Source organism: Pseudomonas sp. EA_65y_Pfl2_P74 (assembly GCF_963970575.1).
Classification (GTDB): Bacteria; Pseudomonadota; Gammaproteobacteria; order Pseudomonadales; family Pseudomonadaceae; genus Aquipseudomonas; species Aquipseudomonas baetica_A.
Window position 1 is genome coordinate 115,343 of record NZ_CAXAOQ010000006.1, and the last position, 55,121, is coordinate 170,463.

At 57.9% G+C, this 55,121-nt stretch carries 57 protein-coding genes and 1 pseudogene (2 of these 58 running past the window's edge); 24 read left to right on the plus strand and 34 right to left on the minus strand.

Annotation, left to right across the window (positions count from 1 at the left end; all coding sequences use genetic code 11):
* The 3 genes from AACY18_RS06235 to AACY18_RS06245 form a co-directional block, all read right to left on the minus strand.
* Positions 1 to 269, minus strand: the beginning of a protein-coding gene (locus AACY18_RS06235; protein ID WP_339433807.1) for a sulfotransferase-like domain-containing protein. It extends 451 nt beyond the left edge of the window; 269 of the gene's 720 nt are visible here — the first part of the coding sequence; its start codon is at positions 267 to 269; its stop codon lies beyond the left edge, outside the window.
* 77 nt (positions 270 to 346) lie between these two features.
* Positions 347 to 1,522, minus strand: a complete 1,176-nt coding sequence (locus AACY18_RS06240; protein WP_339464542.1) for an argininosuccinate synthase domain-containing protein — start codon at positions 1,520 to 1,522, stop codon at positions 347 to 349.
* Positions 1,523 to 1,564: 42 nt separating this feature from the next.
* Positions 1,565 to 2,548: an aldo/keto reductase gene (locus AACY18_RS06245; RefSeq protein WP_339433809.1), complete on the minus strand. Its 984-nt coding sequence runs from the start codon at positions 2,546 to 2,548 to the stop codon at positions 1,565 to 1,567.
* Positions 2,549 to 2,713: 165 nt separating this feature from the next.
* On the opposite strand from AACY18_RS06245, the gene AACY18_RS06250 reads away from it, so the two are divergent.
* Entirely contained in the window at positions 2,714 to 3,661 is a 948-nt protein-coding gene (locus tag AACY18_RS06250; RefSeq protein WP_339464543.1) for a LysR family transcriptional regulator, read from the plus strand.
* A gap of 4 nt (positions 3,662 to 3,665) precedes the next feature.
* Here AACY18_RS06250 and solA read toward each other — a convergent pair whose 3' ends face one another.
* The 8 genes from solA to AACY18_RS06290 form a co-directional block, all read right to left on the minus strand.
* On the minus strand, positions 3,666 to 4,835 hold the full coding sequence (gene solA, locus AACY18_RS06255) for an N-methyl-L-tryptophan oxidase (protein WP_339433852.1): 1,170 nt from the start codon (positions 4,833 to 4,835) through the stop codon (positions 3,666 to 3,668).
* Entirely contained in the window at positions 4,804 to 5,730 is a 927-nt protein-coding gene (locus AACY18_RS06260; protein WP_339433811.1) for an EamA family transporter, read from the minus strand. The genes solA and AACY18_RS06260 overlap by 32 nt, the downstream gene beginning before the upstream one ends.
* Positions 5,714 to 6,589, minus strand: coding sequence for a methyltransferase (locus AACY18_RS06265; protein WP_339464544.1), 876 nt, complete (start codon positions 6,587 to 6,589; stop codon positions 5,714 to 5,716). The genes AACY18_RS06260 and AACY18_RS06265 overlap by 17 nt, the downstream gene beginning before the upstream one ends.
* An 18-nt stretch (positions 6,590 to 6,607) precedes the next feature.
* Positions 6,608 to 7,387, minus strand: coding sequence for a pyrroline-5-carboxylate reductase family protein (locus AACY18_RS06270; protein ID WP_339464546.1), 780 nt, complete (start codon positions 7,385 to 7,387; stop codon positions 6,608 to 6,610).
* Positions 7,388 to 8,074: 687 nt separating this feature from the next.
* On the minus strand, positions 8,075 to 9,685 hold the full coding sequence (locus AACY18_RS06275) for an AAA family ATPase (protein ID WP_339464547.1): 1,611 nt from the start codon (positions 9,683 to 9,685) through the stop codon (positions 8,075 to 8,077).
* A 27-nt stretch (positions 9,686 to 9,712) separates the two neighbouring features.
* Entirely contained in the window at positions 9,713 to 10,234 is a 522-nt protein-coding gene (locus AACY18_RS06280; RefSeq protein WP_339433815.1) for a 4Fe-4S single cluster domain-containing protein, read from the minus strand.
* Positions 10,235 to 10,867: a DUF2997 domain-containing protein gene (locus AACY18_RS06285; protein ID WP_339433816.1), complete on the minus strand. Its 633-nt coding sequence runs from the start codon at positions 10,865 to 10,867 to the stop codon at positions 10,235 to 10,237. It abuts the gene before it with no gap.
* A gap of 2 nt (positions 10,868 to 10,869) precedes the next feature.
* The gene (locus tag AACY18_RS06290; protein WP_339433817.1) at positions 10,870 to 11,835 is read right to left on the minus strand and encodes a hypothetical protein; all 966 of its coding nucleotides are present in this window, start codon (positions 11,833 to 11,835) and stop codon (positions 10,870 to 10,872) included.
* Between the two features lie 636 nt (positions 11,836 to 12,471).
* Here AACY18_RS06290 and AACY18_RS06295 point away from each other — a divergent pair.
* The 3 genes from AACY18_RS06295 (at position 12,472) to AACY18_RS06305 (ending at position 14,646) form a co-directional block, all read left to right on the plus strand.
* Positions 12,472 to 13,575, plus strand: a complete 1,104-nt coding sequence (locus tag AACY18_RS06295; protein ID WP_339464549.1) for a hypothetical protein — start codon at positions 12,472 to 12,474, stop codon at positions 13,573 to 13,575.
* A gap of 3 nt (positions 13,576 to 13,578) precedes the next feature.
* Entirely contained in the window at positions 13,579 to 14,148 is a 570-nt protein-coding gene (locus tag AACY18_RS06300) for a LemA family protein (RefSeq protein WP_339433819.1), read from the plus strand.
* A gap of 141 nt (positions 14,149 to 14,289) precedes the next feature.
* Positions 14,290 to 14,646, plus strand: a complete 357-nt coding sequence (locus tag AACY18_RS06305; RefSeq protein ID WP_339433820.1) for a hypothetical protein — start codon at positions 14,290 to 14,292, stop codon at positions 14,644 to 14,646.
* A gap of 118 nt (positions 14,647 to 14,764) precedes the next feature.
* Here the strand turns inward: AACY18_RS06305 and AACY18_RS06310 are convergent, their stop codons facing one another.
* Positions 14,765 to 15,103: an FKBP-type peptidyl-prolyl cis-trans isomerase gene (locus AACY18_RS06310; protein WP_339464551.1), complete on the minus strand. Its 339-nt coding sequence runs from the start codon at positions 15,101 to 15,103 to the stop codon at positions 14,765 to 14,767.
* A 163-nt stretch (positions 15,104 to 15,266) separates the two neighbouring features.
* Here AACY18_RS06310 and AACY18_RS06315 point away from each other — a divergent pair, with 163 nt between their 5' ends.
* Positions 15,267 to 16,346, plus strand: a complete 1,080-nt coding sequence (locus AACY18_RS06315; protein WP_339464552.1) for a sensor domain-containing diguanylate cyclase — start codon at positions 15,267 to 15,269, stop codon at positions 16,344 to 16,346.
* A gap of 9 nt (positions 16,347 to 16,355) precedes the next feature.
* On the opposite strand, the gene AACY18_RS06320 is transcribed toward AACY18_RS06315, so the two are convergent.
* Positions 16,356 to 16,661, minus strand: a complete 306-nt coding sequence (locus tag AACY18_RS06320) for an RcnB family protein (protein WP_339433822.1) — start codon at positions 16,659 to 16,661, stop codon at positions 16,356 to 16,358.
* Between the two features lie 139 nt (positions 16,662 to 16,800).
* On the opposite strand from AACY18_RS06320, the gene AACY18_RS06325 reads away from it, so the two are divergent.
* The 5 genes from AACY18_RS06325 (at position 16,801) to AACY18_RS06345 (ending at position 20,162) form a co-directional block, all read left to right on the plus strand.
* Positions 16,801 to 17,301 carry a LemA family protein gene (locus tag AACY18_RS06325; RefSeq protein ID WP_339464554.1) on the plus strand — a complete coding sequence of 167 codons (501 nt, stop codon included), beginning with the start codon at positions 16,801 to 16,803 and terminating at the stop codon, positions 17,299 to 17,301.
* 23 nt (positions 17,302 to 17,324) lie between these two features.
* Positions 17,325 to 17,567: a hypothetical protein gene (locus tag AACY18_RS06330; protein ID WP_339464555.1), complete on the plus strand. Its 243-nt coding sequence runs from the start codon at positions 17,325 to 17,327 to the stop codon at positions 17,565 to 17,567.
* 11 nt (positions 17,568 to 17,578) lie between these two features.
* Positions 17,579 to 17,869: a M48 family metalloprotease gene (locus tag AACY18_RS06335; protein ID WP_339433825.1), complete on the plus strand. Its 291-nt coding sequence runs from the start codon at positions 17,579 to 17,581 to the stop codon at positions 17,867 to 17,869.
* Between the two features lie 219 nt (positions 17,870 to 18,088).
* Positions 18,089 to 19,381 (plus strand): MFS transporter, encoded by a 1,293-nt coding sequence (locus AACY18_RS06340; RefSeq protein ID WP_339433826.1) that lies wholly within the window; start codon positions 18,089 to 18,091, stop codon positions 19,379 to 19,381.
* Positions 19,382 to 19,394: 13 nt separating this feature from the next.
* Entirely contained in the window at positions 19,395 to 20,162 is a 768-nt protein-coding gene (locus tag AACY18_RS06345) for a substrate-binding domain-containing protein (RefSeq protein WP_339464556.1), read from the plus strand.
* Here AACY18_RS06345 and AACY18_RS06350 read toward each other — a convergent pair.
* Complete coding sequence (locus AACY18_RS06350; protein ID WP_339464557.1) at positions 20,152 to 21,066, minus strand: LysR family transcriptional regulator; 915 nt, start codon at positions 21,064 to 21,066, stop codon at positions 20,152 to 20,154. The two genes, AACY18_RS06345 and AACY18_RS06350, sit on opposite strands and share 11 nt — an antisense overlap.
* A 250-nt stretch (positions 21,067 to 21,316) precedes the next feature.
* Here AACY18_RS06350 and AACY18_RS06355 point away from each other — a divergent pair, with 250 nt between their 5' ends.
* On the plus strand, positions 21,317 to 23,125 hold the full coding sequence (locus AACY18_RS06355) for a monovalent cation:proton antiporter-2 (CPA2) family protein (protein ID WP_339433829.1): 1,809 nt from the start codon (positions 21,317 to 21,319) through the stop codon (positions 23,123 to 23,125).
* Between the two features lie 112 nt (positions 23,126 to 23,237).
* Here the strand turns inward: AACY18_RS06355 and hcnC are convergent, their stop codons facing one another.
* From hcnC to AACY18_RS06380, 5 genes are all read right to left on the minus strand, one after another.
* Positions 23,238 to 24,497, minus strand: a complete 1,260-nt coding sequence (gene hcnC / locus AACY18_RS06360) for a cyanide-forming glycine dehydrogenase subunit HcnC (protein ID WP_339433830.1) — start codon at positions 24,495 to 24,497, stop codon at positions 23,238 to 23,240.
* Positions 24,490 to 25,899 (minus strand): cyanide-forming glycine dehydrogenase subunit HcnB, encoded by a 1,410-nt coding sequence (gene hcnB, locus AACY18_RS06365; protein WP_339433831.1) that lies wholly within the window; start codon positions 25,897 to 25,899, stop codon positions 24,490 to 24,492. The genes hcnC and hcnB overlap by 8 nt, the downstream gene beginning before the upstream one ends.
* The gene (locus tag AACY18_RS06370) at positions 25,896 to 26,210 is read right to left on the minus strand and encodes a (2Fe-2S)-binding protein (RefSeq protein WP_339433832.1); all 315 of its coding nucleotides are present in this window, start codon (positions 26,208 to 26,210) and stop codon (positions 25,896 to 25,898) included. Before AACY18_RS06370 ends, hcnB begins: the two co-directional genes overlap by 4 nt.
* Before the next feature lie 239 nt (positions 26,211 to 26,449).
* On the minus strand, positions 26,450 to 26,989 hold the full coding sequence (locus AACY18_RS06375) for a hypothetical protein (RefSeq protein ID WP_339464558.1): 540 nt from the start codon (positions 26,987 to 26,989) through the stop codon (positions 26,450 to 26,452).
* A gap of 226 nt (positions 26,990 to 27,215) precedes the next feature.
* The gene (locus tag AACY18_RS06380; protein ID WP_339464559.1) at positions 27,216 to 28,154 is read right to left on the minus strand and encodes a hypothetical protein; all 939 of its coding nucleotides are present in this window, start codon (positions 28,152 to 28,154) and stop codon (positions 27,216 to 27,218) included.
* Positions 28,155 to 28,461: 307 nt separating this feature from the next.
* Between AACY18_RS06380 and AACY18_RS06385 the strand changes: the two genes are divergently transcribed.
* On the plus strand, positions 28,462 to 29,145 hold the full coding sequence (locus AACY18_RS06385; RefSeq protein ID WP_221734329.1) for a response regulator transcription factor: 684 nt from the start codon (positions 28,462 to 28,464) through the stop codon (positions 29,143 to 29,145).
* Positions 29,123 to 30,517 (plus strand): sensor histidine kinase, encoded by a 1,395-nt coding sequence (locus AACY18_RS06390; protein ID WP_221734330.1) that lies wholly within the window; start codon positions 29,123 to 29,125, stop codon positions 30,515 to 30,517. Before AACY18_RS06385 ends, AACY18_RS06390 begins: the two co-directional genes overlap by 23 nt.
* Positions 30,518 to 30,634: 117 nt before the next feature.
* On the opposite strand, the gene AACY18_RS06395 is transcribed toward AACY18_RS06390, so the two are convergent.
* Genes AACY18_RS06395 through AACY18_RS06405 form a run of 3 tightly spaced genes read right to left on the minus strand, consistent with a single transcriptional unit; the run spans position 30,635 to position 32,017 of the window.
* Positions 30,635 to 30,913: an SRPBCC family protein gene (locus AACY18_RS06395; RefSeq protein WP_339464560.1), complete on the minus strand. Its 279-nt coding sequence runs from the start codon at positions 30,911 to 30,913 to the stop codon at positions 30,635 to 30,637.
* Positions 30,879 to 31,547, minus strand: coding sequence for an HAD family hydrolase (locus AACY18_RS06400; protein WP_339464562.1), 669 nt, complete (start codon positions 31,545 to 31,547; stop codon positions 30,879 to 30,881). Before AACY18_RS06400 ends, AACY18_RS06395 begins: the two co-directional genes overlap by 35 nt.
* A 56-nt stretch (positions 31,548 to 31,603) precedes the next feature.
* Positions 31,604 to 32,017 (minus strand): response regulator, encoded by a 414-nt coding sequence (locus AACY18_RS06405; protein WP_339464564.1) that lies wholly within the window; start codon positions 32,015 to 32,017, stop codon positions 31,604 to 31,606.
* A gap of 199 nt (positions 32,018 to 32,216) precedes the next feature.
* On the opposite strand from AACY18_RS06405, the gene AACY18_RS06410 reads away from it, so the two are divergent.
* Positions 32,217 to 33,158 carry a class I SAM-dependent methyltransferase gene (locus AACY18_RS06410; RefSeq protein WP_339433839.1) on the plus strand — a complete coding sequence of 314 codons (942 nt, stop codon included), beginning with the start codon at positions 32,217 to 32,219 and terminating at the stop codon, positions 33,156 to 33,158.
* A gap of 43 nt (positions 33,159 to 33,201) precedes the next feature.
* Here the strand turns inward: AACY18_RS06410 and AACY18_RS06415 are convergent, their stop codons facing one another.
* Entirely contained in the window at positions 33,202 to 33,888 is a 687-nt protein-coding gene (locus tag AACY18_RS06415) for a GNAT family N-acetyltransferase (protein WP_339433840.1), read from the minus strand.
* Between the two features lie 449 nt (positions 33,889 to 34,337).
* On the opposite strand from AACY18_RS06415, the gene AACY18_RS06420 reads away from it, so the two are divergent.
* A complete protein-coding gene (locus tag AACY18_RS06420; RefSeq protein WP_339433841.1) occupies positions 34,338 to 34,550 on the plus strand; it encodes a YXWGXW repeat-containing protein in 213 nt (70 codons plus the stop codon).
* A 43-nt stretch (positions 34,551 to 34,593) separates the two neighbouring features.
* Here the strand turns inward: AACY18_RS06420 and AACY18_RS06425 are convergent, their stop codons facing one another.
* The 5 genes from AACY18_RS06425 to AACY18_RS06445 form a co-directional block, all read right to left on the minus strand.
* Positions 34,594 to 35,385: an energy transducer TonB gene (locus AACY18_RS06425; protein WP_339464566.1), complete on the minus strand. Its 792-nt coding sequence runs from the start codon at positions 35,383 to 35,385 to the stop codon at positions 34,594 to 34,596.
* On the minus strand, positions 35,382 to 35,828 hold the full coding sequence (gene tolR, locus AACY18_RS06430) for a protein TolR (RefSeq protein WP_339433843.1): 447 nt from the start codon (positions 35,826 to 35,828) through the stop codon (positions 35,382 to 35,384). The genes AACY18_RS06425 and tolR overlap by 4 nt, the downstream gene beginning before the upstream one ends.
* 14 nt (positions 35,829 to 35,842) lie before the next feature.
* Entirely contained in the window at positions 35,843 to 36,553 is a 711-nt protein-coding gene (gene tolQ / locus AACY18_RS06435; RefSeq protein WP_339433844.1) for a protein TolQ, read from the minus strand.
* A 90-nt stretch (positions 36,554 to 36,643) separates the two neighbouring features.
* Complete coding sequence (locus tag AACY18_RS06440) at positions 36,644 to 38,548, minus strand: phytase (RefSeq protein WP_339464567.1); 1,905 nt, start codon at positions 38,546 to 38,548, stop codon at positions 36,644 to 36,646.
* Between the two features lie 59 nt (positions 38,549 to 38,607).
* A complete protein-coding gene (locus AACY18_RS06445; RefSeq protein WP_339464569.1) occupies positions 38,608 to 41,151 on the minus strand; it encodes a TonB-dependent receptor in 2,544 nt (847 codons plus the stop codon).
* Between the two features lie 405 nt (positions 41,152 to 41,556).
* Here AACY18_RS06445 and AACY18_RS06450 point away from each other — a divergent pair, with 405 nt between their 5' ends.
* Positions 41,557 to 42,471, plus strand: a complete 915-nt coding sequence (locus tag AACY18_RS06450; protein ID WP_339433847.1) for a GGDEF domain-containing protein — start codon at positions 41,557 to 41,559, stop codon at positions 42,469 to 42,471.
* Between the two features lie 8 nt (positions 42,472 to 42,479).
* Positions 42,480 to 43,517 (plus strand): AraC family transcriptional regulator ligand-binding domain-containing protein, encoded by a 1,038-nt coding sequence (locus AACY18_RS06455; protein ID WP_339464570.1) that lies wholly within the window; start codon positions 42,480 to 42,482, stop codon positions 43,515 to 43,517.
* Between the two features lie 17 nt (positions 43,518 to 43,534).
* Here the strand turns inward: AACY18_RS06455 and AACY18_RS06460 are convergent, their stop codons facing one another.
* Positions 43,535 to 44,092: a YceI family protein gene (locus AACY18_RS06460; protein ID WP_339464571.1), complete on the minus strand. Its 558-nt coding sequence runs from the start codon at positions 44,090 to 44,092 to the stop codon at positions 43,535 to 43,537.
* 74 nt (positions 44,093 to 44,166) lie between these two features.
* Positions 44,167 to 45,525: an MATE family efflux transporter gene (locus AACY18_RS06465; RefSeq protein WP_339464573.1), complete on the minus strand. Its 1,359-nt coding sequence runs from the start codon at positions 45,523 to 45,525 to the stop codon at positions 44,167 to 44,169.
* A 196-nt stretch (positions 45,526 to 45,721) separates the two neighbouring features.
* On the opposite strand from AACY18_RS06465, the gene AACY18_RS06470 reads away from it, so the two are divergent.
* The 3 genes and pseudogenes from AACY18_RS06470 (at position 45,722) to AACY18_RS06480 (ending at position 48,494) form a co-directional block, all read left to right on the plus strand.
* The gene (locus tag AACY18_RS06470; RefSeq protein WP_339433851.1) at positions 45,722 to 46,291 is read left to right on the plus strand and encodes a chorismate mutase; all 570 of its coding nucleotides are present in this window, start codon (positions 45,722 to 45,724) and stop codon (positions 46,289 to 46,291) included.
* Between the two features lie 123 nt (positions 46,292 to 46,414).
* Positions 46,415 to 46,657 (plus strand): annotated as a pseudogene (locus AACY18_RS06475) (hypothetical protein); the annotation flags it as partial.
* Between the two features lie 160 nt (positions 46,658 to 46,817).
* Positions 46,818 to 48,494, plus strand: a complete 1,677-nt coding sequence (locus AACY18_RS06480) for a sensor domain-containing diguanylate cyclase (RefSeq protein ID WP_339434111.1) — start codon at positions 46,818 to 46,820, stop codon at positions 48,492 to 48,494.
* A 13-nt stretch (positions 48,495 to 48,507) separates the two neighbouring features.
* Here the strand turns inward: AACY18_RS06480 and AACY18_RS06485 are convergent, their stop codons facing one another.
* Both AACY18_RS06485 and AACY18_RS06490 read right to left on the minus strand, forming a co-directional pair.
* Positions 48,508 to 48,909, minus strand: a complete 402-nt coding sequence (locus AACY18_RS06485) for a c-type cytochrome (RefSeq protein ID WP_339434110.1) — start codon at positions 48,907 to 48,909, stop codon at positions 48,508 to 48,510.
* A 55-nt stretch (positions 48,910 to 48,964) separates the two neighbouring features.
* Positions 48,965 to 50,296, minus strand: coding sequence for an aminotransferase-like domain-containing protein (locus AACY18_RS06490; protein ID WP_339434109.1), 1,332 nt, complete (start codon positions 50,294 to 50,296; stop codon positions 48,965 to 48,967).
* A 91-nt stretch (positions 50,297 to 50,387) separates the two neighbouring features.
* Between AACY18_RS06490 and AACY18_RS06495 the strand changes: the two genes are divergently transcribed.
* Positions 50,388 to 51,281: a DMT family transporter gene (locus AACY18_RS06495; RefSeq protein ID WP_339434108.1), complete on the plus strand. Its 894-nt coding sequence runs from the start codon at positions 50,388 to 50,390 to the stop codon at positions 51,279 to 51,281.
* Positions 51,282 to 51,284: 3 nt separating this feature from the next.
* Here AACY18_RS06495 and AACY18_RS06500 read toward each other — a convergent pair whose 3' ends face one another.
* Complete coding sequence (locus AACY18_RS06500; protein WP_339434107.1) at positions 51,285 to 52,100, minus strand: AraC family transcriptional regulator; 816 nt, start codon at positions 52,098 to 52,100, stop codon at positions 51,285 to 51,287.
* Positions 52,101 to 52,233: 133 nt separating this feature from the next.
* Between AACY18_RS06500 and AACY18_RS06505 the strand changes: the two genes are divergently transcribed.
* Positions 52,234 to 52,746 (plus strand): carboxymuconolactone decarboxylase family protein, encoded by a 513-nt coding sequence (locus tag AACY18_RS06505; RefSeq protein WP_339434106.1) that lies wholly within the window; start codon positions 52,234 to 52,236, stop codon positions 52,744 to 52,746.
* Between the two features lie 53 nt (positions 52,747 to 52,799).
* Here the strand turns inward: AACY18_RS06505 and AACY18_RS06510 are convergent, their stop codons facing one another.
* Entirely contained in the window at positions 52,800 to 54,245 is a 1,446-nt protein-coding gene (locus AACY18_RS06510) for a SulP family inorganic anion transporter (RefSeq protein WP_339434105.1), read from the minus strand.
* Positions 54,246 to 54,418: 173 nt separating this feature from the next.
* On the opposite strand from AACY18_RS06510, the gene AACY18_RS06515 reads away from it, so the two are divergent.
* Together AACY18_RS06515 and AACY18_RS06520 are read left to right on the plus strand one after the other, a co-directional pair.
* Positions 54,419 to 54,736 (plus strand): DUF7693 family protein, encoded by a 318-nt coding sequence (locus AACY18_RS06515; RefSeq protein WP_339464575.1) that lies wholly within the window; start codon positions 54,419 to 54,421, stop codon positions 54,734 to 54,736.
* Positions 54,737 to 54,788: 52 nt separating this feature from the next.
* Positions 54,789 to 55,121, plus strand: partial view of a hypothetical protein gene (locus tag AACY18_RS06520; protein ID WP_339434103.1) — the 5' portion only. It continues 213 nt past the right edge of the window; the window shows 333 of its 546 coding nt (coding positions 1-333); its start codon is at positions 54,789 to 54,791; the stop codon falls past the right edge of the window.

Consider the following 55,121-nt stretch of genomic DNA (forward strand, 5'->3'; position numbering starts at 1 on the left):
TCAATAAGCCCTGCATAAGAAAATTCGCAGGTGTCTTTAATGAACACATTGCCCTTGTCCAATAACGTTCTGACATGCGCGAACAACCTGTCCGGCGAATCTATCCGGTGCGTTTCACCCTGTACTTCATGGGTAAAAACATGACCGGCAGCCAAATCGCACAACGGCTCATGCAGTACCGTGAAATCGCCCCTGGCTTCAATCATTCGCACGAACGCCGTTGACAGCGAACGCGGCGGCGCCCACAAGATCACTAACTTGTTTGTCATTCCCTTGACCGCTCAGCTCGGGTAACTGAAAGAGCACAGCAAAGGTATCCCTGCGCTCATGTGAATCGCCAGTCGGATCAGGCAGATTCAAGGATGTTTTCGGTGATCCAGCGTTGCCCGCCATGGGCAAAGCGATACTGCTGCGCCGTGAATCGATTCCGGCTGTAGTTGTAAACACGATCAACCAGATAGCTGCCCTTGTATAACTTCACGTCCACATAACCATCGGCCCATTGCACTAACTCACTCACCGCTTTGAAGGCCGCCTGAGTGGCCGGATCGTACAAACGACCGGCATACGTCTGCCGGGCAATGAACGTCGAACTGAAACGCAAGACCTCCCAGGAGTCTTTATCGACAGTCGCCTGATAAAGGCTCTTCAATGCCGTGGCGATCAAATCCAGACCGGGTGACTCATACGTGCCCCGCCCTTTCGTGCCATTCATTCGATTCTCGAGCACTGCCTTGATCACGACACCATTGCGCCCGGCGATTTCGTTGGCCATCGCCACCGCTTCATAATGGGACAGGACTTTGCCGTTGATTTCCACCGGGTAACCTTTCGCGAACCGGATGGTGCAACGTTCTACCTGGTCGGGCGCCTGCTCCGGGCGCACCCCCATGATTGGCTGGACGCTGTCCGGGGAGTTGGCAATGGACTCAAGCTCAACACTCTCATGGGACACGCCGCCGAGATTGGCATCGATCGAATGGGCAGCCTTGTCACGCAACAACTGTTCGTTCTTGTCTATTACCGCCCGGCCCATATCGCTACGGGTCTTGAAGCGTTCAGCCGTCGCACTGTCCTGCCAGGGGGAATAGGGCATGATGTGCGGGGCAAACATATTCAGGTAGTAGGTAAACCGAAATTCGTCATTGCCACCGTGCACGGCTCCGTGGGCCAGGACGTTGCATCCCTTGGCGCCAAGCGCCGCGACCAGCCCCTTGACGGTGACGGCACGGGCAATGCCGGTGGTGTTCCAGTAGCCACCATCGTAATGCGCCTGCGCCCTGACAGCGTTCAGGCATTCAGTCGCCATATCTTCCTTCAAGTCGACAACATGGGCGGCATTGAGCAGATCGATATTACGGGTACAGAATTGATGGGCCTCTTCATTGGGCTGGCCGATATCAACAATGAACTGCTCGAAATCAATTTGCTCATTCTCGAGTAGCTGGCTAATGAACAGACTGACCAGGCCACCCGATGAGCACACGCCTACTTTGCGGTTCTTCAACTCTGAAATTTTCATGACATTCCCTTGATCAAGATAGAAGACACTTCCTAAAAAATGTTATTGCGACCACTCTGTCGGCGTTCGGTCCCAGCGATGACCTGCAAGACGCTGCAGAAGTTCGGCGTCCAAGGAACCTTTCGATGAACACGCCAGGTTCTGCGAAAGGTTCCTTATCGCCCGCATGCCGGGGATAACCGTATGAATGTCCGGATTCGAAAGGATGAAGCGCAACGCACACTCAGCCAGTGACACCCCCTCGGGAATGTCTTTTTTCAACACCTCGACTCTATCGACGGTGGCGTACAGGTTCTCCGGAACAAAGTAACTGTTACGCCAATCGCCTTCCGGCCACACGGTTTCTTTCGTCAATACCCCCGTCAAGGCCCCCTCGTCGAACGGCACCCTGGCGATCACGCCCACATTGTGTTTTTTGCAGGCAGGAATAAGGTGGTCCGTGGGGGCCTGGTCAAAGATGTTGTAAATAACCTGAACGCTGTCAATCAATCCCGTCTCCAGTGTCTTGATGACATTGTCAGGCTCCCACCGATTAACACTGATGCCGATGCCTTGAATAACCTTCTGAGACTTCAGGTCATCAATCACCCGCATCCAGCTTTCATCTTGTGCCCAGTCGTCTTCCCAGACATGAAACTGCATCAAGTCAATAGAGTGCATTCCCAGATTGTTCAGACTCTTATCAACAAACTCTCGAATATGATCGGAGGGGAAAACATCATTGAGCCGATCGCCTCGTTTGGAAGGCCACTCCCTGTTCTTTGGTGGAATCTTTGTGGCAACGATAATCTTTTTATCGGGATTGCTCTTGAGCACTCGGCCCAGCATGTGTTCGCTGTGCCCACGGCCATATATCCATGCGGTATCGAAAAAATTGCAGCCTTTATCGACAGCCAGTTGCAGAGCCTGCATGCCTTGTTCATCGGCAGAGCCGGTCCAGCCTCCTTCGCCGCCGGCAATACCCCACATGCCATAACCCACCTCACTGACTTTCCAGCCAAGCCTGCCAAACGTTCTGTAATTCATCGTGTTATCCATAACCACCAATAATCCAGAGCACTTGCTTAAGTACTGAACTTGCTTGCTGGCTATTATCTGCAACGTACAGTCAGATTAAAAATATCAATTCACTCAATATCGATTCATATCTGATATGGTTAAACCCTACCCATTACTGAGGCAAGGATCGCCATGGCAACGTTGAACTTCAGGCATATCGAGATATTCTGGGCGGTCATGACGACAGGTAGCGCGACAGCCGCCGCAGCCCTGCTGCGCACCTCACAGCCGACAATCAGCCGAGAACTGGGCAGGCTTGAGTCAGTAACCCAGTTGACGTTGTTCAAACGCGCCAATGCCAAACTGATCCCGACCGAACAAGCGCTGATGCTCTTCGACGAAGTCAAAAGGGCTTATTTTGGCCTTGAGCGGATAGCCAAGGCGGCTGACGCCATTCGCCAGTACAAGCACGGGCAAGTCACCATAGTTTGCCTGCCTGCTTTCTCCCAGGCCGTGGCGCCCACTGTCTGCAAACATTTCCTCGATCAATACCCCGAAGTGGGAGTCAGCATCACTCCCCAGGACTCTCCCCTGCTCAACGAGTGGCTTTCTTCACAGCGCTTTGATCTGGGGCTTATCGAGGACACCATTGCCCCCCGTGGCACAGACCTGGAGACCATCTTCACGTCGGACATTGTCTGCATTTTGCCCACCGACCACCGACTGTGTGAAAAAGCCGTCCTGTACCCCGAGGACTTTGAAGGCGAACACTTTATTTCTCTGGCGACCAACGATCCCTATCGCAACAAGATCGACAGTTTTTTCGACAGTCTCGGAATCAACAGACAGTTGGTAGTTGAAACGCACAGCGCAGCGGCAGTCTGCGCGACGGTGGCCCTAGGGGTCGGCATCGCAATCATCAATCCACTCACAGCACTGGCCTACGCCAAACTTGGGCTGAAAATTCGCGGGCTGTCGCTTTCCATTCCGTACACCGTCAGTGTCGTTCGCCCGCAGCATCGCCCCTATTCGCCGCTGGTCGACAATTTCATCAGTTCATTGAGGCATTGCTGCCAGGTGCTGACCAGTCAGCTCCAATCAATCACTGACAGCGAGAACAGACCGCCCCCAGACCAGTGACAGTTCACCCGGCCTTATCGAAGCGAGCTTTGGAGAAAGCCGGGGCAATGTGCTGCAGCGACTCGCCAAGAACCACCCAGGACAGCCACTCCCCCAACCCAGTTGCGAATTTGAAACCGTGACCCGAACATGCAGACACATAGAACACACCCGGCAGTAGCGCCGACTCCCCCAAGATAAACGACTCGTCCGGGCTCATGGTGTAGATGCATTTTTTAGCGGCATAGGGCGTTGGGTCCAGGGATGGAAAAAGCGCTGCCACACACTCGGCGATTTCCTCCCTTGCCGAGCGGCTGACGGGCTCCAGTTGGGTCCCCATATCCAGATCCGTTTGCTGACTGTTATGAAAACCTATCTTGATCCCGGGTTCGGTCTCAGTGATCTGCGGGGTACCGTACAGCAAGCGGCCATCGGAGAGTTCATACAGGAAAGCCGGAAAATTCTTGAAGCTGTCGGCGCTGCCCGGCCTGGGGCTGAACCAATAAATCGGGACGCTTTTAGGGCGCAACAATCCGGCCAAGTCGGGGATCAAACTATCGGTCAAGGTGCAGCCGGTCGCTAGCACGACCCGCTCAGTCTCGATGACTTCGCCATCAGACAATCGAATCAAAAGCCTGCCTTCGCTGCGATGTATTTCAAGAACATGGCTACCGAAACGAATCTGGGCACCACTACGCACGGCAAGATTGAGCATGTGCAACCTGCTGGCGTCGGCTGCAATCGTGTAAGCGCCTTCCTCGACAATACCTTCCATGTCTGGCTGCACCCGAAAGGCCGGAAACATCTGCGTAATCTGTTGTGCATTCAGTTGCTGATGGTCAATCCCGCCTGCCCGCGCCGTGGCGGCGCTTTTGGGTACCACGCCTGAACTCTGCGGCCCGATGAAAAGGCCACCGCTACGCCACAGCAAGGGGTGATCACTGGACGCTTCCAGTTCGTGCCAAAGATCATTGGCTTGGGAAAGCAAAGGAAGGTATTGCGTGCCCTCCCAATACGCTTGCCGGAAAATTCGGGAGCCACCGTAGGATGAACCCAGTCGATTGATCGGCGCTCCAGCATCGATACCCAGAATGTTGGACTGGCGAGTCGACAGGCGCCACAACGTGGCGCTCCCGACAATGCCCAGCCCGATGACGACAGCGCTATATTTTCGACCCACTTTCTTCAACTCCATTTGATCCAAGGAAGCCTTTCAATACAGGTTCAAAGATGACCAGTATCATGCCGAACGCAATAGCCGCAAAAGCCAGCAACGTGTAAGTCGAGGCTGGTTGCCCGTAGATCTCGACAGCCACAATGAACTGGGTCAATGGCAGGATGAACTGCAACAGCCCCATGGCCGAAATGGGCAAGCGCCCGGCAGCAAACGAAAATAACGCCAGCGGAATGATCGACACCAGCCCGCAGCCAATCAGCAGCGCCTGTTCATAGCCGCCGAAGCTGGCGGGCAAGGGTATGAACCCATCGAACAGAAACAGCAGCGGGCACAGCGCGCAGGCAAGCACCAAGGACTCCACAAACAACCCGTTGAGCGGGCTCAATGACGTGAGTTTTTTCAGCCAGGTGTACAGCCCCCATGTCACACCGATGACGACATAGACTCGGGCATCCAGATCGCCGCTGCCTGTGACCAGGAAAAGGACACTTAAGCAAACAATGCCCAACGCAACCGCTTTCAGGGGGCTGAGCCGTTCCCGATAGACCAGCAACCCCACTGCAATACTCACCAGGGGAGCGATCAGGTATCCCAGCCCGCTTTCCAGCACCCGACCGTGAATCGAAGCCCAGATAAAGGCCCCCCAATTGGTCGCCACCAGAACCGCAGCACAGCCATGAAGCACTACTTGACGCAGCTTCAGTCGGTGAAACAGCGCGAGCAGATCTCGCTTCACCCACAAGATCAATGTGACGGTCGCTAGCGAAAGCACCACTCTGTAACCCACCAGAGCAATAGCATTCATGTCATGGAACACCCTCCAAAAAAGCGACGACAGTCCCAGAAACAAGTTGGACAGTCCGGCAGCGAGCATCCCGGTCAGAAAAGGTAAACGTTTATTGCCCGTTGCCATCGATTGACCTTCTGCTGAATGTCAGCTCCAGGATTTCATAGGACCAAATGATGTCGCCCTGCTCGTTAAAGCGACAATACGCGGCGCCTTGGCGTGTCCAATCGACGATTTCCTCGTGGATCAATCCCTGAAGTTGCCGCCACTGCTGCGTGTACAGCATCAGCGGAAACTCATGTCGCTCCAAAAGGCACCAGTCAATGTGGTAATTGGCTTCGTGCTTTTGACACAAGGCATGCATCACGGCAGGAATACCCACCAGCGAGTTCAGGCCAATAATGAGTTTTGCGCCTGGCTTGAGAAATAATGGCACTTCATCAAAAAAGCGTTTGAGCGTGCGATCGCCATAAAACATCGCCTCAATGGACAGCCCCTGAGCCGACTCGGTACGTTGCAAGGCCTGTAGAAACGCCGCCGAAGGGGTTTGCCAGCCAGGAGGGTTGAACAGAATCACATCAAAGGCGTCGTTGGTGGGATCCAGGCCATCGAACAGGTCACTGTGGATAAATCGGACATCGCCCGTGCCAAGATTGGCAACCTCATTGATCCTCGCCACATCAATCGCCTGGGGTGAAATGTCCGTGGCCGTGACTGACTTCATACCCAGGCGGCGCAAGAGCAGTGAATGCACGCCACTGCCCGTTCCTATATCGAGAAAACGAGCATCGGCGTATTGCCTTCCGAAACGCCTTGTCAGTAATGAACCAAATGCTTTGCCGGCCCCGCTGACTTTGAACACTTCAGGGTGATCCACCAGTGTGAGGCACTGACCCAAACCAAAATAGAGCGAGTAACTGACGTCCTCCGCCGGTGGAGAATCGATGTTTGGAGAGGCTGATTGCAAATTTACCTGGGCACTCATCAAGCTATCCTTTTCTCATTACTTTCCGAGTTCTACCGAGCGACGCGCCGCAGCCCGTAACGCCGCTTTGACGATGCCCTTGATATCCGCATCAACAAACGTGTCGATAGCACGCTCCGTCGTACCGCCTTTGGTTTGTACATCCTTGCAGACTTGCCAGGCGGGCTTGCCCGTTTCGCGTATCAACCGGGCAGTGCCGTGCAGTAGCTGAGTTGCGATCAGTTCAGCCTGACCGGCATCGAAACCTTCCTCATGAGCATATTCCTGCAAGGCGTCGGCAAAAAAGGCGACCAGCGCTGGACCGCCGCCTGCCAGGGCCGTGCCTGAATCAATCTGCGCTTCGTCCTCAACACGAATGACCAAGCCGATTGCGCCGAACACCTGCTGTGCAGCAGCTGTCAGTTCGGGACGGGCTTGCGTCGGGGCGTAATACAGTGTCACGCCTTCACCCACCTGTGACGGTGTATTGGGAATCGAACGCACGACGTTGCAATGCCCCAACTCACGGGTCAGCGTATGCAAAGTGATGCCGGCCATGACCGAGATGACCGGGCCGCGATGTCGTTTGAGCAGCTCGTTTTGTACCAATGCCTGTTCGAACTGCTGTGGAGGGACAGCCAGAACAACAATGTCGTCGTCCTCAAGTCTTTCGAGGCGGGTACTGACCCGGAAACCATCAGTGGAATATTTGGCGCTACGCTCGGCATCAACCTCGACAACACGAAGACTGTCGGTACCCTTCATCTGCTGACGAAGGCCGTAAAGAATGGCCCCCCCCATATGCCCTGCGCCCAACATATGTACCGCTCTCATAAACAATCCTTTATGTATGAATAGAAGTATCGCACCACTTTACGGGCAAAAAAAAGCCAGTAACGCCTGCCTAAAATTCCATATCAAATCGAGGACTGTCAACGCATATCAGATATGCATAATGGATAAAACAATTGATATTGTTCAACGTATAACAAGGGGATGTAAATTACAAAACTGATCTTCATAGCTACCGCACAACACAACTTCCTAACTGCACACTAAAAAGAAACTAACTTTTCCATTGAAAAATCCTCAAAACTCTAGTGTGTCACCTCAGAAACAAGATCCCTATTGATCGGTGAAGCCAGTGCTTCACGGGCGCGTTGTATTTTATTCAAAACATCCTCTCCCTTTGCATTCCAGATACAGCCCAATGACGTCCCAGAATTTCTCTTCGATGTTTGGACAAAACGCCAAAGTGGGCTTCAGGCTCAATCGAAAACGGCAAGGATTCCACCCAGAGCCAGGGGAAGCAGCCGCGCGCGCTAGCTTTGTGCCGATAGCGAACCCGCTCACCGATATCCAAATCTAGTGGTTCGGAATTTTGTCTCGAGGGAAGAAATGTTGGCCAAGAAGGTCATCTTTTCTTCCTTGGGCCCACCCAGTTCCGCTGAGCTGCATGGGCGTGTCGCCAGGGATTAAGCGGTTAGGCTGCCAAATCACCGCAAATTAAAAATCAATTTGCCTACCGCCGATTTGAATTTCCGTATCATTCTGACCGGCAACCATAGCCGAAGCGCTAATTGCATTTTGATTCGCCCAATTACGAAGTTTCGTGAACTCGTCTTTACGCATTTTGCTCATGGGTACAAAACGCGAAATAGTCGTTTCAAAATCCACCATCGTCAGGTCGCTTAAATCACCAGCGCCATTCATCCGCCGTGAGAACGCTTCAATCAGCGAGTCCCCAACCCAAGCTTCGATTTCAGCACCAGAAAGCACAATGTCTTTACCAAAATTCGACTCGCCGCCTAGAGCAGACAATCGATCCAAATCGAATTTTTCTGGATCACGCTTCAATTTCTTCAGATGTATTTCAAGAATCTTCTTTCTTTCCGATGTCGACGGGAAGTCAACGAAAAATATTTCGTCGAATCGCCCCTTCCTCAACAACTCCGGCGGTAAGCTGTTGATATTGTTAGCGGTAGCAAACACAAAAACAGGTGCCGTTTTTTCTTGCATCCAAGTCAACAGCGTGCCGAATACGCGTGTAGCAGTGCCACCATCAGATGCCCCTCCGGAAGAGCCAGAAAGTCCTTTTTCAATTTCATCGATCCATAGGATGCAGGGCGAGATAGCTTCGGCAGTACGTAGTGCGGAACGAATATTGGATTCTGAAGAGCCGACCACCCCTTGGAAGATTTTTCCCATATCCAAACGCAATAAGGGCATGTTCCATGACGACGATATGCATTTCGCCGTTAGCGACTTGCCGCAACCAGGAACTCCCGTTAAGAGCAAACCCTTCGGGGTTCTGACACCAAACTCCTGAGCCAACTGCCCAAAACACTGGCTACGCAAATGGAGCCATTTTTTAAGAGTTGCCAGCCCTCCAACATCTTCAAGACTTACCTTTGAGTCAATGTATTCCAAAATACCTGTTTTCCGTATAATTTGTTTTTTCTCGGAAAGCAGATCCTTTACGGTGTTTTCATTTATACTCAGGCTGGATACCAATGAACGAGACAAGCTATTGTCAATTTCCAATCCCGTGAGACCCAAAGCGGCATCAATAAGTTTATCTTTGGCCTCACTAGAAAGATCAATCTTAACACTGCCGTTGCCCTGCCATGAATTAACAAAGTTATTTATCTGATTTTTAACTTCATCTCTTGATGGCAGTGGAAAATCAATTAACGTGATTTCCTTTTGAAGATCATTAGCAACTTCAAAGCTGGGCGCCACGACAATGCAGTTGCTTCGATAACCACGTGAACGGATATTGATGGCTAAATCTCGAAGTCGACGGCGGTAGACAGGATTTGAGCTTGAGGCAAGGTAGTTATGAGCATCACAAAAAACAAAAATGTTTTTGCTGCCCTCCTCCTTCGCCTTTTCTTCGCAAAAATCCAAGGCCACTTTCAAATCAAAGGTTTTATCCCCAGCCACGACGCCATTTATCTGGACGCCTAGCGTCGAGTTCCAAACGAACAAACGATGGCTGAGCGCCTTGGCGATTTCAGAAATCTCATTGAGAGCACGCTCTTCCTCAAAAGTTTCAATGACCAAAATCGCATAACGCGCTTTCAGGTAATCTGTTATCTGCTTGGTACGGCTCATGCTTATTATCCCTGCGCTTGAACTGAGTTATACATGCATCGGAAGGCCGGTTTTGGTAACGCCAGAATTTGAAACAATAAACTCGACAACTCTTCCAGTACGAAAAAAGTCAATATCGACTCTGTCACTGGTTTTGATAATTTGCTTGTGCTGATAGGGATGTTTAGCGTTATGCCGATACCGACCTGCCAGCGTCAAGTCTACGGCTTTAACAACTCGAATCATGCCTTCATTCTGGAATATCTCTTTTGGCGTATAGCCTGTATAGAGTATCCAGTTTTTCTCGCCATTGACGGCGTGTATTAATTGTTCCAAGGCTGGCGCCTGGTCGAGCGGCTCCCCCCCGGAGAGGGTAACCCCAGCGATGTCCATTGCATTTATCTTCTGAGCCAATTCATAAACAGACATCAGCGTATTCGCTTCGCCATCATGCGTCGCCTGGTTGAAACATCCCTTACAATTCAGCACACAACCCTGCACCCATAATGTCAAGCGTAATCCAGGGCCGTTAACGCTGCTTAACTCCATATGGTGTAAATTGATTTCCATTTAGAAGTTCGCACTGAGAATTTGAAGGGTTTGCTCTTCATGAACTACGGTATACTCCGGCTTCCACTCTGTTACAAGCTCCGCCATAGGGCTAGAAAGTAGAGCCTCAAGCTCTTCAGTAAGTTTTGTGCAAATATCGCCTTTCACGCCATGCACTTCCTCCGTAATTGCATCGCCCGTAAAAGTGACATGAATACCGTATTCATAGCGAGGTCCAAATTCAATCTCGAACCCTTGAAGCGTTTCTTTCACCCTTGCTGGAACCCCTGATGCTTCTATGCGCTTGATGGTTTCATCGATGGCTACGCTGATGTATGCTTTCTGAAAGCTTAAAGCCAAATCATCCATTATCGCTTCATCGCTGACTGAAATATTTTCCCGTTCGATGAGGAGTTTGTATGAGCCCGCCTCAATTTGGCAAACAAATAGATTGAATCCATCAGCGGTTTGGCCACAAATAGCCCTGTATTGCTGCGTGCCCAAATAGCCTAACTTGCTCAACACTTTTTTACTGAAATCGCTGGCAAACGTGGAAACCAGACTCGTCGTCGGGCTAAGGCCAATCTTGCCGAAAGCTTTGGCAATAGCTTCTTCATTAACATAAGAAAATTCAAACTTTGTACAATGCGACATTATTAAAGCTCCAGCCTGCGACCGGGAACAACTTCTTCGGCGGCCTGGATAGCAATTAACACATCAGGGGCAACCTCGATGTTACGCAGAGGCGCCATGGGTACAAGCGTCGCTTCAGGCGCAACATTTTTTAAAACCGGGGTTGGAGTTTCGGAGTTGACAACCACTCGACGTCTTTGTACTGCCTGTGATGCACCACTATCGCTCAGAAGACTTGCATCAATCGCTTCTAACAGCCGTCTTATTATCAGGGTTGGATTTGATGTGAGCTTTTCATATAGTTCAATGCGCAACAAAGCATCGGCTCCATCATTGAATTGCAATTTAACAAAATGATTTTGGGATGCATCGCCGGCGATGCCAATGCGCGAGATCTGATTCAGGTCCCGTGACAGCTTTCTCCAAACACTCCCGTCAAACGACGCAACAATTAACTTGGTTCCTGTTGCGGCAAAAGCATTGCAACCATTTTTAATCTCACCGGCATCAAAATTCTGGTAGCTGACCAGAATTTTCTCCCCGGCAGGAAATCCCAGAGCGGTTTCCAAATATTCATTTGTCGAAAAATCGATATCCTCATGAAATTTTAATGTTCTTGAATAAAAATAAAGACAAACAATGCCACCTAAACCATAGTACAGTGTTGTCATCGCCGTTTCCGGTGCAAGAACTGCAATAATTACCCCCGACAGAATAATGAATGCATAACCGTAATTTATACCCGCCATTGTATTGAATTTTTTATTTCTATAAGCCTGAAATGTTTTACCGGGGATATATTTTTTTGAAGGTGCAAATAGCAGAGCACCCACACCAAAAAAAATCAGAGTGATAAACCCCATTGCAGCCTGGCGAATTTGCCCATTCTGCAACCCTTCAAGAAGTACCCTCGCACCGCCAAAGATAAAAACAGGTATGCTTGCCAGGATTAAAAGTCCCAATATCTTACCTTTGGCGATCATCATCATTTTCCACACCGGGATAGTTCTTATCATTCACAAACCTTCTAGAGTTGATTCAGTAGCGCGTAGTGACGGGATGGCTGTAGAACTGCTGATGGGTCTATGCTACATGACGACCTTTGATTTATCACGCACTAGGGATGGTCTGAAGTAGCCATATGGTTCGAGCTAACTTCAACCACTGCCGATTTTGAAAGTGGCCAGTCGATCCAAAATGCTTTGGCATTGCCAATAGAGAGTGTCACGGGTAGTTGGCTCCCCTGCAGATCGTAACGGCTGTGTACCCTACAATCGAGCGGTAGCTCCGGCAAGGCGCCAAGCACTCGTTTGTGAACGCCAGGATCGGACTTCAAAAAAACCCTCCAATTTATGAAATTGAACGGGGAACACTATCGGTGAGAACCCTGAAAAACCCTGTCAGTCCTAAAGCGCCGTGAGGGAGCGATTCGACGTTTTGTCGGCGAACTCAACTTGGTTAAACTGGAGCCCTTTTTTACACACCCCGCACCAAAAACGGTCATTGCGTGACAATGGTATCGTCCACTCCTTTTCAAAATTCCTGACAGATTATGAATAGAGCAAAATCCTCAATCCGGGCCGTTGCTCCCGCACCAGGCATCCCTGAATCAATGGATACCTGACATGACCAACTCATCGCAGAACGCGAGGTTAAATAAATTGCTGGCCGTGAGCGAAGCCAGTATCGACAAGACTGAGTCCAACACCGACTTATTGAAGGTGATCCATGAGTTCGCCTCGTACGATGGCCCGCTCGAATTCGATCGCACCCGCGCATGGTGGTTTTTCGTCACTGGCCTGTTATTGCTTGCGAGTGCTGTGGCCCTTTATTGGATTGGGAACATCTCTAGCGTCGCTCTGTTCTTTTATCGATTGGAAATTGATCCCGACTCGTTCGGCATGGGCACTGGTTTTCTTGGCATCGTCATTGCCGCTGGGAGTCTGACATGGATGAAATCCAAATCTAATCGGTTGCCGTCGCTCAGTAAAAGAATTGCTCGACTGTCATCCTACTTCCACAACGGACTGACTTTCCTGAAAGAAGACTCGGCCACGACCCTCAAGAAGCTGGACACGGAATTTGGTGATTACCGCCGGGGCAACTACAGCCGCGAGTTGGTCGAGTCGATACAGGGTGTATTTCCCGGCACGCAGCGCAACCTCCCTTACCACTATCGCCAGTTGCACTACGTTAACAGGCGAACAGTGCACACCACGGTGACCGACAAAGATGGAAAAACCAAAACGGAGACTCGAGTGGTTTACGACCACTACGACCGGTACAGCCTTGTCATCGACTTTCCATGGGTCAGCGGGATATCGGTTAGATCTGGTGACCAATCGGAGAACGACTATGCGTGCCCCATGGACACGGCTTCTCCGGATTTCAATAAAGCGTTCCGTTTGACCGGTCGCAGCGAGATACTCTGTGCGAAATTCATCAAGCCTTCGACGGTGCTCCACTTGCTGAAGCTGTTCGACATCCTCCATCGTCCGAACCTGGAGTTCGCCGACAGTGGAAAGCTCTGCCTCAGCTTCGCCAGCAAAGACCTGCTCGCGTTCGGTACCGAGTATTCGCTGGCATCACCCAACGAGTTTTACGCAGAAATTTCTGCCGGTATCGAACTGCCGCGCTTGATGTCGGCGCTCCAATGGAGCCATGCACTCAGCGAGCTGCACGATGACAACTTTGCCTCCTATCCCCTAACAAGCCGCCAAGAGAAGTAAGCCATGGACATTGCACTCATCCTTTCCGCTGTTATCGCTGTCGTCATCATCGTAGCGGGCTTCAGCCTCTACAACGGCATTATTGGGGGACACAACCGAGTACAACGTGCCTGGTCAGACGTGCTCGTTTACGAACGCCAGAAGACCAAGGTGCTCGATCAGCTTCAAAAAGTGCTCTCAGACTTCATGGTCTTTGAGTCCAGCCTCCTCGAAAAAATCACCGGCCTTCGCAGCGCGGTCAATGCCCTTCCTGCTGGAGCGGACGGCAACGCCCTCACGAAAGTTGAAACCGCCTCGAGGGAGCTGATGGGGGGCTTGCGCGTTACCTTTGAGGCTTACCCTGATCTGAAAGCATCCGAAGCGGCGAACAACATGATGCGTGAAATCGCCGAACAACAAGAAAACGTCGGCGCGGCCATCACCATTTACAACCGCAACGTCGAACTGTTCAACAACTCCATCGAAATGTTCCCAGGCTCGCTCGTCAATGGCCTGTTCAACAAGAAAACGCGTGTGACGCCGTTCTCCGATACCGAAGCTTCGCAAAGTTTCTCTTACACCCCGAATATCTAAACCGCGTCATGCATCGAACCCATCACCCGTGAGGGTGATGGTCGATCACCTGCCTGCTTGAATAGATCCGCGGCTGATTTTTCCAGGCGCGATGCCGAAAGCAGCAACAAAGTAGACAGCCCCGGCTGGAGCGACTGTCAAATGAAGTCTTCAATCCTCGTACTTGCCGCACTTTATTGCATGGGCATCAGCACAGCATTTGCCGACGGCTCACAGGCGATAAGCGACAAACACGGGCCAGCAGGCATCGTCGTCGGTGAGCGTCTGGCTGCGGCCAAGTCCAAGCTAGTCAAACAAGGATGGAAGCCGACGCGGATACATGCCACCGACGGCTATGAATACAGTGGCGTAGAGCGGGAGCTGGCTGCACGCAAGTTCTTCGAACTGGATACCTGCTCGTTTGATAGCTCGCGTTGCGTCTTGTACTACTCGAAGAAAGGAACTTGCCTATGCGTCGATACCATCGGCGAGCAATTCAATGACATGACGGTCACGTGATGGACCCGTGAATGTCCCGATATTGAAGTATTCACCTGATCCACAAAATCGCAGACTGGAATCATTTGGATGAAGCGTGGCCTTCATCCAACTCGTTCACATCCCGCGCCCGCCAGCCTCAATCCTCCCGCGTCAAAACCTCCAGCAACTCGATCTCAAACACCAGATTCGAATGCGGCGGGATCTTGCCCATCGTCCGCTCGCCGTACCCCAAATGCGCCGGCACCAGCAGTTTGCGTTTACCACCGACCTGCATGCCCATCAGTCCTTGATCCCAACCCTTGATCACCCGGCCAGTGCCGATCACGCACTGAAAAGGTTTGCCCCGGGTGTGGGACGAATCGAACTCCGTGCCGTCTTCCAGCCAGCCGGTGTATTGGGTAGTGATCAGCGCGCCTTTGACGGCGGCTTTGCCCTCGCCCACCTCAAGATCGATGACCTGCAGTTCATCATTCATGACATTCACTCTATTGTTCAACTGGCCGCCGTTTTCCCAGAATTGCCGGGTATTGGCAAGCCGTCAGTGACGATCAACGTGGTATCCGAACCGAGTGATGAACCCTTAACATAGCCAACCGCCATTACTTCCCGGATCGACTTGCCATGCTGGCAGCGCCCAAATGACTCAGCTCTTGATCAGTCTTGCCATCGGCACGGTGATGCTTGCCGTCATCGTCCTGCTAATCTGGCGCGAACGCGGTTTGCTCCAGCAACTCGACGATTACCGTGAGCTGCTGACCCGCGCCGTCGATGGCCAGAACATTCATCAGGACGGCGACGTCGAGCGCTTCAAGCGCAGCCAGTATTTTGCGCGCATCGGCACCTGGGACTGGGAGGTCGACACCGATCGGTTGTATTGGTCGGACGCGATCTACGGCATGTTCGGGTTCAACATCGGCGAAGTGACGCCTTCCTACGCGTTGTTCTGTTCCTGCGTGCATCCGGACGACCGCGTCAGGGTGCGCGCCGGCGAACTGCGTTGCCTGGAAACCGGTGAAAACCACGACGAGGAATATCGCGTGGTCTGGCCTGACGGCACGATTCGCTGGCTCCGGGAAACCGGCAATGTGGTGCGTAATGAACACGACGCGATGATCAAAATGATGGGCGTAGTGCGCGACATTACCGAAGAAAAAGCCTCGGCCAGTTACCTCAAACACCTCGCCCACTTCGACCCGTTGACTGGTCTGCCCAATCGGCTGGTGCTTGAAGAACGGCTCTGCGAAGCGCTGGACCATGCGCGCCAGAGCGGCACGCGGGTGGCACTGGTCTTCGTCGACCTAAACGGTTTCAAAACCATCAACGACCAGTACGGCCACGCTGCCGGCGACCGGGTTCTGATCACCACCGCCACTCGTCTGAAACGCATCCTGCGCGCCAGCGACACCGTCGCGCGCATCGGCGGCGACGAGTTCGTGGTGATCCTGCAAGACCTCGCACCCGGCATCAACCTGCAGGACGAAGCCCGCAGCATCTGCCAGAAGATCTTCATCGAACTGTCCCCACCGGTCAGCATCGGCAACGACCAGCGCCATATCGGTACCAGCCTTGGCGTCGCAGTGTTTCCCGATCATGCGACGGCGATGGATCGGTTGCTGCACATTGCCGATCTGGCGATGTATGAGGCCAAGCGCAGCGGGAATAATCAGTATCGGTTGGGTGAGGAAAGCCCTGCGCGTCTAAAGGCGCAGGGCTTTTGAATCCTGGGATTAACGCGGAACCGGTTTCATCTCGACAATGGTCCCGTTGGTGATCATTACCATGACGTACTGGTCATTGATCTGCACCCACTGGGCCTGATCGACCGGTTTTTTCAGGCCCTTGGCTTTCCAGTCGAGGGCTTTCTCGCTGCGCTGATAAACGTCTGGTGCGCGGTCATTGACCTTCAACTCGCGGTCACTGACCGGAGATTGCACGGCGGGTTCGCTTGAGGTTTGCGCCGCTTGAACGACTGGGCTGATCCCGGCGATGCCGGCGACGAGGGCCAGGCTGGCGATTAGGGTTTTGCTGTTCATCGGTGAACCTCCTGAGATGTCTGATACCTGAACTCCGACTGCGCGGTGCTGGAATCATTCCTTGTTTTTTGTCGGGGCTGGCAGGGGGATTGTAGTTGTCCGTCGGGACGCGATCGCAGGCAAGCCAGGCTCCCACAGGATGGCGCGATGTTCGGCCCAAGTCGAAGTCCAGCTCAAGCGCCGTTACGACTTGATCCCCAATCTGGTGGCCGTTGCCAAGGGGTATATGGCCCACGAACGCGAAACCCTCGAAACGGTCATCGCTGCGCGCAACGCTGCAGTGGCCGTACTTGAGGCCACGCAAGCGCAACCGGGCAACGCAAAAAACATCGAGCAGTTGGGCCAAGCGGACAGCACGCTCAGCAGCGCGGTGGGTCGGTTGCATCTGACGCTGGAGGCCTATCCCGATCTCAAGGCCTCGCAGAACATGCAGCAACTCAGTGAAGAGCTGAGCAGCACCGAAAACAAAGTGAGCTTTGCGCGACAGGCTTACAACGATGCGGTGATGACCTACAACACCCTCAAACAGGGTTTCCCTGCGGTGCTGCTGGCAACCGGTTTCGATCATGGTACCGATGCAGCTCCGCTGAAATTTGCTGACACGCTGGCCATCAAGGTCGCCCCGAAAGTCTCTTTCTAACCCTCGTTACCCAAGGACGGCCCATGAATTTTTTTGAAAATCAACGCAGGGCCAGACGCCAGACGACACGCTTGGTGAACCTGATGATCCTGTCGCTGCTGGCTCTGACAGTCCTCACCAGCCTGCCCTTCGTCTTCTATGGTTTCGAAAATTACCTGAGCGGCACCGGCAGCCTGCTGGATGCGCTCATGGCGATTGCCTCAGGTACCCTCGTGCCTGCGGTGTATGTGTTGCCGGATTTATCGGTAATGTTTTCGGCAGCCTGATCAAGGCAGCAGTGAGTCGCCAACGCGAGTTCCTGGCGGATGCCAGCGCGGTGCAATTCACGCGCAATCCGCAGAGCATCGTCGGCGCCCTGAAAAAAATCGGCGCGCAGGGTTCATCTATCAGTGCTGCCCGAGCCGGTGAGTACAGTCACTTGTATTTCAGCGTGGGCGTCTCGAACCCGCTGAGTCGCCTCTTCGCTACCCACCCTGAGCTGAACGAGCGCATCCGGCGGATTGATCCGCACTGGGATGGCAGCTTCACCGTTCGCAATGCCGCTGAGCAAGCAAACGGTCAGCAGTAGAGGCCGACAGGTTCAATGGATTGATTGGCGGAACGAATGCCATCGCTGGCAAGCCAGATCCCAGAGCGGTTCAGCGCCCCTGACTGATCCGCTTTGCGCATCAATCCATACCAACAATGCAATTAACAGATTGTTACACCTGCGCCACTATCCACCCCAATAAAAACCGTGCGCCGCTTCCCCGTAGCGCACGTCATAAAAGCGGTGGAGTACTTTGTCATGACAGCCTCAATCCCACACGGCGGCTCGCGGGCCGGCGCCATTTTCCGGGTGACCTCGGGCAACTTCCTCGAACAGTTCGACTTCTTTCTGTTCGGTTTCTACGCCACCCAGATCGCGGCGGTGTTCTTTCCGGCGAGCAGTGAATTCGCCTCTCTGATGATGACCTTTGCAGTGTTCGGCGCAGGCTTTTTGATGCGCCCACTGGGGGCCATCGTGCTCGGTGCGTACATCGATGACGTCGGTCGCCGCAAAGGGTTGATCGTTACGCTATCGATCATGGCCAGCGGCACGATATTGATCGTGCTGGTGCCCGGATACGAAACCATTGGCCTGTTCGCCCCCGCACTGGTGTTGATCGGACGGCTGCTGCAAGGCTTCTCGGCCGGTGCCGAATTGGGCGGGGTTTCGGTCTATTTGTCCGAAATCGCCACGCCCGGTCGCAAAGGCTTTTTCACCGCTTGGCAGTCGGCCAGCCAGCAAGTGGCAATCATCGTTGCCGCCGCGCTGGGCTACGCGCTGAACGCTTGGATGGCGCCGAACGTGGTTGCCGATTGGGGCTGGCGCATTCCGTTTTTCGTCGGCTGCATGATCGTGCCGTTCATCTTTGTGCTGCGCCGTAACCTGGCCGAAACCGAAGCGTTTGCTGCGCGCAAACACCGTCCGAGCATGGGCGAAGTGTTCCGCACCCTCGGTCAGAACTGGGGCGTCGTGCTCGGCGGGATGCTGATGGTCGCCCTGACCACCACCGCGTTCTATCTGATCACGGTGTACGCGCCGACCTTCGGCAAAACCGTGCTGCACCTGAGCACCTCCGACGCACTGCTGGTGACCTTGCTGGTGGGCGTGTCGAACTTCTTCTGGTTGCCGGTTGGCGGCATGCTGTCCGACCGCATTGGCCGTCGTCCGCTGCTGATCGCCATGTCGCTGCTGGCGCTGGCCACGACTTATCCGGCGCTGTCCTACCTGGTGCACGCTCCGAGTTTCAGCCACATGTTGCTGTCGCTGTTGTGGCTGTCGTTTATCTACGGGATGTACAACGGCGCCATGATTCCAGCCCTCACCGAGATCATGCCCGTGGAGGTGCGCGTCGCCGGTTTCTCTCTGGCCTACAGCCTGGCCACCGCGATTTTTGGCGGTTTCACCCCAGCGATGTCGACCTTCCTGATCCAGTACACCGGCGACAAAGCCGCGCCGGGTTACTGGATGAGCATCGGTGCACTGTGCGCGTTGTGCGCCACCCTCTATCTGTATCGCCGCGCTGGCGGTCGCCTGCAACCTGCCGTCGTTTAAGGAGCGTTTCCCGATGAAAAAACTGTTCACCCTGACCGCCTTCGCCCTCCTCGCTTTCAGCGCCCTGACGCAGGCCGAAGAGCTACGCGTGATGACCTCGGGCGGCTTCACCGCCGCCTACAAAATCCTCGGGCCGAAATTCGCGGCGGCCACCGGCAACACCCTCGACACCACCCTTGGCCCGTCGATGGGCAAGTCCCCGGAGGCGATCCCTAATCGTCTGGCGCGCGGCGAACAGGCCGACGTGGTGATCATGGTCGGCTACGCCCTCGACGACTTGATCAAACAGGGCAAAGTCGACCCGGCGTCACGTGTTGAGCTGGCGGATTCGCGGATCGGCCTGGCAGTGCGCCAGGGAGCGCCGAAACCGGACATCAGCAGCGTCGAAGGCCTGAAGAAAACCCTGCTCGATGCACAGTCGGTGGCCTACTCCGACAGCGCCAGCGGCGTATACATCGAGCAGCAGTTGTTCAAGAAACTGGGCATCGAAGATCAACTGAAACCAAAAGCGAAGATGATCACGAAAATCCCGGTGGGCTCGGTCGTTGCCACGGGCGATTATCAGTTGGGCTTTCAGCAGGTCAGCGAATTGCTGCCGGTGCCGGGGGTGAGTTTTGTGGCCAGGATTCCTGAGTCGGTGCAATCGGTCACACGATTTGCCGCCGGCATTCCCGTCGGCGCACAGCATCCGCAAGAAGCCAAGGCGCTACTCGCCTACCTCGCCGCACCGGCCGCCCAGACTGACGTGCAGGCCACCGGGATGGATTCGGTCAAGCGTTGATCGTTGGCGGCTGGACTTTCATTTCCACCACCAGCCGCTCCAGCTCCAACGCCGCCGGGGTCAATGTGCGACCCCGGCGCTTGAGGATACCGACACTGCGCATCACTTGCGGGTCGGTCAATGGCACCCGCGTCAGGATCGGATGATCCGGCCCCGGAAGCGCCATCATCGGTACCGCCGCCACTCCTAGACCGGCCTCCACCAGGCCAATCATTGTCGTCACATGCCGCGTTTCGCAGATGCTTTGGCGCTGCGCCACCACACCGTTCAACGCCTGATCGAGCAGAAAGCGATTGCCGGACGTCTTGTCCAGCGAGATGTAATCCTGCCGATAGAACTCATCCCACGTCACGCTGTTGCGTCCGGCCAATGGATGATCACGCCGGCAGGCAACCACATAGCACTCCTGCACAAGCGGTTCAAAATCGACTTTGGCATCCTGCGTGCCCATAAAACTCAATCCGAAATCCGCCTCGCCGTTGACCACTGCGCTGAGGACGTCATGGGCGCTGGAATCGAGCACTTTGACTTTGATTCGCGGGAACTGCTGGTGATAACGGGCAACCACCCGCGGCATGAAGTAGTAAGCGGCGGACGGCACGCAGGCGACAGTGACATGGCCCAATCGGGTCGAGGCAACTTCGCTGATCCCCAGCAACGCCACGTCGAGATCATCCAGCAAACGCTCGACACTGGGCATGAAACCGCGCCCGGCCTGGGTCAGGCTGACTTTGCGGGTGGTGCGTTCGAACAGCTTTACGCCAAGCGCGTCTTCGAGTTTTTCGATGCGCCGGCTCAGCGCCGGTTGCGACAGACGTACGGTGTCGGCGGCCTTGCGGAAACTGCCCTGCTCGACCACGGCGCGAAAGGCTTGCAAGTCGTTGAGATCGAAGTTGATGGCCATGGCGGAACTCGGACGATTGATTCACAAAGGCTATGAATGTAACCAATTGATGCAAATTATTACAGGCTTCACGAAGATTCCCCCGAGAGAAGGGATTGCTCGCGAAGGCAGTGTGTCAACTGACATTTCGTTCAACCGACCCGCCGCTTTCGCGAGCAAGCCCGCTCCCACAGTGGATCTTCAGTGGATTGGAGGTCTGCCTAGACCTTATCCTTGTCGCCCCCGCCGTACCGCTGTCAGGAGTCATTCAATGCCCCATGAAGGCAATCTGTTGCAAGCCGCTGTCGTGTTTCTGTTCGCCGCCGTACTTACCGTGCCACTGGCCAAGCGCCTGCAATTGGGCGCGGTGATCGGTTATCTGCTTGCCGGGGTGATCATCGGCCCGTCGGTGCTGGGCCTGATCGGCAATCCGCAAAGCGTTGCGCATATATCGGAACTGGGCGTGGTGTTGCTGCTGTTCATCATCGGCCTTGAGTTGTCGCCGCGACGGTTGTGGGTGATGCGCAAATCGGTGTTTGGCGTTGGTCTGGCGCAGGTGCTGCTGACCGCTTCGGTGATTGGCGTACTGGCGCTTTCGGTCTTCGGTCAGCCGCTCAACAGCGCGATTGTGCTGGGCCTTGGCCTGGCGCTGTCGTCCACCGCGTTCGGCCTGCAAAGCCTGGCTGAACGCAAGGAACTGACCAGCCCTCACGGGCGCCTGGCGTTTGCGATTTTGCTGTTTCAGGACATCGCCGCGATCCCGTTGATTGCGCTGGTGCCCATGCTCGCCGGCAGCGCCGAGAACACCAGCAGTGCCGAGAGTCTGAATCACGCGTTACAGGTGCTCGGCGGGATCGCTGTGGTGGTGGTGGGCGGGCGCTACCTGTTGCGTCCGGTGTTCCGTGTGGTGGCGAAAACCGGGTTGCCGGAGGTGTCCACCGCCACGGCGTTGCTGGTGGTGATCGGCACGGCGTGGTTGATGGATCTGGTCGGTGTGTCGATGGCGTTGGGAGCGTTTCTTGCCGGCCTGCTGCTGGCGGATTCGGAGTATCGCCATGAACTGGAAGCGCAGATCGAACCGTTCAAAGGCCTGCTGCTCGGGCTGTTTTTCATCAGTGTGGGCATGGGCGCCAACCTCAGTCTGCTGCTTAACGCGCCGTTCACGGTATTGGGCCTGACGCTGCTGCTGATCGGTTTGAAGCTGCCGTTGCTGTTTGTGGTGGGCCGTCTGGCCGGAGGCTTGAACAAGATCAGTGCCATTCGTCTCGGCATCGTCCTGGCGGCCGGTGGTGAATTTGCCTTTGTGGTGTTCAAGATCGGCCGCGATCAAGGCCTGTTCGAGCCGCGCCTGTATGACTTGCTGGTGCTGACCATCACCCTGTCGATGGCGGTGACGCCGTTGCTGCTGTTGGTCTGCGCACGACTGGTCAGCCCCAAAGTGCAACCGGTGGAGGTGCCGGAAAAATTCCGCGAAATCGAAACCGATGCACCGCGCGTGGTGATCGCGGGCATGGGCCGGATGGGCCAGATCGTGGCGCGGATTCTGCGGGCACAGAACATCAAGTTCGTGGCGCTGGACACCTCGGTGGAAACCATCGAACTGTCGCGCAGTTTCGGCGGCGTGCCGGTGTTTTATGGCGACCCGATGCGCCCGGAAATCCTCAACGCCGCCAAGGTCGGCGAGGCGGAATATTTCGTGATTGCCACGGATGATCCGGACACCAACATCAAGACCGCCGAAGTCGTGCGCAAGCTCTACCCGCACATGAAGATCATCGCCCGGGCGCGTAACCGTCAGCATGTGCACCGCTTGGTGGATATCGGCGCTGAAGCGATTCGAGAGACTTACTATTCGAGCCTGGAAATGAGCCGGCGCACGTTGGTCGGTCTTGGGTTGACACACGCTCAGGCCGATGCGCGGATCAAGCGCTTCAAGCACCACGACGAACAGGTGCTGGAGGCGCAACACGCGGTCTACGACGACGCGGCCAAAGTCCTGCAAACCGCCCAGGAAGCCCGGGCAGAACTGGCACGCTTGTTTGAATCGGATCAGTTGGAAGAAGAATCGCGCCAGGCCTGAGAATCAGGCGCCGCGCGGGCCGCCATCGCGGGCAAGCCCGCTCCCACAGGGTTTCGCGTCGTGTACAGAATGCTGGTACGACTCGATCACTGTGGGAACTGGCTTGCTTAGGTCAGGCCATCTCTAATTCGAGCGCTGGCTCGACCGGTGCCACTTCAAACCGATCCGCCAGAAACGGTGTGATGTCCAGCGGCAAGGGCTCATCGTTGACCAGTTTGTCCAGCAGTACACCGGTAATCGCCGAAGTCAGAATGCCGGTGCGAAAATGTCCGCAGGCATTCAGATAGCCCTCCACCCCGCGCATCGGCCCAAGGATCGGCAACTCATCGGGCGACCCCGGACGCAACCCCGCCCAGGTGCGTTTGAGATTGACGTCCTCAAGCTCCGGCAGGCAGCGCACCGCGCCCTGCACCAGCCCGGCGATTTCCGGGTAGGTGGTGGTGACATCGAAGCCTTTGTCTTCGGTGGTGCTACCGATCAGGATCTCGCCGTTGTCCTTTTGCGCCACGTAGCAGTCGCTGGTGGTCAGGCAACCGTTGAGGATCTTCGGCATGCGCTCGGTCAGCAGAATCTGGCCTTTTACCGGTTTTACCGGGATGCGGATACCGGTCGCCCACTCACTCAAATCCGCCGCCCAGGCGCCGCCCGCGTTGATCAGCGTTTTGCAGTGGAACACACCCGCCTCAGTCGTTTGCACGCCGGTCACGCGGGTGCCGTGGTGCAACACGCCTGTGACGTTGGTGTTGACGTAGATGTCCACACCGTTCTGCCGCGCGCCTTCCATGTAGGCATCGGCGAGGCGGAACGGGCTGACCTGGTGATCGCAGAGAAACTCCAGCGCCCCTCGCGCTTCATGGCTGACGCTCGGTTCCGCTTCGCGCAGTGCGGCTTGATCAAGCCAGCGCACCTGATCGGCCAGATGCGCAATGCAGCCGACGATGTGTTCGGCGTAGAGCCGATCCTCGTCGTCATAAATCACGAATTTCAGCCCGGTCTTCTCGAACTTGAAATCCATGCCGTGGTTGTCCTTCAACTCGCGGTGCAACGCCGGGTAAAGCGCGTTGGATTGCAAGGCGAAATCGAAGAACGATTCGGGCAGGATGTGCGGCGTGCTGGCGTCCACCGCCACCGCCGCGCCCTGGGTTTCGCGCTTGCGGTTGGCCGACATCATGCGGAAGAAAATCACCCCGCACCCCAGGCCAACCGACTCGCCGATGGCCCACAAACCGCCGGCCGAAGCGCGGGTCGCGTTGCCCGGGCGCTTGGCATCGATCAGCGCGACCTTGAGGTTTTTGCGTTTGGACAATTGATAGGCGCAGGACGCCCCGATTACGCCGCCACCGGCAATGACCACGTCATAGAACTTACTCATGGGAAGCGGCCTCCGTGCCGATATTCTGAAAAGCGGAAAAAGGGATCGGGTCAATCGGGAAACGTGGGCGCAGCCAACCGACGTCCTTGCGCCCGGTGGCCTGGCGCAGTCTGTCACTGCAATAGCCGACGCACATGCGCCCCTGGCAATCGCCCATGCTTACGCGGGTACGCATTTTCAGGCTGGCGATGTCTTGAACACCCTGCTCCAGCGCACGATCGATGTCGGCACGGGTCGCGTGCTCGCAACGGCAGATCACGGTGTCTGGAGCCGGTAGCGCGGTCTGGCCGACGCCTCGTTCGGTATAACGATCCACCGCCGCACGGAAACGCACGATGGCTTTGAGTTTGCCCAGATAACGATCACGGCGCACGCGGGCCAGTTCCTCGTCGAGGACACCACGTTGCAGCAGGATCGACGTCGCGGCGATCTTGCCGGCGAGCATTGCCGCTTCACCACCGCGAATGCCGCCCATGTCGCCGGCCAGATGCACATGCGGTTCGTTGCTTTGCTGCCAGATGTTCGCGTTGGCGCGCAGGTAACCGTCGTCACTGAAGCCGTGCTCCAGGCCCATTTGCTGGCTGAGTTGGGTGCGTGGAATGAATCCGTAGCCGACCGCCAGGGTCTTGGCTTCAAAGCGCTCGACGCGGGACATGTCCGGCTCCCAAGTGGCCGAGTACGGGGCGACGCTGACGCTTTTCAGTTCGCCCTCGCCGTGGGCTTCGACCACGCCCCAACCGTAATTCATCGCGATGCCGTGTAGTTTCAGGTAAGCGAGCATGCTCAAGCCGTCGAGGAACAGTTGCGGCTTGTTCAGCAGCGCCAGGCTCTCGCGGGCGATCTTGCCGAATGCACAAGCCTCATACACCCCCGCAACCTTCACGCCAGAAGCGTGCAACTGAGTCGCCACCAGCGGCAGCAACGGCCCGGTGCCGGCGATTACCACCGGCCCCTGCGGCTTGACCACACCACTCTTGATTTGCAATTGCAGGCCGCCAAGCATGATCACTCCCGGCAGCGTCCAACCGGGAAACGGCACGCTGCGTTCATGGCAACCCGCAGCGAGCAGCAATTGCGGGTAGTGGATCTCGTGCAGTTGCTCGTCGCCATCCAGCACCACCAGTGCACGGGTGCCCTCGGCGCCGACCACTCGATGGTTTAGGCGCACGTCGATCAGGCCGGCTTGCTCCTGGAATTCGCCGTGCAGTTTGCCCAGCGCTTCGGCGTAACGCGGCCCCAGATAATCCAGTTGCACGCCATCACGCAGCGGGCCGCGATAGACCACACCGCCCAGGCGCGAAGCTTCTTCGAGCAACGTGCAGCGCACCCCGTGGCGCGCCAGTTCGATGGCCGCTGCCATTCCCGCCGGCCCACCGCCGACGATGACCGGTTGCAGGCTCATACGACCTCCTGCCCGGCGATGCGGTTGACCTGGGTTTCGATCTGCATGCCGTCACGCACCACGGTCTGACAGGCACGGCGTTTGTGCCGGCCATTGATTTTCACCAGGCAGCACTGGCACACGCCCATGCCGCAGTAGGCGCCGCTGATCTGGTCATGATCGTTGCGTGCAATCTGGCGCACACCGAGGGATTGAATAACGCTGAGGACGGTTTCGCCGATGGCGGCGGTGATCGGTTGGCCGTTGATGTGGACGGTCATATCCGCTTGGGCCAAGGGCTGGATATCAAAGGTTCGTTCTAGGCAGTGCATTGCGGTGTTCATCCGTGAAGGTTCGGTTGAGGTTGTGTCAGCTCCTTGCTGCACTACACCGTGTCGACGCGTTTTTTTCTGTGAATAGGGCGTCAACGCGGATACTTCGTCAGCACAGCGAGGTGCGCGACAAGCAATGTAGTTCATTGCTCAGCAAAGGCCTGGATCATTTAAGTTAGGCGAAATCGCCAGGAAAAATATTGATCCAGGCCAGTGAAAGCAGTCGGATTGTTCAACGATCAGTTGGAGAAGACGAACTGCCCTTTGATCTTTTTCGCACCGATGAACCCCAGGTCCGGAAACAGCAGCGTTTTCAGCCAGGCCGCGTAGCCCACTATCGCCAGGGTGATGCCAACGCCGATCAGGGTAGACACCGGGTCTTCATCGAAGCCCTTGAACATGCGCGACAACTGGCTGATCGTCAGGATCACGTAGACGGTGTAAACCGCAGCAATGTTCTTGTAGAAGCCCCAGGCGAACAACAAGGGAATGCCGCCCGCCAACAGCATGACTATCAGGGCCATACCCGCACTGACTTCATACAGCAGGAAGAACCCGGCAAAGGCGCCGATCAATGCCTGAATGCAGGTCAGCACCACCAGAATCGTGACCTTGAGTGAATGACGCTCTCTGAGAGCGGGGTCAGGCCGCCCGCCAATCCATGCAGCCAACACCCGATCCTTGACCTTCCCACCCGAGAGCGCCTTGAAGGTTTCAGTTTTGGAGCGGCCAGCGTCGAGCATCTCGACCAGTTGCCGCTTGATTTCCTTCTTGTCCAACGAGCTCATCCTTAACTGACAGTGAAAGCGGCCAATCCACTTCCGCCGGCGATTCTCACCGTTGGTCACCCAGAAAGCAAAAAGCCGCTGCCACCCGAAGGTGGAAGCGGCCCAGGCATAAGCCTCAATCAAGCAATCAGTGCACGAACAGAGCGATCAGGATGATGATCGGGATCGGTACGCCGAGGAAAAACAGCAGAAGTGAGCGCATGGTGATTCTCCCTTTTTAACGGACTGGGGGCAGTGTGGTAGTGGTGGCGTACGTGTCGACTTCAACGTACTCGACCGCATCGCGGCGGCGGCCGCCGAACGTGGCTGCGAGGCTGGCGAAGAACGCACCGGCCAGCAGCGCGATGAACATCCACAGCGACGTCCAGGCAGCGACTTTGGCGGCGGTGTCGGCGGCTTGTTGAGCTTTGACTTTGGCGTCGGCAAGAGCTTTCTGGGTACGGGCGTAGACCTCATCGACACGGCGCTCGGCATCGGCCTGAGTCAGGTTGGTGCGTTGTGCGACCAGTTGCGCAAGGTAGGTACGGTCTTCGGTACTGAGCTGACCGTTGGCCAGGCTTTGCGCGAAGATCCGCGCCACGGCGCCGTGCGCCGCGTCATCGCTGACGGAGGCTGGGCGATCATCACGAAACAGGCTGTCAATGAAGTAGCCATATTGATTGCTGTTGGTGTTCGCCGCCGCAGTACCGGCCGCTTGGGTCATGGCGCTGGCGGCGCCACTGGCCACACTGGCACCGGCCTGCACGCCGCCACTGATGACGCTGCTGACCGAACCGACCACGAGAATCGCCGTCACCAGCGTTGCCACACACCAGGCGAGGAAACCATGGGCGGTGTCACGAAAGTAAACCTCGTCACCGTGCATGTTTGCCCACTTCACCCGCAGGCGACCGGCAATATAACCGCCCATGCCGGAAGCGATGATTTGCGTCACCGCCAACCAGATGATGGTCGAAATGCCCAAGCCCTTGGCGCTGACGCCCTCCCCGGCCCACGGTGAAACGGCAGAGAAGCCCAAACCAAAGCCCAGCAGCACCAGAATCATCGACAGGGCCGCGGCCGCCGCGGCACCTGCGAAAATCGCGCCCCAGGACACACCTGAAACGCTGCTGGACTGTTCGTAGGCAGGATAAAGCCCATCAGAGGATCTATTCATTGTTGTTCTGCTCCAGGCACGAAAAATGGTGTTACAACTGGTCACAACGGGAATTGCAGTGACCGTGCCATTCACCAACAACAAATAAATTCTTTATTTTCAATTACTTATAAAAGATGAACTTCTCAGGGCATTGCAATTTGCAAAGTAAGGGATTTTTGTACGGGTTTTATGCATTGGCACTGGCCGCCACAACGCGCCGTTCTGTGCGTTTGTGACAGCCCCTACATGAAAGTTAATTTAAAGCGTGACGGAAATTTCTTGGCAAAATGCTGCCATTCCGTTTGAACCGATCAAGGCCTGCCCTATGACGCGAATTTTGACCATCGAAGACGACGCCGTGACCGCCCGGGAAATCGTCGCCGAACTCAGCAGCCACGGCCTGGACGTGGATTGGGTCGACAATGGCCGCGAAGGCCTCGCGCGCGCCGCCAGTGGTCACTATGACCTGATCACCCTCGACCGCATGCTGCCCGAGCTTGATGGCCTGGCCATCGTCACCACCCTGCGCACCATGGGCGTGGCCACGCCCATTCTGATGATCAGCGCCCTGTCCGATGTCGATGAGCGCGTGCGCGGCTTGCGCGCCGGTGGCGATGACTACCTGACCAAACCGTTCGCCACCGACGAGATGGCGGCACGGGTTGAAGTGTTGCTGCGTCGCCAGCACAGCGGCGCCACCCAGGCAACGACGTTGCAGGTCGCGGACCTTGAGCTGGACCTGATCAGCCACGAAGCACGGCGCGCCGAGCAAGTGCTGACGCTACTGCCGACCGAATACAAGCTGCTGGAATTTCTGATGCGCAACAGCGGGCAGATCCTCTCGCGAATGATGATTTTCGAAGAGGTCTGGGGTTATCACTTCGACCCCGGCACCAACCTGATCGACGTCCACATCGGCCGGTTGCGCAAGAAGATCGACGCTGCGGGCAACGTTCCGCTGATCCGCACGGTACGGGGCTCCGGTTATGTCATTGCCGAACCCGTCTGACGGCTGGCGTTCCTCCAGCAGCCGCTTGCTGGCGCTGTACAGTTCGCTGTTCGTGGCCTGGAGCGCGATCCTCATGGGGGTCATGTATTACGAGGTTTCCGGCTACCTCGACAACCTTGCCAAGCATTCGCTGATGCAACGTCAGCATCTGTTTTCGCACTTTCTCGGCGAACAACTCGAAGAAGCGCTCGCTGCGAGCATGACCTTCGATATTCGCGGTATCGACGCCTACGGGCTGTTCGACACGCACGGCAGGTACCTCGGCGGTGCCTTGCAGCAAATTCCTGAAGGCCTGCCACTGGACGGCAAGATCCACATGCTGGCCAACTGCGCCGATTCCGATGATCCGACCCTGCCGGCCGACAGCTGCGACGCCGTCGCGACGCAAACCCGCGACGGACGCTGGCTGGTCCTGCTGCGTGACAACGGCTCGCTGTTCGCGGTAACGCGGATCATCCTGCACGCGCTGTTCTGGGGCGTGTCACTGACGATTTTGCCGGGGATTGCCGGTTGGCACTTGCTGCGGCGCCGGCCATTGCGGCGCATTCGTGCGATTCAGGACAGCGCGCAAGCCATTGTCGCCGGTGACCTGACCCACCGCTTGCCGCTGTCCAATCGCCGTGATGAGCTGGACATGCTCGCCGCCATCGTCAACGCCATGCTTGAGCGCATCGAACGGCTGATGAATGAAGTCAAAGGCGTATGCGACAACATTGCCCATGATCTGCGCACGCCATTGACCCGACTGCGGGCGCAGTTGTATCGCATCCAGCAGCAGGCCGGTGAAGGCTCGCCAGAAGCGGCGCAACTGGACCTGGTATTGGCCGAGGCCGATACGCTGATGGCGCGGTTTCGCGGGTTGTTGCGGATTTCCGAATTGGAGGATCGCCAGCGACGCTCAGGGTTTGTCGAACTTGACCCGGTCTTGCTGCTGGAAGAACTGCACGCGTTTTACCTGCCGCTGGCAGAAGAAGGCGAGCTGCGTTTCGTGCTGAACATGCCGCAGACCCTGCCCCCGCTCAATGGCGACCGAGCGTTGTTGTTCGAAGCTTTGGCGAATCTGCTGAGCAACTCGATCAAGTTCACGCCGGCCGGCGGCACGGTGATGTTGCGTGGCGTGAATGATGCCGGGCACACGCGCATCGAAGTACACGACTCAGGACCGGGAATCCCAGAGGCCGAGCGTGAGGCGGTGTTCCAGCGTTTCTACCGCGCCGAGGGTGGGCAACCGCAGAGTGGCTTTGGCCTTGGGCTGTCGATCGTCGCGGCGATTGTCAGCTTGCATGGCTTCCATCTCGAGGTGGGCAGCAGTGATTTGGGTGGGGCAAAACTGGTGCTCGATTGCCGGCAGCGTTTGATCACTAATGCCTGAAATTCACCCTCTGTATGCAGGCTTGCTCGCGAAGGGGCCGTATCAGTCAATCCCTCCGGCGACTGACACTCTGCTTTCGCGAGCAAGCCCGCTCCCACGGTTCTTTGTCCATGATCATTAAACCGGGTAATTGGCCCGCAGGGCCTCAAGGCCGCCCTGATAGATACCGTTGAACAGTGCCACCACTTCCTCATCGCTCACGCCTTTGCCGGTCAAGCGCCCCAACCACATCACTCGTGCGCCCTGCCCTTGGGCCTGGACCTTGAGGGTCGCCAGGTAATCGGAGGCTGGAAACGGTGCCGTCAGCTTCGCGGGCAAGCTCAAAGGGCTTGCGTCGACCACAATCGCCTGAAAGCGTAAATCAGTTGGATCGCAGGTGCAGATGACCGTCGTCATCGACCGTGAGCTGAAGCTTGTCGTAACTGGCCAAAGTCGCGTGCGACGTTTCAAGCGGATGTTGATGCGTTGTGGTGATGATCATCAACGGTGCACCCGCTGCCTCGCCAGCCTGGATGCCGACGGTGGCATCTTCGAAAATCAGGCAGTCGCGGGGTTCAACGCCCAGTCGCTTGGCGGCCAGAAGATAGCCCGCCGGATCCGGTTTACCGGCCTTCACATTCTCGGCAGTAATCATCACCGCAGGCTCGGGAATGCCCGCCGCCGCCATCCGCCGCAAGGCCAGATCCCGCGGCGCCGAGGTGACGATGGCCCAGCGCTCGGCAGGCAGGCTGTTGAGGAACGCCGCTGCGCCGGGAATCTCGACAATACCTTCAACGTCGCCGATTTCCGCCTCGGTGATGAATGCCGCTTGTTCTTCGGCATTCACCCCCGGCAGGTTCAAACGATGGAGGGTGTCGATGGCTCGCGCGCCATGAAGGGTCGGCAAGAACGTTTCAACGTCCACACCATGGCGCACAGCCCAGGCTGACCAGATCCGCTCCGCGGCGGCGATGGAATTGAGGACGGTACCGTCCATGTCGAACAGGAAGGCGTCGAACGCGCGGTCAAAAACAGATTTGTGAGCAGACAAAAGTTCGCATCCTCTGGCAAGGGGCCGGGCAAATGTGCCCGGCAATGTAGCACTTGTCAGTGCAGGCGCGGTGCCTTGGACTTGATTGCCGTGTCGACACAGTCGAGCAATTGACCGATGGCCCAGGGCTTTTTGATAAACGCCACCGAATGCTTGACCCCGGAAGTCTCGGGCGTTTCATAACCGGACATGACCATCACCGGTTTTTCCGGCCAACGATCGCCGACAAGGTTAGCCAGGTCGGCGCCATTGAGGGTGCCGGGCATGGTGATGTCGGTGAGCAACAGCGCCACGTCTGGCGCGTGCTGCTCCAGATATTGCGAGGCGGCATCAGCGCTCGTCTGTGGCTCGACCTTGAAACCTTCCTCCTGAAGAATTTCGCAAAGAAACTCCAGAATCAACGGATCATCCTCAACGACCAGAATCAATCCGCCAGGAAGGTGCGCGTCCGCCGTGGGTGTTGGGCACATGAAACTGCACTCCCTGAATTGCATTAACGATTTAGCGGCTTTAATCCGCTGCTTATCTGGTATGAGCGGCGGGTTCTGTAGAAATTCATTTTTGATACAGGCCTTTTCAAGAACGTCGTATTTACCTACTCGCGACAAGCGTTCGCAACGGCGCAATTGTGGTTAAAATGCCGGCCCTTTTGCTGGCCGACCGTGACTGATGAACCCTCAAGCCCTCGCCACCCTCCACGCCCATTTGCTGCCTGCACTGGCGGCGGCACCCAGTGAGACCCGTCGCCTTTTTCATGGGCGCGGGCGTTGCTGGCCGGGGCTGGAACAGCTCACCGTGGACTGGCTGCAAGGCGTGGTGCTGGTGTCGCTGTTCAAGGAGCCGGAGCCTGAACAACTGGAAAACCTCAAGGGGTTGCTGCTGGACATCAGCGGTTCGAGCGAGTGGCAGCAATGCGGCGCGCACACGTTGCTGATCCAGCATCGCTACTTGCCACAAAGCACCGCCGAATGGCTGCTGGGCGATGAGCTCGACGAAATGACCATCGTCGAGGGCGGTTTGCAGTACCGCGTCGATCTGGGGCGCAAGCAAAACGCCGGGCTGTTTCTCGACATGCGTTACGGGCGTGACTGGGTACGCGACCAGGCGGCGGGCAAGCGGGTGCTGAATCTGTTCGCCTACACCTGCGGTTTCTCCGTGGCGGCCATCGAGGGTGGCGCCAGCCATGTGGTCAACCTCGACATGTCCCGCGCCGCGCTGAGCCGCGGCCGCGACAATCATCGGCTCAACGGCCATGATGTGAGCAACGTCACTTTTCTCGGCCACGACCTGTTCAAGTCCTGGGGCAAAGTGATCAACAGCGGCCCTTACGATCTGGTGATCATCGATCCGCCGTCATTCCAGAAAGGCAGTTTCTTGCTGACCAAGGATTACCAGCGCGTGCTGCGACGCTTGCCGGAACTGCTGAGCGCGCAAGGCACGGTGCTGGCGTGCATGAACGATCCGTCGTTGGGTTCGGACTTTCTGATTGACGGGGTTACGCAGCAAGCGCCGAGTCTGCGCTTTGAAAAACGCCTGGAGAATCCGCCGGAGTTCCCGGATATCGACCCTGAAAGCGGCCTGAAGGCCCTGGTCTTCCGGCGCATCGACTGACACCTCCCAAATCCGAGGGAGCAAAGACTTCGAGTCGCCGCGATCAGTGCACGGTCAACCGCTGACGAACAAACTCCTCGGTATGACGGATGGTTTGATCCAGATGCCGATCGCGCTGTTTCTCGGCGTCGAGCATGGCGCGCTTGCCGTTTTTCTGTAGCAGGTAGGTGTGGATCTGCTGCACCTCCAGCGAACGGTAGATCGGCATGGTGTCGATGAACCCATGCAAGCCGTTGCTGCGGTAATGCCGCGTACTCATCAGCACTTGCGTCTCGCGCTGACCGATCACCTCAAAGCCCAGCGCTTCGAAATACGGGACCTTGCCGATGCTGCAAGCCAGTTCGGCGTGGGGATAACGCCCGACCATTTCACCGATCATGGCCCGCGCCACGCCCTGACGCCGATGACCTTCGCGCACGGCCATGTAGGCGACGCTGCACGCTTGCCAGTCGCCCTGCACCGGCAGGTACAAGAGGAAACCGATCACCTGCTCCGGGTCGTGCTCATCGGTGGCAACCAGCAGTTCCACCTCGGTGCCCTTCTCGCCATTCAACGCTTCCAGATACAGATGCACCTCATAGCCGACCGCATACTGATAGACGTTGTACAGCAGGTTGCTCGGGCCCAGGCCCACGGCGCTGATGTCGGTCAGATAGTCGACAACCATTTGCAGAATCTGGCTGTTGATGCCCTCAGGGCATGGGGTTTTGTAGTGGGTGATGCGTGGCATGGCGGGTGAACTCCGGCGGGAAACCGCGACATCATACCTTGAGCGTCCGCTCAGCCTGTATCTGTGCTGACTGAACCGGCGCTTTCGCGAGCAAGCCCGCACACATTCGAGCGCATCTCTCCTGTGTGCGGGCTTGCTCGCGTAGAGGCCAACGTGTTCAGCACCCATCCAACAGGCCCCCCAGCAAAGCCTTCCTGACAAAAATTTCATCTAGCCCAAACGGGATTTTTTGCCGTTACAGCGTCCAATTCTTCAACTGCGCTCACTCCCTGCGCAGGCCTTGAGGCGTTGTCATGAAGGTTTTGCGTTCCCTGTCCAAATGGCAATAAACCTGGCGGCTGTGGCCATTGGCTCTGGCAGGCACGAGGGTCGAACGGGTTGTGGGTTGAAGGGCACTGGGTGCGTTGATTGCCACGCGCCTGAACCGATCACTTTGCGGGAACACCATCATGTCGAAAACCGTTAAATCCCTGCTTGCCTTCACACTGGTGGCCATTACCCTCTCGGGCTGTGTCGTCGCGCCCCCCCGACCGCATCGGCCACCGCCGCTGGTAGAAGTGGTGCCGGTCATGCCGGCGCCGGGTTATCACTGGGTCGCCGGTCACTACCGTTGGGGCGGTCATCAATGGCGCTGGATACCGGGTCACTGGCGGGCGTATTGACTGTTGAGGGGCGGCGTCAGTCACCGGGATGACGCCGCCCCACTCACTTGATCCGGTAATGAAAGGTATTGCGTACCGCCGGCACCGACACGGCGACGCCGTCAATGATCCGCGGCTGATACCGGAAGGTTTGCACCGCCGCCAGTGACGGGCGAATGAACAACGGATGGCAGCCGTCGAGCACCTTGGCGTTTTCCACCCGACCTTGCGGGTTGACGGTGTATTGCACCGAACAATCACCCTGGATGTTTTTGTCCAGGGCGCGCTCTGGATACTCTGGCGCCTCTTTGCTCAGCGGCAAGTATTGGCGGCTGTCGGCGAGGGCCTGCTGGCGAGCGTGTTCGGCCTGTTGCGCCTGACGCGCTTGTTGTTGCGCGGCCTGTTGTTGTGCCAGACGTTGTTGCGCGGCGTCATCTGCACGCTTGCGCGCCTGCAGTTGCTCGCGCTGTTGCTCGGCCAGTTGTTCGCGCTTGCGCTCTTCTACCCGCTTGCGCGCCAAGGCGGCCTGCTCGATTTTTTGCGTTTGAGGTGCCGGCTCGGCCTTAGGCTTGACGGGTTCGACCGGCGCAGTCGCCTGCGGCTCAATGACGGGCGCCGGCGTCGGTTCAGGCTCAGGAGGTTGTGCGACTGACGGCGCAACCATCACCAGTTGCGTGGTCAACACCCGTGGCGGTTTGACCGCCGGGGCGGACGGCGACCAGGCGCTGATCAACAACACCAGTACCATTGCGTGCAAGGCAACCGCCAGCGTCGCTGCGAGGCTGTGTTGCCAGAAGTCGTTGCGCGGCATCGGCGCGGCAATCGTTGCCGGACTGTGCGGGGTCGTCACCGTCATTGCGGGGCCTCGGTCACCAGCCCGAGATTGCTCACGCCGCCCTGCTGCAACGCGGCCATGGCGGCCACGACGCTGCCGTAACCGGCGTCCTTGTCAGCGCGGATATAGACCTGCGTATCCGGGCGTTGCGCGACAATCTGTTCGACCTTGGCGCGCATCTCGTCGAGTGCCACGGCGCTGTCGGTCTGGTGCTGCGTATCGAGTTCGCCACCCAGGTTCCAGAAGTAGCCGCCCTCAGCTTTCACCGACAGCGTCAGAATCGGCTGGCGCGTGTCGTTGGCCAAGGCTTCACTGGCGATCTTCGGCAACTCGACTTTCACACCTTGAGTCAGCATCGGCGCGGTCACCATGAAAATCACCAACAGCACTAACATCACGTCGATGTATGGCACCACGTTCATTTCAGCTTTGGGTCCGTGCTTGCGTTGCGGCCTGACTAACATCGTGTTTCTCCTGTTCAGGCCGCAGCGGCGAGATTCATTGGCGCACCGTGCAACTGGCGATGCAGACGCACTTGCAATTCGTTGCCAAAGGCGTAGTAACGCGTCAGCAGCGTTTGGCTACGTGCGGCAAAACGGTTGTAAGCGATGACCGCCGGGATCGCCGCAAACAGGCCGATGGCCGTCGCGATCAACGCTTCGGCGATACCCGGCGCGACCGTCGACAACGTGGCCTGCTGCACCTGAGACAAACCGAGAAACGAATTCATGATCCCCCACACGGTGCCGAACAAACCGATGTAAGGGCTGACCGAACCGACCGTGGCGAGAAACTGCAAACCCTTTTCCAGTTGCAATTCCTGCTCACTGATCGCGACATGCAGCGCGCGCTCGACCCCTTCCTGCACCGCATCGGCATGGCTGCCCGCGTGCTGATTGAGGTGACGAAACTCGGCGAATCCGGCATTGAAGATGGGCTCGATGCCGGCCTCGACCTCCTGAACCTGCGCCGTTTCGCGGTACAGCGGCAACAGTTCGGGGGCCCGGCGAAAGCGCTGGATGAAACCGTTCAACTGGCGGTCGCGCCGCTGCAGCACGCGGCTGCGCTGAATGATCAGGTACCAACTGAGTACCGATGCCAGCAACAGCGTCAGCATCACGGCTTTAACCAGAAGGCTGGCGTCGCTGATCAGTCCCCAGATAGTCATGTGTTCGAGCGTGGCCTGCATGGTGAAACTCCTTGTGAGCGATGGCCGGTGTTGCCGGAGCAACGACCGCGCCGTTATTCGATGAAAAAGTGATGACCGGTTGATGACGGATCAGGGTAATTTCAGCGCTTTGCTGACCTCGGCCCACGGCACGAACTTGAAGTTCTGGCTTTGCTCGGGCATCCGATTGCGACCGTCCTGCACTACCAACATGCCTTGGCTCCATGGCCCACCGAGGTTGACCGACGTCACTTCCAGGCCATCGGTTTCCGACGCCCCGTCAATGCCCGCCGCCGCGTTGAGCCCGACGCGCAATGCACCCTGCACAGCAAACGGAGGCTCGGCATCCAGCACCAGATAGCTGTCGTTGCCCTGGCTGGACACCACCAGATAGTCCCGCGCCAGACTCTGATAGAGCGCCAGACCTTCGACATCCGCGTGCAGCAACCCACCGACCTTGATCACACTGGTGAGGGTCGCCGGCTGATCAGCGCGGGCGTCTACCGCCCAGACACCGACATCCTCTTCGCCGATAAACAGGCGCTGGCGCTGATCGTCGGCGACGCAACCCTCGGGCTGGCTGTCGACCTTGAAGCGGCGCACCAACTCGCCCTGAACCTGGCCGTTCGCAGCGTCGAGGCGGTATTGCAGGAAGGTGCCGTCCTTGTCGTTGGCGATGGCGTAGATCTCACCGCTGGCCGGTTGAAACAGGCAGAGGCCGTAAATGTCGTTCAACGGTGTGGGCACTTCGCCGATATCGCGCAACTCGCCGCTTTGGCGGTCGATGGCGAACAGGCTGAGGCTGTTGTGATCGCGATGGCTGGCCACGGCCAGATCGACCGATAGCGCGCCGAGTTTGAAGTGGGGGCGCACATCGACGTTGTTCAGGCGTCCGACCGGCAACTCCTGCACCTGCTTGCCTTGCAGGTCATACACCAGCAGACCCTGTTTTTTATTGGTGCCCAATACGCGACTCAGCGATGGCTGCTGCGGATGCACCCAAATGGCCGGGTCATCTGCCGCATCGCCCTGACGTGCGACCGGATCGCTCTGCACCTGCGCCGCGACATCGGGCAGCTTCGGTGGCAACGCAACCGGCGTGGCTTGCCAGTCGAGATGGCCTTGATAGGCGCGTCCATCGTCATCGTCGCGGATCAGCACTTGCAGACCTTTGGCGGTTTGGCGCACGGCCAGATTTTCCGGCTCCTTCAAGCCCGACAACGGCAACGTCGCTTGTGCCGACCAGCCCTGCGCCTGTTGCTGGTAGAGGTGCAACTGCGCGGCTTTCGGGTCGAGGCCGATAATGCCACCCGCTACCAACGCCATGGCACCCGCCTCGCCTTTGATCTGGCCGAACGGTTCTCGCAGGGCGACCGGTGAGCGCTGCACGTCGGCTTCGGCATGGGCCGGATACGCCCACCAACCGACGTTCTCTTCGTTGACCACCAATTGCTCGGCAGCATCATCGACCTGGCAAAACTGCGCCGACGGCGGCAGGGGCAGCCCCCGCACCCGTTGCGCCCGGGTGTTGAGCGTGACGCCGTTACCCACCAGCCATTGCTCGCCCTTGCCCTCCTCGCCAACCAGAAACACAAACAGGTTGTCGGCGCTGTCGCGGTACAGGCACAAACCGTTGACCGCGAAGTCTCGGGTCGGCAGGTACAGCGGCGTGCCCCATTGCCGTTGGGCCGGATCAAGGCTGACTACCAGCGCTCGCTGACTGGCGTTGTCGACGCTGGCGACCCAGACGTGATGTTCGTCTGCGCGGCTGTCCAACCCGCTGAAAGAACCGGGCAAACGCGCCAGTTCAGCGCCTTGGCCATCAAGCACCAACAAGCCTTCAGTGAAACTGACGCCAAGCCGTGCGTCGCCCGGCAAAAAACCCAAGGCTTGGAGTTTGAGTGTCGGCGCCCACGGAGTGAGTGTCAGGCTCGGCGTGGCGGCCAGCGCTTGGCTCGCGGTCAGGGCGATCAGTGCGCCCAGTCGCCAGCGTTTATGTCGCAAAGAAATACTCATGAACCGCAGAATCCTTGTCGTGCGTGGATCGACGGCGGCACCCGGCCGCCATCCGGGGATTAAAAGTGGGTGAAGGTCAGGCCGAGCTTGTAGGTCGGGCCGTATTCTTCGTATTGGCCGTTGTAGGAACGGTTGCCGGTGGAAACGAAATACGGCTGATCGGTGAGGTTTTGCGCCTCGAAACTCAGTTGCAGGTCCTTCGTCAGTGAATAACGTGCGCTGAAGTCGACGAAGGTCTGCGCATCAACGTGCAGGTCATGCGCCTTGTCATTGATCGAAGCCAATTCGTAGAGGTAATCGGATTTGTAGTTGGCCGACAGGCGCAGGCTGACCTTGTCGTTTTCCCAGCCGAGCATCAGGTTGCCGACCGTGTCGGACTGGCTGGGCAGATCGATGCTGCGTTTGCGGTGACGACCACTGGCGGCGTCGAAGCCTTCGATCTCGGCATCCGAGCGGCTGAAGGTGGTGTTGGCCCCCAGTAACAGACCGTTCCAAGGTGCCGGCAACCAATCGAATTTCTGCGAGTACGCCAACTCCAGGCCATAGAGTCTGGCGCTGTCGCCGTTGGCAAAGCTGTGGGCTTCGGAGAAGCTGGCCCAGGCACCCGAGCCGGCCAGATCCGTGTTGTAGACGAAGTGCTTGATGTCTTTGTAGAACACGAACGCCGACACCGTGCCGGCATGGCCCATGTAGTGCTCGATACCCAGGTCAAGGTTGCTCGACTCCAGCGGTTTCAGATCCGGGTTACCGAACGTGGCTTCATCGTCATCGATGACAAACCCCGGGGCGAGCTGGCCGAACGTCGGACGCACCACGGACTTGGTCCATGCCGCACGCACCTGGGTGTTTTTATCCAGTTGATAGCGCGCATGCAGGCCGGGCAACCAGTGGTGATAACGGCGTTTGGTCTCGGTGGCCTGGAAGTCACCGTCGGTGGCCCCGGTGCCTTTGGCTTCGAACTCGGTGCCCTCATAGCGCAGGCCGGCGATGAACCGCCAATCATCGATATCGATCGTGTTCATCAGGTAACCGGCGTTGATGTCCTCGCTCATCTTGAAGTCGTTGACCGTTGATTCGGTCTCGTCATAGAAGTCGTCTGGGTTCAGCCCGCCGATCAGGTTTTTGATTGCACGGGTGCTGATCCCCGGCCCGAACTGGCCGAGACGATAATCCACCGAGCCCTTGGCGAAGCGGCTGAGGTTGAGTGCATCGTCGCTGAAACCGAGCCCATCGAAGTCTTTGTAAACCCAGGCATCGAGGTCGTTGTCCTTGTTACGACGGCTGACTTTGCCGCCGAATTTGACCTGAGACGCATAACCGCTCAAGTCATAGTCCCGGGCCAGATCCAGACGCAGGTTCTTCTCGGTGTCCGTGGTGTTCTGCTTTTCCCAGTCGACCTTGTCGAGCGTGAAATGATTGGCGTTGTAGAAATCCTCACCGAGGATCGGGCGCGGCTTGTCGTTACTGTAAAAACCGCTGTTGGCAAAATCGTCATTGCCCTCGAACGCCGCGTTGGCGATGTGGCCCGGGCTGTCTTCGCTGGAACGGCTGTAGCCGGCCTGACCGCTGAGCGTCCACAGACCGATCATGCGTTCGCCCCCGAACACGTAAGACTGAATTTCCTGGGTCTCCTCGCGCTGCTTGAGTTTGCGTTTGCCTTCGGCATCGCCCAGTACGCCGGCAGCCTGCGGGTCGGCAAACTCGATGCTGGTGGAGTTGCGTGTCTCGCTGTCCTTATAGCGGCTGTACAGCGTGCGCAGGTAATAGCTGCTGAGGTCGTCGGGTTTGTAATCGAAGTTCAGGCCGCCGCCGGTGCGTTCGCGACTGATGTCGTAGTCACGCTGTTCGAACTCTTCCAATTGCGCACCGCGCGCAAAATCCCAGGCGCCGCCGGTTTCGACGTTATCCGAGCCGAAATCGCGCTTTTGCCAACTCAGCGCAGCGGCGACACCGAAGTTGTCGATGCCATCGCCGAGGCTGAATCGGTCGCTGACCGCGCCGGAGAACTTGGGGCTGGTCTGGTGGGTGTTCTTGTCATAGCTGGCCTCGGTACTGCCGGTGTAGAACAAGCCTTTGTGATCGAACGCCGAAAGACTTTTGACATCGACCGTGCCACCCAGCGAGTTGGCGTCCATGTCCGGGGTCAGGGTCTTGATGACGGACAGCGACTGCACCAACTCTGAAGGCAAGACGTCGAGGGCCACGGCGCGGCGTTCGCTTTGCGGGGATGGCACCAGCGTGCCGTTGATGGTCACGCTGTTCAGGTCCGGCCCCAGGCCGCGCACGCTGACAAAGCGCCCTTCGCCCTGATCACGTTCAACGCTGATGCCCGGCAAGCGCTGCACCGCCTCGGCAACGTTCTCGTCCGGCAACTGCGCTACGCCGTCGGCATGCACCACGCTTTCGATATTGTCGGAACGACGCTGTTGCTTGAGCGCCGAGTCGATGCTCGCCGCCTGGCCGACCACTTCGACGTGTTCGACATTGGCGCTGGCATCGGCAGCGTGCAAGCGCTCGCTGGTCATCGCCATGGCCAAAGCGGTCAGGGTGAAACTGAAGAGCCCGACGGTGCCGCTGCGCGGATAACTGCTGCGCTGGTACATGTGTGTCCTCCCCCATAAGAGTCCGGTCAGGCCAGGCAAGTGGCCCGGCAACTGGAAGGGCAAGCTAGGGATGAGGCATGACGCTTCTGTGACAGGGTTGGGCGAAGGACCCTGTAAACCGGGGGTTTGCCGGCATTCACCGCGACAAATGAGCTGAAATGACCTCTTGCGCACACGACTTCTCTCTGTGGCAGTGGGCTTGCTCGCGAAGGCGGTGTGTCATGGCGCGATGCGTTGACTGACTCGACGCCTTCGCGAGCAAGCCCGCTCCCACAGGGCCGGAGGTGTTTTTGAAAAAATTCACCTGCCTCAGTGAGCTGATTCGACCTCCCGCCACCGTCACCCGGCTGTCACAAACATCTGCTGTGCTGGCGCGCATTGCTTTTTCGCCAAAGGATCGCGGCCATGTTCTCAGTGCTCAAACCCCACCGTTGGAAACTCGCCGCACTGCTGCTGACGGCCAACCTCGGGTTACTCCTGCTTCTGGCGTGCGGGGAGCTCAAATCGTCCAGAGAGTGGGTCTGGCTGGACATCATCGGCGAAGGCGGTTCGGCGCTGCTGGCACTGGTCTGGCTGGGGCTAGTGCTGAAAAGCCGCCCGGCCGGACGGGTCACGAACTACCTGGCACTGGGCCTGAGCTGCATTTTCTTTTCCTGGTGGATCGACTGGCTCGACGAGTTCATCCGTCTGCCCGCCAGCATCACTTGGGATCACTGGCTCGAATCCGGGCCGATGCCCGTGGGCATGATCCTGCTGACCATCGGCATCTATCACTGGCACCGTGAGCAACTGGCAATCAGCGCGCAGATGGAGAAACGCGAGCGACTGTTCCGTGAGCATCGGCTGTTCGACAAACTCACTCCGCTGGGCAGCGCCGATTACCTGAAACGGCAACTGACCGCCAGCCTCGCCGAGAGCCTCGTGCAGCAACAACCACTGTCGTTGCTGGTGCTCGACCTGGATAACTTCGCCGCGATCAATCAGGCCTACGGGCATGTCGAAGGCGATGCCGTGTTGCAAGCCCTCAGCCATTTGCTGCTGCTGAACCTGCGCCGTCAGGATCTGCTGTGTCGTCTGGCCGGCGACCGTTTTGTGGTGTTGCTACCCAATACCGGCGAGCGTCAGGCGCAACTGCTGGCGCAAGAACTGCAACTCAGCGTGCAGGCCCTGGCGCACAAGACCCGGCAACATGGCGAACGCTTGCAACTGTCGGCCAGCACAGCGGTGGTGATGGCTTTGGAGGAAACGCCTGAAGTGCTGCTCAAACGCTTGAACCTGGCGCTGGCACGCGCCAAGTCGCCGCTGGCCAAAAGCGCCTGAGGCCAACCATGACCGTCAAAACCAATTGGTACGAAACCGACAGTCGTTTCATTCCCGGGCATTACCAACCCGCAACGCTGATCGACCTGGCGCTCTCGCGGGACATCGACAGCCATCGGCTGCTACGCGGCACGGGGCTGTTTCACGAAGACATTCTGGCCGGCCAGACTCGCCTCAGTGCGCAGCAGTTTCTCGGTCTGATCGGTAACAGTCGCCGTTTGCTCGACGCCGATGACAGCAGTTTCCTGTTCGGTCAACGCTTGCTGCCCGGGCACTACGGGGCCGCCAGCCATGCGTTGCGCCACGCACAAAACCTGCATCAAGCGCTTGACACACTGGTGCAGCAACAGGCCCTGCTCAGTCCATTGATGACGCCGCGCCTGTTACTCGATGACAGCTTTGCCTACATCTACTGGCTGGACAGCTGCGGCGCCGGCGAGCAATGGCGGTTTCTGCTGGAAGCAGGCATGACTTCGCTGGTGGCCATGAGTCAGTGGCTCAGCGGCCAGCACCTGCCATGGGAATGCAGTTTCAGTCACGCTGAACCGCGTTATGTCGAGCAATATTGGGTGCACCTGGGCGAGCACACGCAGTTCAAGCGACCGCTGGATCTGATGCGCATTCCGCGGGAATTTCTCGCCCGGCCATGGCCGGGAGCATCGGCGACGGCCGGTCAGGTCGCCCGCCAGGAAGCCTTGCGACAGATCGAGCAATTGGGCTTTACCGAAAGCTTCACCGATTGCCTGTATCGCCACTTGCAGGATCACGTCCGTCAGCCACCAAGCCTGGAACAAGCCGCACAGGTTTTCGCCATGAGCCCGGCCACCCTCAAGCGCAAGCTGCAAAAACACAACACCGGGTTCCAGCAACAAGTGGACCTGGTGCGCAAACACGTCGCGCTGTACCTGTATCAGGTCAAAGGCATGAGCAACGAGGAAGTGGCCGAGTACCTGAGTTTCAGTGATGCGGCAAACTTTCGCCGCTCATTCAAGCGCTGGACCGGCAGCACCCCCAACCTGATCCGCCAGTTGTTTGGCAGCCACTGAAAGGACATGCCTGCACCTCAGCGCTGTGGTGCCACGATCTTGAACTTGATAGCGATGTCCCTGGACACAAAGGTGTCCGCCCACTCCCCCGCGCCGAGGCCGAACTCATCACGTTTGAGCAGCAATGCACCGTCGAAAATGCCGATATTGCTGCCTGATTTCAATTGCACCGGCACCTGCACTTCGCGGGTGATGCCCTTGAGGGTGAGTTTGCCGTCGATCAGGTAGTGATTGTCGGAAACCTGGCTGACGCGACCCGATTCGAACACCGCCACGGGGAATTTCCCGGTGTCGAACCATGCCGATTTGACTAGCTCGGTATTGGCATCTTCGCTGCCGGCATCAATGCTCTTCAGGTAGATGCGCAAGAAGGTGTGAGCGCTGGCGAGGTTGTCGGTATCGAAGTCCAGCGTCGCGTCGAACTGGCCGAAGGTCCCGTACATCGGCGAGCCCATCTGGCTGTAGGTGAAGCTGATCTGACTGGCATGCGTGTTGACCCGGGTGTACTCGACAGCGCGCGCGGCGGGTACAGCGCAGAGGGACAACACAGCGGCCAACAGCAATCGGATCGACATGGGGTTCTCCGGGCAGCGCTTGCCGTCGTGGGACTCGGTTGACTTAAGCAAACAACGGGCGGTTATGCCAACCACTAGACCAGGCGTTCAATCTTCTGATGCCGCCAGACCAGTTTGTAATACACCGTCTGCAACACCAGCATGCCCAGATACGCCACCGGAAACGCCATCCACACACCCTGCAAGCCAAAGTGCCCGTCCAGCCAATACGCCGCCGGCAATTGCACGCCCACCACGCAGACAATCGCAATCACCACCGGCACCAACACCGTGCCACTGGCGCGCATGATCCCGCCGATGATTGCCTGGAAACCGAACACCAACAGGCTCCACAACATGATGTGCAACAAATGCTCAGCCATTGCTCGGGTCGAGTCGTCGGTGAGGAATAACCCGAGCAACCAGTGCGACAGCACATAGCCCAGCACAATCAGGCCACCGGTCAGGCACACATTGATCAACAGCCCCGTGCGCAGGATCGGCCCCATGCGCTCCAGCCGCCCGGCCCCAATGGCCTGTGCGCCCAGGATCGAAGCGGTGATCGCAATCGACAACGCCGGGAACTGCACATAGTTGACGATCTGCGTCACCGCGCCATACGCCGCCGTCGCTTGCGAGCCGTGCTGGTTGACCAGCGCCAGAATCACCAGCTCCGACAGCGACAGCACGATCATCTGCACGCCGGTCGGCAGGCCGATACGCAGGACCTTGCCAAGAATCACCCCGTCCAGGCGCAGCGCTTTAAAGAACTCGCGATCGAGCGCCAATGGATGACCCTTGCGGATCAGCCGCCATGCAAGCCACGCCATCGCCGACAGGTTGCCGGCGAGCCCCGCAAACGCTGCACTCTGGATGCCCAGTTGCGGCAAGCCGAACCAGCCACGAATCAACGCCGGTGTCAGCGCAAGCCCTACACAGGTCGACACCATCAGTGCCAGCAGTGGCGAAACCGTGTCGCTCACCCCGCGCAACAACTGCGTGAACAGCACAAAGGCCAGCAGCGACGGCAAAATCCACATCATCACATGGGCATACGCCACCGCATCGTCCAGCACGTCGGCGGGCGTGCCCAACCCCGTCAACGCCTGCCGCGCAAACACACTGCCCAACACCGCTGCCACCAGACCAATCAACACCCCAAGCAACAGCGTTGCCCCGGCAATCGCCTTGACCATGTGCGATTCGCGCGCCCCCCATGCCTGACCGATCAACACCCCCGCGCCCGCACCCAGGCCAATCACCAGGGCGATAAAAAAGAACACCACGGGAAACATGCCCGACACCGCCGCCAGCGCCTGGGTGCCCAACATCTGACCGATGTAGATGCTGTTGATCGTGCCCGACATCGATTGCAGGAAGTTGGACAGCACCATCGGCGCAAGGAACAGCAGGTAGGTTTGCCAGAGGGGTTTGGTGGCGGTGGGGGTTTGCATTAAATGAGGTCCATCTCGACGGCGGGAAGGCTGATTGAGGATAGCTTCGGTGAGTTGGGTGCGGGGTGCAATTAACATTTCAGTCAGTGTTGATTCTTGCGCACCTTGTCTGTGTAACGGGCATGGGTCTGTTATGTGTCGGTTCGCAGTTGTGGTAAACAACAACCCGTTAATGTCATCCATTGAGGTTCTGTTAATGCCCCCCTTTCGAAAGCTGCTGATCAGCACTGGCCTAGCCTTACTCGCTGGCACTTCTCACGCTGCTACATCGACGCCAGCTCCTGAGTCCTTGCAACCGTTGCTGCTGACACTGAACGAACGCCTGAATATCGGCGATCTCGTCGCTTTGACCAAGTGGGACAGCGGCAAACCGATTCAGGACAGTCCACGGGAAGCGCAGGTCATCGCCAATGCCCGCACGCTGGCCAGCGAGCGCAAGCTCGATCCGGAAGATGTCTCGCAGTTGATTGCCGCGCAAATGGAAGCCAACAAACTGGTGCAATACGGTTTGCTGGCCCAATGGCAAGCGGCCGGTGCCGCGCCGAACACGCCGCGCCCGGATCTGGGCAAGCAGATTCGCCCGCGTCTGGATGAACTGCAAACCCGTCTGCTGCAGCAATATGCCGACTTTGCGCCTTATCGTCATGATTCCAGTTGCCCGGCCTGGCTCGCCAAGGCGCGCAGCGGTCTGACCCATGACGCGTTGCATGCGTTGGCGCTGACCCGCGCAACCGGGGAGTTGTGTATTCGGGCAATAGCCCCGTAGGACGGGGTTCGGGCAGACATCGCTGGCATCGATAGTCACCATCACGTCAATGAAGTTCTCATAAAAAATCCGCGGCGTAACATCGGCTCCAGACAAACCCAATACACCTCGGAGCACACGATCATGAAACGCCAAACCCTTCTCAGCCTCGCTTTCTCGGTTTTCGCAGTTAACGCTTTTGCCGCCACTCCCGCTCACACCCTGGTCGCTGAAGGCGGCTCGGATCGGTTGATTGAAAGTCGTGTCGCTGAAGGGGGTTCGGATCGTCTGATCGAACGCCGTGTTGCCGAGGGTGGCTCGGATCGTCTGATCGAACGCCGTGTTGCCGAGGGTGGCTCGGATCGTCTGATCGAACGCCGTGTTGCATGAATCACTGGCGCCACCACTGTCCCATCGAAGAGCCCGGCCTGATCAGCCGGGCTTTTTTGCGTCCACTGTTTCGGCACGTTTCATCAACCACATCGCTGGCAGCCCATCGACGATGTCGCATACCATGGCGCCACTCACACAAAGACAGACATCGCTCATGCTCAAAGCCAGTCTGCGTAGCCACCTCACCCTTTGGTTTACCGGTTTGTCCCTGCTGACGTTGTTGAGTGTCGGCTTTTATGTCGGGCACATCGCCACTGAACAGATGAAACAGGCCAGCGGTAATGCGCTGCTCAATACTGCGCGGTCGGCGGCCACGTCGCTCGGCGAACAACTACGCGAGCGCCAGCTTGAGGTTTATATGCTCAGCCGGGCGTCTCATCTGGAGCGTGGCGATCTCGATAACCCGGCGATTCTGAAGTCGATGCAGTTGCGCACTCAGGCGCGTACCGAGTACGCGTGGATGGGCGTAACCGACGCCGAGGGTCGCGTACATCAAGCCGTGAATGGGCTGTTGGTCGGTCAATCGGTGCAGCAACGACCGTGGTTTCAGGCCGGGTTACGTGGCCAATACACCGGTGATCCCCATGAAGCCGTGCTGCTGGCCAAGTTACTCCCGGGCATGCCAAACGGCGAACCGCTGCGTTTTATCGATTTTGCCGCCCCCATCCACAATGCCGAGGGCCAGGTGATTGGCGTGCTCGGCGCCCACGCTCACTGGAGCTGGATCACGCGTATCGTCGAATCGGCGGCGTTTTCGCACAAGAACGCTTCGCCGGACATTGAGGCGCTGATCATCGATAACGACGGGAAGGTCTTGTATCCCGAAGCCCTGATGGGCCAGCAACTGGCAACGAACGATTCGAAGTCGAGCGGATGGTCCGTCGGTAACGGTTATCTGACCAGCATGGTCACCGTGCCCACGCCATCAACCACGAAACTGTCGTGGTCGATTGCCTTACGTCAGCCACTGGAAACCGCACTGCAACCGGCACACCTGCTGCTCTATAAGCTGTTGATTCTTGGGGTTTTCGCAGCCGTGATATTTGGTGTGGTGGCGTATTACCTGGCGCTGTATCTGAGCCGTCCGATCGAGCAACTCGCGCGCTCGGCCAAACAGGTACAGGACAACCAGCCCGGCGCGCACTTCCCTCTTCAACATCCGGTTCGGGAAATTGCCCAGCTCGGCCAGTCAATCGAGGCGATGACCCATTCGCTGCTCGGCAAAGAGCGCGAACTGCAGCAAGCCAACGCCACGCTCGAAGCCACCGTGGCACAACGCACCGCCGACCTCATGCAGGCCAACGCCGAGTTGCTGAACCTCGCGACTCACGACGCCCTGACCGGCGTCTTCAACCGTCGCCGTTTCGACGAAAAACTCACCGAATACAGCCTGCTGTTCCGGCGCACGGGGCGGCCGTTCGCGTTACTGCTGATCGACGCCGACCACTTCAAACGCATCAATGACACCCACGGTCATGCGATCGGCGACGAAGTGCTGCAACAATTGGCGCAATTGATTCAGACCAGCCTGCGCACCACCGACTTCGTGGCACGTTACGGCGGTGAGGAGTTCGCCGTACTGCTGCCGGAAATCAGCATGCCCGACACGCCTGAGAGGGTCGCCGAGAAGATCCGCGCTGCAGTGGCCGAGGCTGATTTCGCCACCGCCGGGCAGGTGACGGTCAGCGTCGGTGTCGGGTTGGCTGACCCGGCGGACAACAGCCCCGGCAATCTGATCAAGCGCGCGGATCAGCAGTTGTATCAGGCCAAAGCGGCGGGTCGTAATCAAGTGGCCAGCCACGGTTACAGTGCAACGCCGACACAACCGTAGGCGTTGCCTGGTTTCACTGGGCAGCGCCTACCGGGGAAAACACCTGCAGATACGCCAGCAGATTTTCAAGTTTTTCCTCGTCGCTCAGCCCCCAGAAAATCATCCGCGTGCCCGGCACCACGCCCTTGGGATCTTTCAGGTAAGCCTTCAGTGTTTCGTGATCCCAGGTCACCCCTGAGTTCTTCATTGCTTCGGAATACACGTAATTCGCCGACGTCCCGGCCGGTCGACCGATGATGCCGTTGAGCTGTGGGCCAAATCCCGGGCGAGCGGATTCGCCGACCTGATGGCAGCCGCCACACAGGCGCGGGAAGATTTTTGCGCCGGCTTCAGGGTCGCCTGCGGCGTGGGCAGTGATGCTGAGCAAGCCAGCCGTGAGGATCAGAACTGAAGACAGTGACGCGCGGTTTTTCATTTAGGGTTCCGGGGCGGCATAAAAGACGGGCGGCGCAAGGGTAGCACTTTGGTTTTCACAGGTAAGCGCCAACGACCTTTCTGACAGTGATCAAGGCCTGGCGCAACACCGCCATGTCCACCGAGCCCAATGCCAGGCGAATCGCGTGTGGCGCATGGGGCGACACGGAAAACGGCTCGGCGGTGGTGACCGAAATCTGTTCGTGCATCAATTCGACGACCATTTGATCGGCGCGCACGTCTTCCGGCAGCGGGAGCCACAGGAAGTACGAGGACGGATGGCCGATGCAGGTCAGCCCTTTGAGCCACTCGGCGGCCAATGCCTGGCGCGCCTTGGCGTCTTGGCGTTTTTGTTCTTCAAGCCGTGTGACGGTGCCGTCGTCGAGCCAGCCGCAGGCCAGCGCCGTCATCACGCCCGGCGTGTTCCAGGTGGTAGCGCGAATGATGCGCTCCAGTGCCGGCACCCTGGGCGCAGGCGCCGCGATAAAACCGACGCGCAGGCCCGTGGCAATATTCTTGGAAAGTCCCGTCACGTACACCGTGCGCTCAGGCGCCAGGTCGACCAACGCACGCGGTGGGTTTTCCACCAGAAACGCGTAGGCCGCATCTTCAATGATTGTCAGATCATGCCGCCGGGCAATCGCGACCAGTTGCTCACGCTGCTCAAGAGGCGTCACCCACCCTAACGGATTGTGCAGGGTCGGCATGCTGTAGACGGCGCGCACCGAACGGCTGCGACAGAGCGTTTCCAGCGCCTGAAGATCCGGCCCCTGATCGCCGAGCGGGATCGCCACCACTTCCAGATGCAGGGCCTCGGCCAACACCTTGAACCCGGAATAGGTCAGCGCATCCGCCGCGATCACGTCGCCCGGTTTGAGCAGCGCCATCAACGTCACCGCCAGTCCTTGCTGGGCACCGTTAACGATCAGCACTTGCTCGGTGTCGACCTGTACGCCACGGGTTTGCAAGTGTCGAGCGACAGAGGCGCGTTCGTGTTGACGACCCGCGTGGGGTTGGTAGCGCAGCAGCGCTTCGAGATCACCGGACAATGCCAATTGCCGCAGCGCAGTGCGCAACAGGTCAGCCTGACCGGGCAGCGACGGGTAATTGAAATTGAGGTCGATCATGCCGACCGCTACGTCCTTTTGATCAATGCCCAGCCCCGCCGATAACGACGTTTCACGCACAAACGTCCCTCGTCCGGTCTCGCCGCTGACCAGGCCCATCGCCTCCAGTTCGGCGTACACCCGCGAGGCCGTGACCAACGCCAACCCCTCTTTGGCGGCCAGTTCTCGATGAGTGGGCAATCGCGTACCGGGCGCCAAACGGCCCGCGCGAATATCAGCGGCGTAGAGGTCAACAAGGGTCTTGTAGCGCGAGCGTGGCATGTCGGAATGTATCCATGACAATTCTTTGATTGTGCTGATTTTCGGCCCCAGCATGGCGGCAATGCAACCCCACCTTTGAGCGTGCCTTAACATGGAACGGATTTCGAACCTGACTCACCCGGCCGTGGAAAAAACCAGCGGCTGGATCAACGGCTTTATCGGCGTGGTGATCTTCAGCGGATCGCTGCCGGCCACGCGGGTGGCGGTGCTGGAGTTCGATCCGGTGTTTCTCACCGTGGTGCGCGCCGCCATCGCCGGGTTGTTGGCGGTGACATGGCTGTGGTTGTTTCGAGCGCGGCGACCGGCACGGACTCAGTGGCGGTCGTTGCTGATTGTGGCCATGGGTGTGGTGCTTGGGTTTCCACTGTTGACCGCACTCGCGTTGCAACACGTCACGTCGGCGCATTCGATTGTTTTTGTAGGATTGCTGCCACTGTCTACTGCGATGTTCGCCGTGCTGCGCGGCGGTGAGCGGCCTCGACCGGTGTTCTGGGGCTTTTCGCTTCTGGGCAGTGCCTTGGTGGTGGGCTTCGCGCTATCCCAGGGTATCAGCGCCTCGCCCACCGGTGACTTGCTGATGCTCGCGGCGATTCTGGCGTGCGGCCTGGGTTATGCCGAAGGCGCAAAACTGTCGCGAAGCCTCGGCGGCTGGCAGGTGATCTGCTGGGCATTGGTGTTGTCGTTACCCGTGATGGCACTGTTGAGTCTGTGGCTGGCGCCCGCCTCGCTCAATCACATCAGCCTGTCGGCGTGGCTGTGCCTGGCCTACGTGTCGCTGTTCAGCATGTTGATCGGGTTTGTGTTCTGGTATCGCGCACTGGCGCAGGGCGGGATCGCGGCAGTGGGGCAGTTGCAGTTGTTGCAACCGTTTTTCGGTTTGGCGCTGGCCGCGACGTTGCTGCATGAACAAGTCAGCATCGGCATGCTCGCGGTGACGCTGGGCGTGATTGTGTGTGTGGCCGGGGCGAAGAAATTCGCCCAATAATGCTCAAGTGCCGGCCTTCCACTCCCGAGGGCTTGATCCGGTCTTGCGTCGAAACGCCCGGGCCAGCGCCGAAGGACTTTCGTAACCGACCTCTTCGGCGATCAGTGCAATCGGTTTGCCCTCGCGCAGGCGTTTCTGCGCGAGGCTGACCCGCCAACTCAGCAGGTAATCGGCCGGAGTCTGCCCGACGACGCGGCGAAACTGCTCGGCAAATCCGGCGCGGGACAGATTGGCAGCAGTCGCCAGGTCAGCCACGCTCCAAGGTTTTGCCGGTTGTTCGTGTATCAGGTTCAAGGCGCGAGACAAACGCGGATCGGCCAGCCCGGCCATCATCCCCGGTTGTTGGTCACGATTGCTGATGAGGTGGCGCAACAGCAGAATCACCAGCAATTCGAACAGCCGATCCATCACGGCGACGCGCCCGCAATGCCCTTCGAAAGCTTCCTTGAACAGCCACTCCAGGGTATTGCCCAGCTCGGGGATCTCGGTGAGTTTGAGCACCAGATAATCCGGCAGCGCGGCTGCCAGAGCGTTTCCGGAGCCGCCGTCAAAGGTCAGTGTCGCGCAGACCACTCTCGTGTCCATGGACTCGTCGGCAAACATTCGGTGGGCAAAGGGTCTGGGAAAAAAAACCAGCGACGGTTCATCGAGTCGTATCTCACGCTCATTGCCCGGTTTGAGCAACAACTCCCCCGCCTGCAGCAGATGCACATGCCCGTTTGGCTCGCCGTCGTGAACGCTGATGCCGCAAAAGTTGCCGCTGTGAAACGTGCCGGCATGGACAGCGAAATGACTGAGTAACGTGGAAAGGCGATCCATGGGCGACTCCTCAACGGCATATCTGGACGAACTGTCGCATATCCTCGACGATTTGCAGCCAATACGCCAGTCACCCTCATTAACATCCTCTCCATCGCCGGTGCACTTCGCACCGGACTTTCGGAGAATCACCATGAGCCGCATCCACGCTATCAGCCTCGACACCGCCACCGACGCCACCCGCCCGGTACTCGAAGGCGTAAAAAAGAAAATCGGCTTCCTGCCCAACGTGTTCACCACACTGGCCAAGGCCCCGGTGGCGCTTGAGACCTACCTGCAAGCTTCCGCGATACTCGGTAAAACCTCGCTGAGCGCCAAGGAGAAAGAAGCGGTTTACCTCGCCACTTCGCAGGTCAACGGTTGCGATTATTGCCTGGCGGCGCACACCCTGTTTGCCAGCAAGGCCGGACTATCGGCGCAGGACATCGGCGCAGCGCGTCAGGGCGAACTCAATGCCTACGCCGCCCTCGCCCATCAACTCACCGAAAGCCGAGGTCAGTTGAGCGATGAGCAGATTGCCGCCGCCCGCGCTGCCGGGATCGATGACACGAAAATAATTGAGGTGATTGCGCTGGTGGCGGTACAGACACTGACCAACTACCTGAACAATGCAGCGTTGACCGATATCGATTTCCCGGCAATCTGAAACCTGGATACACAAAACCCAGTGGGAGCCAGGTTGCTGGCTCCCACTGTTGATCAGTGGTGCTCCACTCCGGCACGTTTGAGCAGTTTCTTGCAGCGTTCCGACAGATGAAACACCTGCAAATGCTTGCCGGCCTTTTCGTAACGCTCACGCAGGGTTTTCAGCGCGGCAATCGCCGAGTAATCGACAAAGCTCAAATGCCGGCAATCCAGCGTCACTTTTTGCGGATCGTTGGCCGGGTCGAACTGGTTGAGGAACGGCGTCGCCGAGGCGAAAAACAGCGTGCCGTGCAAGCGATAGAGTTTGCTGCCGTCGGCTTCCATGTGCTGATCGGCGTACAACTCGCGAGCCTGCTGCCAGGCAAAATTCAACGCGGCGATGATGATCCCGCACAGCACCGCCGTGGCCAGATCGGTGAACACGGTGATGATGGTCACAGCGATGATCACCAGCACATCGTTGAGCGGCACTTTGTTCGCCACCCGCAACGAGGCCCACGCGAAGGTCTGCTGCGAGACCACGAACATCACGCCGACCAGCGCCGCCAACGGAATACGTTCGATCAGCGGCGACAGAAACAGAATGAACAACAGGATCAGCACGCCCGCCACCACGCCGGATAAACGCCCGCGCCCGCCAGAGCTCAAGTTGATCACGGTCTGGCCGATCATCGCGCAGCCGCCCATGCCACCAAAGGCACCGGAAACCATGTTCGCCGCACCCAGCGCCACGCATTCGCGATCCGGGTAGCCACGGGTTTCGGTGATTTCGTCAGTGAGGTTGAGGGTCAGCAGGGTTTCCAGCAGGCCGACCAGCGCCATCAGGATCGCGTAGGGGGCGATGATGCGCAGGGTTTCAAAGTTCCACGGGATGTCCGGCAACGCGAAGGTCGGCAGGCCACCAGCGATATGCGCCATGTCACCGAGGGTGCGGGTCGGCAGGCCGAGCAGATACACCAGCAGGCCAACACCGAGGATCGCCACCAGTGCCGGCGGCACCGCACGGGTCAGGCGCGGCAAGATGTAGACGATAGCCATGGTCAACAGCACAAGCCCGGTCATCAGGTACAGCGGCGTGCCGCTGAGCCAGTCTTCACCGCTCTTGAAATGCTCCAGTTGCGCCAGCGCAATGATGATCGCCAGGCCGTTGACGAAGCCGAGCATCACCGGGTGCGGCACCATTCGCACCAGTTTACCCAGGCGCAACAGCCCGAACGCCATCATGATCAAACCGCCCAGCAACACCGTTGCCAGCAGATATTGCACGCCTTGCTGCACCACCAGCGCAACGATTACCACCGCCATCGAACCTGCCGCACCGGAGACCATCCCAGGCCTGCCACCGAACAACGCGGTCAGCGTACAAATGATGAAGGCGCCGTACAGGCCCATCAGCGGATTGAGGTGGGCCACCAGCGCAAATGCAATGCATTCGGGCAACAGGGCGAACGAGGTAGTGAGTCCGGCCAGGACATCGGCGCGCAGACGTATCGGTTTCATGGCTTACCTGATTGAGCGGCCGACAAACACGGCCGCTTTTATTGGGTGAAAAGAGTGTTGCGCAAAAGAGGGTTGCGAATGTTACGGAATTGTCCGCGATGGGGCCAGTGATCGCTGACACTTGTGGACCCGCGCTTTATGCTGGCGCTCTTGTGCACTGATCGAGTTCGAACATGGCTGTATTTCTGACCGCCCGCGAGGTTTGCCAACGATTGCGTGAGGCTGCGCTGGGCGTACTCGCGCTCAAGGTGTGCGAAACATCCACCGGATCAGGATGGGTAGTGGTCGACATCGAAGGCTGGCACCTGCTGCTGGATTTTGCAGAACAACAGTTGCATCACTGTGAATACGCCCGCAATCCCGATGGCCAGGAAGGCACGCTTGAGACGTGGCAGCGCTATGGCACTGATCCGGTGAGTTTGCTCAGTACCTGGGAATTGGCGCAGGTTGAAGCCTTGTTGATGGGGCCGGCGAACACGGTTGCTCAATGATGGCACTATGCCCATAATTCGCCCCCCTTATATTCCCACGCAAGGAACTGCCGTGAAGAAGTCGCTATTGTTGATCCCGATGTTGGCGCTGTTGCTGCAAGGGTGTGGCATGACCATGACCCGCTATGAACCGAGCTACGAAAACGTCCAGAAGCTCAAACAAACCCCGCCGCTGCATGCGATCAGCAATCCTCAGGTCACCGCGCAATCCGGTGAAGGCTCGCTGTTTGTGCGCGCCAATCCTGTCCGTTCACCGTCCGGCAGCATCCCGGCGCACATCCAGGACGCCATCACCGAAGAACTGCGCAAGGCCGGTCTGCTGGATCCGCAAGCGCAGCGTCAGTTAAAAGTGCTGGTGGTGAAGAACGAACTCAGCGCCGGCATG

Coding starts and splice junctions, on each gene's coding strand:
- AACY18_RS06250 (WP_339464543.1), top strand. CDS start 2,714: ATGGCAACGTTGAACTTCAGGCATATCGAGATATTCTGGGCGGTCATG.
- AACY18_RS06495 (WP_339434108.1), top strand. CDS start 50,388: ATGGAACGGATTTCGAACCTGACTCACCCGGCCGTGGAAAAAACCAGC.
- AACY18_RS06285 (WP_339433816.1), bottom strand. CDS start 10,867: ATGTCGCATTGTACAAAGTTTGAATTTTCTTATGTTAATGAAGAAGCT.
- AACY18_RS06470 (WP_339433851.1), top strand. CDS start 45,722: ATGCCCCCCTTTCGAAAGCTGCTGATCAGCACTGGCCTAGCCTTACTC.
- solA (WP_339433852.1), bottom strand. CDS start 4,835: ATGGAGTTGAAGAAAGTGGGTCGAAAATATAGCGCTGTCGTCATCGGG.
- AACY18_RS06370 (WP_339433832.1), bottom strand. CDS start 26,210: ATGCACTGCCTAGAACGAACCTTTGATATCCAGCCCTTGGCCCAAGCG.
- AACY18_RS06450 (WP_339433847.1), top strand. CDS start 41,557: ATGTTCTCAGTGCTCAAACCCCACCGTTGGAAACTCGCCGCACTGCTG.
- AACY18_RS06270 (WP_339464546.1), bottom strand. CDS start 7,387: ATGTTGGGCGCAGGGCATATGGGGGGGGCCATTCTTTACGGCCTTCGT.
- AACY18_RS06350 (WP_339464557.1), bottom strand. CDS start 21,066: ATGGCCATCAACTTCGATCTCAACGACTTGCAAGCCTTTCGCGCCGTG.
- AACY18_RS06440 (WP_339464567.1), bottom strand. CDS start 38,548: ATGAGTATTTCTTTGCGACATAAACGCTGGCGACTGGGCGCACTGATC.
- AACY18_RS06310 (WP_339464551.1), bottom strand. CDS start 15,103: ATGAATGATGAACTGCAGGTCATCGATCTTGAGGTGGGCGAGGGCAAA.
- AACY18_RS06305 (WP_339433820.1), top strand. CDS start 14,290: ATGAAGTCTTCAATCCTCGTACTTGCCGCACTTTATTGCATGGGCATC.
- AACY18_RS06515 (WP_339464575.1), top strand. CDS start 54,419: ATGGCTGTATTTCTGACCGCCCGCGAGGTTTGCCAACGATTGCGTGAG.
- AACY18_RS06325 (WP_339464554.1), top strand. CDS start 16,801: ATGGCGCGATGTTCGGCCCAAGTCGAAGTCCAGCTCAAGCGCCGTTAC.
- AACY18_RS06505 (WP_339434106.1), top strand. CDS start 52,234: ATGAGCCGCATCCACGCTATCAGCCTCGACACCGCCACCGACGCCACC.
- AACY18_RS06395 (WP_339464560.1), bottom strand. CDS start 30,913: ATGACGACGGTCATCTGCACCTGCGATCCAACTGATTTACGCTTTCAG.
- AACY18_RS06415 (WP_339433840.1), bottom strand. CDS start 33,888: ATGCCACGCATCACCCACTACAAAACCCCATGCCCTGAGGGCATCAAC.
- AACY18_RS06355 (WP_339433829.1), top strand. CDS start 21,317: ATGCCCCATGAAGGCAATCTGTTGCAAGCCGCTGTCGTGTTTCTGTTC.
- AACY18_RS06265 (WP_339464544.1), bottom strand. CDS start 6,589: ATGAGTGCCCAGGTAAATTTGCAATCAGCCTCTCCAAACATCGATTCT.
- AACY18_RS06425 (WP_339464566.1), bottom strand. CDS start 35,385: ATGACGGTGACGACCCCGCACAGTCCGGCAACGATTGCCGCGCCGATG.
- AACY18_RS06275 (WP_339464547.1), bottom strand. CDS start 9,685: ATGAGCCGTACCAAGCAGATAACAGATTACCTGAAAGCGCGTTATGCG.
- AACY18_RS06485 (WP_339434110.1), bottom strand. CDS start 48,909: ATGAAAAACCGCGCGTCACTGTCTTCAGTTCTGATCCTCACGGCTGGC.
- AACY18_RS06405 (WP_339464564.1), bottom strand. CDS start 32,017: ATGTGCCCAACACCCACGGCGGACGCGCACCTTCCTGGCGGATTGATT.
- AACY18_RS06385 (WP_221734329.1), top strand. CDS start 28,462: ATGACGCGAATTTTGACCATCGAAGACGACGCCGTGACCGCCCGGGAA.
- AACY18_RS06500 (WP_339434107.1), bottom strand. CDS start 52,100: ATGGATCGCCTTTCCACGTTACTCAGTCATTTCGCTGTCCATGCCGGC.
- AACY18_RS06320 (WP_339433822.1), bottom strand. CDS start 16,661: ATGAACAGCAAAACCCTAATCGCCAGCCTGGCCCTCGTCGCCGGCATC.
- AACY18_RS06345 (WP_339464556.1), top strand. CDS start 19,395: ATGAAAAAACTGTTCACCCTGACCGCCTTCGCCCTCCTCGCTTTCAGC.
- AACY18_RS06390 (WP_221734330.1), top strand. CDS start 29,123: ATGTCATTGCCGAACCCGTCTGACGGCTGGCGTTCCTCCAGCAGCCGC.
- AACY18_RS06340 (WP_339433826.1), top strand. CDS start 18,089: ATGACAGCCTCAATCCCACACGGCGGCTCGCGGGCCGGCGCCATTTTC.
- AACY18_RS06455 (WP_339464570.1), top strand. CDS start 42,480: ATGACCGTCAAAACCAATTGGTACGAAACCGACAGTCGTTTCATTCCC.
- AACY18_RS06290 (WP_339433817.1), bottom strand. CDS start 11,835: ATGATGATGATCGCCAAAGGTAAGATATTGGGACTTTTAATCCTGGCA.
- AACY18_RS06300 (WP_339433819.1), top strand. CDS start 13,579: ATGGACATTGCACTCATCCTTTCCGCTGTTATCGCTGTCGTCATCATC.
- hcnC (WP_339433830.1), bottom strand. CDS start 24,497: ATGAGTAAGTTCTATGACGTGGTCATTGCCGGTGGCGGCGTAATCGGG.
- AACY18_RS06240 (WP_339464542.1), bottom strand. CDS start 1,522: ATGAAAATTTCAGAGTTGAAGAACCGCAAAGTAGGCGTGTGCTCATCG.
- AACY18_RS06330 (WP_339464555.1), top strand. CDS start 17,325: ATGAATTTTTTTGAAAATCAACGCAGGGCCAGACGCCAGACGACACGC.
- AACY18_RS06480 (WP_339434111.1), top strand. CDS start 46,818: ATGCTCAAAGCCAGTCTGCGTAGCCACCTCACCCTTTGGTTTACCGGT.
- AACY18_RS06295 (WP_339464549.1), top strand. CDS start 12,472: ATGACCAACTCATCGCAGAACGCGAGGTTAAATAAATTGCTGGCCGTG.
- hcnB (WP_339433831.1), bottom strand. CDS start 25,899: ATGAGCCTGCAACCGGTCATCGTCGGCGGTGGGCCGGCGGGAATGGCA.
- AACY18_RS06380 (WP_339464559.1), bottom strand. CDS start 28,154: ATGAATAGATCCTCTGATGGGCTTTATCCTGCCTACGAACAGTCCAGC.
- AACY18_RS06460 (WP_339464571.1), bottom strand. CDS start 44,092: ATGTCGATCCGATTGCTGTTGGCCGCTGTGTTGTCCCTCTGCGCTGTA.
- AACY18_RS06245 (WP_339433809.1), bottom strand. CDS start 2,548: ATGAATTACAGAACGTTTGGCAGGCTTGGCTGGAAAGTCAGTGAGGTG.
- AACY18_RS06280 (WP_339433815.1), bottom strand. CDS start 10,234: ATGGAAATCAATTTACACCATATGGAGTTAAGCAGCGTTAACGGCCCT.
- AACY18_RS06410 (WP_339433839.1), top strand. CDS start 32,217: ATGAACCCTCAAGCCCTCGCCACCCTCCACGCCCATTTGCTGCCTGCA.
- AACY18_RS06465 (WP_339464573.1), bottom strand. CDS start 45,525: ATGCAAACCCCCACCGCCACCAAACCCCTCTGGCAAACCTACCTGCTG.
- AACY18_RS06260 (WP_339433811.1), bottom strand. CDS start 5,730: ATGGCAACGGGCAATAAACGTTTACCTTTTCTGACCGGGATGCTCGCT.
- AACY18_RS06490 (WP_339434109.1), bottom strand. CDS start 50,296: ATGCCACGCTCGCGCTACAAGACCCTTGTTGACCTCTACGCCGCTGAT.
- AACY18_RS06315 (WP_339464552.1), top strand. CDS start 15,267: ATGACTCAGCTCTTGATCAGTCTTGCCATCGGCACGGTGATGCTTGCC.
- tolR (WP_339433843.1), bottom strand. CDS start 35,828: ATGTTAGTCAGGCCGCAACGCAAGCACGGACCCAAAGCTGAAATGAAC.
- AACY18_RS06445 (WP_339464569.1), bottom strand. CDS start 41,151: ATGTACCAGCGCAGCAGTTATCCGCGCAGCGGCACCGTCGGGCTCTTC.
- tolQ (WP_339433844.1), bottom strand. CDS start 36,553: ATGCAGGCCACGCTCGAACACATGACTATCTGGGGACTGATCAGCGAC.
- AACY18_RS06420 (WP_339433841.1), top strand. CDS start 34,338: ATGTCGAAAACCGTTAAATCCCTGCTTGCCTTCACACTGGTGGCCATT.
- AACY18_RS06510 (WP_339434105.1), bottom strand. CDS start 54,245: ATGAAACCGATACGTCTGCGCGCCGATGTCCTGGCCGGACTCACTACC.